This is a genomic window from Terrabacter sp. 05T424 (genome assembly GCF_056396225.1).
Genome location: NZ_JBFTLB010000015.1, coordinates 1 through 57,671, shown reverse-complemented (window position 1 = coordinate 57,671; position 57,671 = coordinate 1). Strand labels below are relative to the sequence as shown.

Here is a 57,671-nt window from a genome sequence, read left to right as displayed (position 1 = left end):
CACCATGGCAGCAGAGGCCACTGCCCGAGGCCACCGACGACCGGGAGGACGGGATCGAGAGCGTCGAGGGAAGTGCCGTGCCGACGCCGCGCACCACGCGGACCTCGGCACCCGAAGGGCCCGCCGACGAGGCCGCCGCCCTCGCTCGCGTACGCGCCGGCGACCCCACGGCGTACGCGATCCTCGTCACGCTCCACGCGCCGATGGCCAAGCGGCTGGCGGTGCTGTCGGGCGCCGGCAGCGAGGCGGACGACGTGGTCCAGGAGGCGTTCGTGAAGGCGTACCAGGCGCTGCCCCGCTACCGCGACGGGGCCGGGTTCCGGCCGTGGCTGCTGCGGATCGTCGTCAACGAGACGAGGAACTTGCACCGCGGCCGCTCGAGGCGTGCGTTGCGCGAGCTGCGGGCGGCGACCGAGGAGGTCGTGACCCGGGGCGTGCCTGACCCCGCCGAGGCCGCGGTCGGCTCTGACCGCCGCACGCGGCTCGCCGATGCCGTCGACGCGCTACCGGGCGACCTGCGCGACGTCGTCGTGTGCCGCTACCTGCTCGAGCTGTCGGAGGCCGAGACGGCCCACGCCCTCGGGATCCCGGCCGGCACCGCGAAGTCCCGGCTGCACCGAGCCCTCGCATCTCTTCGGGAGGTGGTCACCGATGCCTGAGCCGCTCTCGCTCGAGGACGAGCTCGTGGCCCTGGGCCGCGGTCTGCGCACCGACCCACCCCGCGACCACCTCGTCGAGGACGTGCTGGCCCGGCTCGCCGTCGGGCAGCAAGACGCCCTCAGCCACGACTCACAGGTCCCGCGGCCCCCGACCGACACGGCGGCTGGCGAGGCAGCTGCCGTCGGTTCGTCGGACCCCGCGCCTCGACACCACCGGATGCCCCGGCGCCTCGGGTGGGCGGTCGCTGCCGCCGTGGTCCTCGTCCTGGCGCTCATCCCGCCGGTCCGGGCCGCCGTCGTCGAGCTGCTGCGCATCGGAGGCGTGGTCGTGCGTGAGGAGCCTGCCCCCAGCGCACCGCCCGCCCCGTCGGGCAGCACGTCGACCACGAGCCGTCCGGTGACTCCGGGTGCCGGCGCGCCGGCCGACCGCGTCACGCCCGTCTCCCGGGCGAGGGCCGAGCAGCTCGTCGGGGGCGCCATCGAGCTGCCCGGGCTGCTCGGGCGCCCGACCACGTTGGGAGTCGGCCACGACGGCCGCGTCGTCGAAGTCACGTGGGAGGCGACGGCGACACGAGGTGCGGTCCGGCTCGACGTCTTCGTCGGGTCGCTGTCGTGGGGCTACCTCAAGACCGTCTGGCAGTCGGTCACCCCCGTCTCCGTGGGTGGGCGCGAGGGCGTCTGGCTCGGGTCGAACCACCTGGTGGAGTGGGTCGACCGGTCCGGTGGCACCCACTCCGAGGCGCCGCGCCTCGCGGGACCGACGCTGGTCTGGGTCGCGCCGGCCGCCGGCGGCGACCTCACCTACCGGCTCGAGGGGTTGTCGACCCTCGAGCTCGCCCTCGAGGCAGCACGCTCGGGGCGCTAGAGAACGCACCTTCCTGCGGCGGTGTTGACCGAGTGTCACCCGCACAGCCCTGGAGGACCCATGCGCAGAACCGTCGCCCTCGCCGCAGCCCTCGTCGCGGCCCTGCTCCTCGTCGTCGCACCACCGGCCGGCGCCGGGGGGCCGACCTCCGTCCTCGTCGTCAACTACTCGGGAAACCGTGCGGCCGGCGCCCTCACCGGCGGCGCCGCGTATGCCGCGCTGGCCGAAGCCCTCGACGTCTACAACCGGCCGACCGGAGCGTCCTCGCCGCCGGCGAGCTTCATGGAGGCCTCGGTGCGGCTCACCTGGATGATCCACGACGTCACCCCGTGGCGCATCGACGCGCTGGTCGTCGACGGCGACGACGTGTGGGTCGAGACGGTCATGGACACCGACACCGGCAAGAGCCTCTTCGAGACAGCAGCCATCCGTCACCGCGCCGCGGACGCCGCCCTGCTCCTGTCCACCCTGCGTGAGCTCGGCGTCTACGGAGCACCGGCGACCGCGGCCGATGGTGCGTCTCGGCGTGCCGCCGTCGACGCGGCCGCCGCGGCCGACGCCGCGACCCACGCAGGGCAGCCGGCGACGACGGCACAGGGCCCCACGTCGCCGTCGGCCCCGTCCTCGCCGGGCGCGGTCCCGTGGTGGGCATCGGCCGGGGCAGCCGCGCTGACCCTGGGGCTGGGGCTCGTGCTCGGCCGTCGTCACGCCTCACCTTCGCGCCAAGGCACCAACCCGGAGCCGCAGGACGCCGACCCGCCGTCCGGGCGGGAGGTTCCGGTCGACTTCACGCCCGACCCGAATGCGCGGCCCACGCACCCGGCTGGACGCTGAGGACGCACCCTGTGGGAGGGCGCCGGCATGCGGTGGAGTGCCCCTCGGAAGTTCACCCTCACGTTGAGGGTGAACCTCAGAGGGTGGCGACGACGTCGAGCGCCCGCTGCAGGTCCTCCGGGTAGGGGCTCTCGAAGTGGATGTACTGCCCCGTGCCCGGGTGCTCGAAGCCGAGGCCGGTGGCGTGCAGCCACTGGCGGTCGAGGCCCAGTCGCGCCGCGAGCTTGGGGTCGCCGCCGTAGAGCGGGTCTCCGCAGCACGGGTGCTTGAGCGCAGCCATGTGGACGCGGATCTGGTGGGTGCGTCCAGTCTCGAGGTGGATCTCGAGCAGGCTCGCGTGCCGGAACGCCTCGAGCACCTCGTAGTGGGTGACCGATGGCTTGCCGGTGCTCATGACCGCGAACTTGAACTCTGCACCGGGGCGTCGGCCGATCGGCGCGTCGACGGTGCCGACGAGCGGGTCGGGCAGCCCCTGCACGAGCGTGTTGTAGGTCTTGTCGACCTGGCGGCTGCGAAACATCTGCTTGAGTCGGGAGTAGGCGTACTCGCTCTTCGCGACGACCATGAGGCCCGACGTGCCCACGTCGAGGCGGCTCACGATGCCCTGCCGCTCGGGTGCCCCCGAGGTCGAGATGCGGTAGCCCGCAGCGGCGAGACCGCCGACCACGTCGGGGCCCGTCCAGTTGAGGCTCGGGTGGGCAGCGACCCCCACCGGCTTGTCGACCACGACGATGTCGTCGTCGTCGTGGACGATCGTCATGCCAGGCACCGGCTGTGCGATGACCGCGATGCTCGGGCTCTGCTCGGCTGCCGGCAGCGACACCTCGAGCATCGCGCCGGCCGAGAGCCGCTCGGACTTCATGACGGTCTTGCCGTCGACGACGACATGACCGTCGGCGGCGAGGTCGGCCGCCTTCGTGCGCGAGACGCCGAAGAGGCGGGCGACGCCGGCGTCGACGCGCTCGCCCTCGAGCCCGTCGGGGACCAGAACGGTGCGCACGTCAGGCATCGTCGCCCCCTTGGCTCGGCGTCTGCTCGTCGGTTCTCAACCTGCCGTGGTCGCGTCGGCCGTCGACCCCGATCCCGAACAGGGCGAGCAGCACGATGAGGCCGGCCGCCGAGACGATCCAGATGTCCGCCACGTTGCCGATGAACCAGCGGTTGTAGTCGATGAAGTCGACGACGTGGCCCTGACCGCCACCCGGCGGCCGCACGAAGCGGTCGGTGAGGTTGCCGATGGCCGCCCCGAGCAGCAGGCCGAGGGCGACGGCCCAGGCACGCGACCCGAGCTGTCGCGCGACCACCACGATGGCCACGAGCACCGCGAGCGCGATGCCTGTCATCACCCACGTGTTGGAGGCGCCCAACGAGAGCGCCGCTCCGGGGTTGCCGATGAGCTTGAAGCGGATGAGGTCGCCGATGAACGGCCGGGGCTCGCCGTCGGCGAGCACCTCGAGGGCAACCATCTTGGTCAGCTGGTCGCTGAGGTAGGCGAGCACCGCGACGACCCCGAGAACGACGAACAGCCGCTTGCGCCGCGCAGGCGTCGGGCGGCTCTCGTCGGCAGGGGTCGAGCTCACGGTCTCGTCGGTCGTAGTGGTGGACACGCCGTCGACGCCCACAGGGGGCGTCGTCGTGGCGTGGTCGGGCGTCAGTGGCGGTCCTGCTTCTGCTGGCATGTCATGCACAGGGTCGCACGAGGACGTGCCTGAAGTCGAAGCTTGCCGATCGGGTTGCCGCAGTTCTCGCAGATGCCGTAGGTCCCGGCCTCGAGCTGCTCGAGGGCGTGCTCCGCCTGACGCAGGCTCGCCCGCGCGTTCGCGGCGACGGAGATCTCGTGCTCGCGCTCGGCCGTCTTGGCTCCCGCGTCGGCCTGGTCGTCACCGGCGCCGTCTCCGGACGCCCGCAGCAGGTCGTCGAGCTCGTCCTCGGCGAGCTTGAGCTCGACCCGGTGCTGCTCGATCTCGTCGACCAGGACACCACGCACCTCACGGATCTCGTCCTCGTTCCAGGGGCTCTCGTCGTCCTTGACCCGTAGGCGCTCGGCGATGGAGCGGGCCGTCGGCTTGCTTGCCGTCTTCGATGCGGTCTTCGTCGCGCTGGCGCGGGGACCTGCGGTTGAGCTCGTCGTCACTGCTGCCTTCTTCGTACGCGTGGCGGGGGCCTTGGAGGCGGGCTTCGCGCTCGCCGCACCCGCTCGGGTGGATGTCGTGCGAGACGGCTTGGCGGCCGTTGCGGTTCGGGGAGACGTGCGCGGGGCCGACCCCGACGCACTCTTCGTGGCGGCCTTCTTGGCGGGCGTGGAGCTCTTCGCCGTCGCGACCTTCGTGGCAGGCGTCGCCTTCTTCGTCGCGGCGCCCTTGCCGGATGCGGCCGTTGACCTTGCGGCCGACGCCGCCTTCGTGGCGGCCTTCGTCGCAGCGACGCTCTGCTTCGAGGGGACCTTCTTCGCTGTCGCGCCGGACGCGGTCGCCTTCGTGGCGGCGACCTTCGTCGGACTCGCCTTCTTCACGGTGGCCTTCGCGGCCGGAGCCTTCTTCGCGGTCGCCTTCGCGGCGGCCGCGCTCTTCGTCGCGCTCTTCGTCGCGCTCTTCGTCGCGCTCTTCGTCGCTGCCTTCTTCGCGGGCGACGACTTCGTGCCGGCGGCCTTCGTCGGGACCGCCGGTGCCGCAACGGCGCTCGTCGCCTTGCGGCCTGAGGCACGTGCGACGGCACCCTTCACGGCGCCCGCGGCCTTGGCTGCCGTGCGAGCGACCGCCGTTCGGGCGGTCGCTCCCTTGGCGGACGAGGCCCCGCCCGTGTGGTTGCCGGCCGGGCCCTTCTTGGCGGCGCTCTTCTTGGTGGCGCTTGCGGCTGAGACCTTCTGGGCGCCAGCGGACTTCGTCGCCGGCGCGGCGCGTTTCGAGGCCGACGCCTTGGTGGTCGGCTTCGACGTTGCCTTCGTGGTCGCCTTCGTCGCGGCGCCCGTCCTGCTGGTCGCGGTGGAACGCGTGGCCGCGGTCGCCGCTGCCGTCGTCTTCTTCGCCGCCATCAGATCCTCCGTCGCTCGCGCCGTCGACGCTGACAAGTGGGGCTGACAATAAGCCCCTCGGGGTGCCCGCACAAACGCGAAACGCAGATGCGGCCCAAGAGTTCGCCCCTCGAATACAACGCAGGCCGCCCGGGAGGGTTCCCGGACGGCCTGCGTGCGTCTGATCGAGGTGCGGGCTCAGCCCTGGTTGCCGTCACCGGCGCCGGCGTGGGCCGGCTCCTGGACGCTCGAGTCGAGGTCGTGGAGCTGACCCTCGATGTAGGACTTGAGGTTGGTGCGGTAGTTCTTCTCGAACCCGCGCAGCTCGGAGATCTTGCGGTCCAGCAGCCCCTTCTGCTTGTCGAGCTCCTCGAGCAGGGCTGCCTTCTTCTGCTGGGCCTCGGCGACCATGCCGGTGGCCCGCTCGCGGGCCTCGGTGAGCATCTGGTCGCGCTGCGAGCCGGCCTCGGTGAGCATCTGGTCGCGCTGCGAGGTGGCCTCGGCGATCATCTGGTCGCGCTGCGAGGTGGCCTCGGCGATCATCTGGTCGCGCTGGGACGCCGCGGCGGCAGCGAGCTGCTCGGCCTGCTGCGTGGCCTCGTCGTGGCGGGTCTGCCCGGTGTTGATGAGCTCGTCGTGGCGGGTCTGCCCGGTGTTGATGAGCTCGTCGTGTCGGGCCTGCGCTGCAGCGAGCATGTCGCGGTGGCGGTTCTCCGCCTCGGAGATGAGCTCGTTGCGTCGCGTCTCGCCAGCGGCGACGTGCTCGTCGTGCAGGCGCTGGGCCAGGGCGATGACCCCGGCGGCGTCGAGGTTGCCGGACACGGACTGCGCGTCGGGAGCCGCGGCGGCGGCCGAGACGGCGGGCGCCTTGGCGGCCTCGTCACGCTGACGCTTGGCGTCGGCGGCGGCCTCCTCGCGCAGACGCTGCGCGTCGGCGGCAGCAGCCTCGGCGTCGGACTGGGCCCTGGCGGCGCGCTCTTCGGCCGAGCGGGCGTTCTCCTGCGCCTTGCTCAGCTTGGCCTCGGCCTCGGCGACCTGCGAGTTCAGGCCGTTGAGCTTGGCCTGCGCGTCGTTCAGAGCCTGCGAGTCGACCGCGGACTTGGCAGCGGCCTCGGCTCGCTCGGCCTCGGCCTTGGCACGCTCGACGCGCTCCTTTGCCGCGCGCTCGGCGTTCTCGGCCTCGGCCTTGGCCTTGGCCGCGCGGTCAGTGGCTGCCTTGAAGGCGCGCTCGGCGTCCTGGATCTTGGCGGTGAGGCCGCCGAGCTTGGCGTCGTCACCGGGACGCCCCACGGCCGGCATGGCCGCGGTCGCACCGTCGGCGCGGACCGCCGACTGGTTCTTGCTCGCGCGGCAGTCGTTGAGCTGCTTCAGGTAGTCGTCACGCTGCTCGATGAGCGAGCGCATCTCCGCCACGATCTCGTCCAGGAAGTCGTCAACGTCCCGCTCCTCGTAGCCACGGCGAAACTGCGTGGTCTGGAAGTGCTTGTTGAGCACCTGTTCCGGCGTAAGCGCCATGTGTCACCTCGATACAGACGGAATGGTTCGGGTCAACGGTATCTAACGTTCCGGTCACGAACCAAAGCCATCCTCACCGATCGGCGTGCGCGCCGCCTCCCGAGCTGCGGGATCCGACGTGCGCCGAGGGGTCAGAAGAAGCTCGGGACGTTGAGGGCGAGAGAGGTCAGCAGCATCAGGACGAGGAAGCTGAGGTCGAGCCGGACGCCACCGAGGCTCGGTGACGGGATCACTTTGCGCAGGGCACGCAGGGGTGGGTCGGTGACGGTGTAGACCGCCTCGGCCAGGACCAGGACCACCCCGGAGGGCCGCCACGACCGGGCGAGCACCTGCACCCAGTCGATCACGAAGCGACCGATGAGGGCGATGAAGAAGGTGAAGACCACCACCCCGTAGATGGTCCAGAACGCGTCCATGTCGGCCAGTGTCCCTGATGTCCGGGCGAGAGTGTGAACCGGGGTCAAGATCCATATGCGACCGTGACCCCCGATCGGGCTCGTGACGGACCAGCGGACTCAGCTCTGGTTGAAGAAGCCGCGGGTGGAGGTGGTGGGAGCCTCGGGCTCGTCGGCAGCGATCTCGACGTGGGCCGGGGACAGCAGGAACACCTTCGAGGTGACCCGCTCGATCGTGCCGTGCAGTCCGAAGACGAGGCCGGCCGCGAAGTCGACGAGACGCTTGGCGTCGGCGTCGTCCATGTCGCTGAGGTTCATGATGACCGGCACCTGGTCGCGGAACCACTCACCGATGTTCTTGGCCTCGTTGTAGGTGCGCGGGTGGATGGTCGTGATGCGGTTGAGCGAGCCGACCTCCACGTCGCGCACCACGGCGGCGACGGGGCGCTTGGTCGGCAGCTGCGTCACGGCAGCGGTGTGCTCGGGCTCGTCGTCGTAGCGGTCGGACTCGTCGTAGGCGTCGTAGTCGTCGTAACGGTCGTGGCGCTGGTCCTCCTCGCTGAGTCCGAGGTACACCATCGTCTTGCGCAGTGCCCCTGCCATGGCCAACTCCCAAACGCTCGATTGCGGTCGATGCCGACGTTACAGAAGTGACGGACGTGATCCGAGGATTGCCGTGCCGACACGCAGGTGTGTCGCCCCCTGCCGGAGGCCCGCCTCGAGGTCGGCGCTCATGCCCGCCGACAGCCAGTCGGCGTCCGGGTGCCGGGTGCGTATGCCGTCGGCCACCTCGCGCAGCCGGGTGAACGCCTCGTCGGGGTCGGCGTTCAGCGGAGCCACGGCCATCACGCCCTTGAGGGAGAGCAGGGAGTGGCCTGCGACGTCGTCGGCAAGGCCGGCAGCGTCCTCCGGAAGCACTCCGCCTCGGGTGGTGTCCCCGTCGAGGCTCACCTGGAGCAGTACGCGGAGCCGCCGGTCGGCGGCGTGCGCCCCACGGTCGAGGGCCGACACGAGCTTCGCCCGGTCGACGGACTGCACCACGTCGGCATAGCCGGCGACGTGGCCCGCCTTGTTGCTCTGGAGCTGGCCGATGAAGTGCAGCGTCAGGTCGCTCTCGCCCGCCTCGTCGAGGGCGTGGCGGGCGGCGCGGAACTTCTCGCCGGCCTCCTGGTCGCGGTTCTCGCCGAAGTGCCGCACGCCGAGCCGGTGGAGCAGCAGGACGTCGGAGACCGGGAAGTACTTGCTGACGACGACGAGCGTGACCTCGCTCGGGTCGCGCCCGGCGTCGGCGCACCCCCGCTCGATGCGCGACGTGACAGCGGCCAGGTTGTCGCGCAGCTGCTCGAGACGCGCCTCGTCGTGCGGCTCGCCCGGTGATCCGGGCACCGACCCGCCGTGCGTCGTCATGCCCGGACCGACCGGCGCAGTGCGACACCGGCGAAGCGGCCGGTGCGGCCGTCGCGGCGGTAGGAGTAGAGGTCGGCGCTCTCCCGGGTGCAGCCGGGGACCCAGCGGAGGGTGACCCCAGCCGTCGCGAGCTGTTCCACGACTCCGGCTCCGACGTCGATGGCCGGCGTGCCGGTCCACGACCGGGCAGCGGAGGCGGGCGCCACCGCTGCCGCTGCCCGCGCCATCTCGGGCGGCACCTCGTAGCAGCGGCCACAGACGGACGGTCCCACGGTCGCCGAGATCGACCGCGCGCCCAGGTCTCGCATCGCCCCGACGGCACGCCCGATGATGCCGGACAGCATTCCGGGCCGGCCCGAGTGCACCGCGCCGAGGACGCCCGCGGTGTCGTCGTGCAGCAGGACGGGCACGCAGTCGGCGACGAGCACCGCGACGGCGAGGTCGGTCGCTCGGGTGACGACGGCGTCGACCGGCGGGGCGTCGCCTGCCCACGGCCCGTCGACCTCGGCGACGTCGGTGCCGTGGACCTGGTTCATGAAGACGACCCGCTCGCGGGACAGGCCGAGCTCGGCAGCAAGGGCCAGGCGGTTGGCCTCCACGTCGTCGGCGTCGTCGCCGACGTGGCCGCCGAGGTTCAGACCGGCATACGGTCCGCTCCCCCGACCGGCCGACCGGCCCGTGAAGGCGAGCTCGACGGTGGCGCCGGCGGCCTGGGTGTCGTTCGAGGAGCGCCAGTAGAACACGAGGACAACCTACGTCGAGTGCTCAGTTCGCCACGCGGCGACCCCGACGGACGGACCGCGATGTGCGTGGGAACTGAGCACTCGATGCGACTACTTCAGGAAGTCGGGCACGTCGAGGTCGTCGCCCTCGTCGAACGTCACCTGGCGCGGGGGCTGCTGCGCCGGCGCGTGGTGTTGGGGCTGAGCCTGCTGGTGCTGGGCGGCCTGGTGCTGCTGCACCGGAGCCGCGACCGGCTGCTGGGTGGGCAGCTGCTGGGCCTGCGCCGGGGCGGGTGCGGCGTACTGGGGCGCCTGCTGCGGGGCTTGCTGCGGAACGCTCGACTGCTGCGGCACGCCGTTGGTGTGCTGGGGCGCGTGCTGCGACGCCTGCTGCGGGGCCGGCGCCGCGGGACGCTGCTGGGCCTGCTGGGATCGGCCCACGACCTGGCCGAGCGCGCGGTCGTCGTGCCGCTGGCTCGGGCCGCCGCCGTCGAAGCCGGCCGCGATGACCGTCACGCGGACCTCGTCGCCGAGCGCGTCGTCGATGACCGCACCGAAGATGATGTTGGCCTCGGGGTGCGCGGCCTCCTGGACGAGACGCGCGGCCTCGTTGATCTCGAAGAGCCCGAGATCGGAACCGCCCTGGACCGAGAGCAGCACGCCGTGGGCGCCGTCGATGGAGGCCTCGAGCAGCGGGCTGCTGATGGCGAGCTCGGCCGCCTGGACGGCGCGGTCCTCACCGCGCGCCGAGCCGATGCCCATCAGGGCTGACCCGGCGCCCTGCATGACCGACTTGACGTCGGCGAAGTCGAGGTTGATCAGACCCGGCGTCGTGATGAGGTCGGTGATGCCCTGGACACCCGAGAGCAGCACCTGGTCGGCCGAGCGGAAGGCGTCCATCATCGAGACGTTGCGGTCGCTGATCGACAGCAGGCGGTCGTTGGGGATGACGATCAGCGTGTCGACCTCCTCGCGGAGGCTGCCGATGCCCGACTCGGCCTGGTTGGCGCGGCGGCGGCCCTCGAAGGTGAACGGGCGGGTCACGACACCGATCGTCAGCGCACCGAGCTGGCGCGCGATGCGGGCCACGACAGGAGCGCCACCGGTGCCCGTGCCGCCGCCCTCACCAGCCGTCACGAAGACCATGTCGGCCCCCTTGAGGACCTCCTCGATCTCCTCGGCGTGGTCTTCAGCGGCCTTCTTGCCCACCTCGGGGTCGGCGCCGGCACCCAGGCCACGGGTCAGTTCGCGGCCCACGTCGAGCTTGACGTCGGCGTCACTCATCAGCAGGGCCTGTGCGTCGGTGTTGATGGCGATGAACTCGACGCCCTTGAGGCCGACCTCGATCATGCGATTGATGGCATTGACGCCGCCGCCGCCGATGCCGACGACCTTGATGACGGCCAAGTAGTTCTGCGGTGCTGCTGCCACGGGAGTGGGCCTTCCTGACTGGTGGTGCCGGTGCTGCGATGGGCTGGGGACGTGCGTGGAGCTGTCGGTGTCGCGGCTCGTTCCGAGCCTGTAAGCCCTCAAACCTTAAACGTGGAGATAAAGGTTACAGTTGGGTCACGAACCAGTGCCCCGACGGTATGACGACGCGCAAGGCCGATCAACCCACGTCGCGGCGTGTCGTGACGAGGATTGCCGCATTTACCGCTAGCGCGTCCCAGCGGTCACAACAGCCCCATGGAACACAGGGCCCACGGGCAACGCACGACGCCGCGGACCACTCTGTCACGGCCGTGCGGGCGCCGGCACGCGGCCGTCGGGCCGCCGACCGGACAGCGGGCCGGAGGCCGCTCAACGGGTCACGGGCGACGAAGGGACACTGACGTCGATGGTCGAACCAGGCTCTCCCAGAAGGATCTTCACGAGCTTGGCCTTGCGCTCCCCCTCGCCGGCACCGCCCCACACGACCGTCTTCCGCCGCTCCCCCGACTGGACGGTGAACGACACCTGGTCCGCCGACGAGACCGACACGCCGGAGACATCGGCTCGCAGCGCCGACTCCAGCGAGCCGATCGCCTGCAGGGCCGCTGTCACACCTGCCTTGGTCACCTGGGCAGATCCCGAGCTGACGAGCGGCACGCCGGCCGGAGCGGTGGCCACGGTGCGGAAGGCGAAGCCGTCGCGATCCACGACGTCCACCTGACCTCGAGGGTTGCGCACGGCCAGGACGGCTACTCTCGGCGTCACGTCGATGATGATGGTGTCGGGCAGGCTCCGGCTCACCGAGACCCCGCTCCAGGCCTTGCCGTCGACGAGGCGTCGCGCCACCTCGTCGGTGTCGACCCGCATGAGTGGGCCGCCGAGTGGGACGCCGGCCACCTTGCGCACCTGTGCTGCAGCGCCGGCACCCACGCCCGTCACCTCGACCTTCGAGGCTGTGAGCACGCCGCTGAACCAGCCGAGCCACGCGATGAACCCGACCACGAAGAGCGCCCCGACGAGGAGGCTCGCGACCAGCCTCGGCCGACGACGCGCGGCCGCGGCCCGCTTCTCGAAGCGGGTGCGCGACGACGCGAGGCCGGTGCCCGCGACGCGCCGGGCCGCCCCGCGCTCGAGCATCACGACGCCTCGCCCCCGAGGATGCGCAGCACCTCCGGGCCGACCATGGTCACGTCGCCGGCCCCCACGGTGAGGACGAGGTCGCCGGGTCGGGCGAGAGACACCGCGCGGCCTGCGACCTCTGACCACGAGGGCACGTAGTGGACCTCGACCTCGGGCCGCGCGGCGCTCACGGCGTCGGCGACGAGCTGCCCCGAGACTCCGGGCACGGGATCCTCGCGGGCCGCGTAGACATCCATCACGACGACGACGTCGGCCGGGGACAGACCGGCGCCGAGCTCGGTGGCGAAGTCGCGGGTGCGGCTGTAGAGGTGCGGCTGGAAGACGACGACGAGCCGGCCGGAGTCACCGACCAGCGCCTTCGCGGTCTCGACGACGGCCGCGACCTTGCCCGCGTTGTGGGCATAGTCGTCGACGACGACGACCCCGCCGGCCTCACCCTTCGGCTCGAACCGGCGCCGCGTGCCGGTGAAGGAGGCGAGCCCGGCGAGCACCCGGTCGGGCTGCTGGCCGAGTCCGTGGACCGCGGCCACGTAGGCGGCCGCCGCATTGAGTGCGTTGTGGCGCCCGGGGACCCCGAGCGTCATGCGTCGGCGGGCTGCGCCCCCGTCGGCACCGTGGGCAGGGTCCGAACCACCGTCCAGGACGCCGACCCGGTCGAGCAGCGTCACCGACGAGGTCACGCCGTCCTGCTGGTGGTCGCCGAGGACCACGTCGGCGCCGGCATCGAAGCCGTAGGTGAGCACGCGTGTCCCGGCCGTCCGGGCCCGCTCGGCCAGGGCGACCGCGCCTGCGTCGTCGGCGCAGGTGACCAGCAGCCCACCGGGTCGGATCGTGGCCACGAAGGCGTCGTAAGCCGCCTGCACAACCTTGAAGTTCGAGTAGAAGTCGAGGTGGTCGGGCTGCACGTTCGTGACGATCGCGACCTCGGGACGGTAGACGACGAACGAACCGTCGCTCTCGTCGGCCTCAACGACGAACACGTCGTCGGACCCGTCGTGGGCGTTCGTCCCGTGCTTGGCCAGCTCGCCGCCGACGGCGAACGACGGGTCGAGCCCACAACCCTGCAGGGCCACCGTCAGCATCGAGGTCGTCGTCGTCTTGCCGTTGGCGCCGGCCACCGCGACCGGCCGCCGGCCCTGCATCAGCGCCGCGAGGCCCTGGGCTCGGTGGAGCACCGTGGCGCCGCGCTCGCGTGCCGCGACGAGCTCCACGTTGTCGTCGCGGATCGAGCTGCTCATCACGATGGCGTCGGCGCGCTCCTGGTGGCCCTCGTGGAACCCGACCCACACGCCGGCGCCCTCGCTCTCGAGGGCCTTGAGCACCGGGACGTCCTTGGCGTCGCTGCCGGTGACCCGGATGCCGCGGGCGAGCATGATCCGCGCGACCCCTGACATGCCGGCGCCGCCGATCGCGAGGAAGTGCACGTGACCGAGGTCAGCAGCGTCGGGAACCGGCGCCCGGAAGTCGAAGCGCGCCGCCGCGAAGGGGTCGTCGACGGTGGGCGTGCGCGGGGTCTGGGTCACGAGCTCCTGCTCTCTGCTGCGCGGTCGACGAGGTCGGCGAGCTTCTCGTCGGCGGCCGGTTCACCGAGCGAACGAGCCGCAGCGGCCATCCGGGAGACCCGCTCGCTGTCGGCGGCCAGCGGGAGCAGCTCGGCGTCGACCCAGGCGGGCGTGAACGCGCCGTCGTCGACGAGGACTCCCCCGCCGGCGGCGACGACCTCGGCCGCGTTGGCCCGCTGCTCACCGTTGCCGACGGGCAGAGGCACGTACACGGCGGGGAGGCCGACCGCGGTCAGCTCACAGACCGTGTTGGCGCCCGAGCGGGCCACGACGAGGTCGGCGGCGGCATACGCGAGCTCCATGCGGTCGACGTACGGGACGACGACGTAGGGCGCCCCGCCGACCGGGGGCTCGGGGGCGAACTCCTTGCCGAGGCCGGTCACGTGGAGCACCTGGATGCCGGCGCGGCTCAGTGTCTCGACCCTGGCCCGGAAGGTGTCGTTGAGGCGCTGCGCGCCGAGCGATCCACCCGTGACGAGGACGGTCGGCCACTGCGGCTGGAGGCCGAAGTGGTCGAGCGCCTCGGCCCGCACCGCGGACCGGTCGAGGGTCGCGACCTCGTGCCGGAGCGGCATCCCGATGCGCTGGGCGCCGGGCAGGGACGTGGTGGCGAAGGTCGTCGCGACGGCGGCGGCCCACCGGGCGCCCAGGCGGTTGGCGAGCCCGGGTCGAGTGTTCTGCTCGTGGATGACGATGGGGACGCCGCGTCGACGGGCCGCGAGGTAGGCGGGCGTGCTGACGTAGCCGCCGAACCCCACGACGACCCCGGCCCCCGTCTCGTCGATGGCCCGGCCGGCGGCGTCGACGGCAGCCTTGAGCCGGGCGGGCAGGCGCAGCAGGTCGGCGCTCGGGCGTCGGGGCAGCGGCACCTTGGGCACGACCCGCAGGTCGTAGCCCCGGGCCGGCACGAGGCGCGCCTCGAGCCCCTCCTGCGTGCCGAGCGCTGTCACCCTGATCTCCGGGTGACGGCGACGCAGCGCATCGGCGAGGGCGAGCAGGGGCGACACGTGGCCGGCGCTGCCTCCCCCGGCGAGCAGGACGGAGGTGGGCGAGGACAGGGGGATCACCGACTTCTGCGACGTTGCGGAACAGGGCGGACGCGGGACGGGAGCACCGAGAGCGACCGACGGACGAGGCTGGGGCGGGCGTCGAGCAGGGCCTTGCAGCCGGGCTCGTTGCGGGCGAAGGACAGCAGGATGCCGAGCGCGAAGAGGGTCGTCACGAGGGACGAGCCACCCGCCGACACGAGCGGCAACGGCACACCGATCACCGGGAAGAGACCGATGACGGCGCCGATGTTGATGATCGCCTGCCCGAGCAGCCAGGCCATGATGCCGACCCCGGCGATGCGCACGAAGCGGTCCTGGGTGCGGCTGACGAGACGGAAGCAGGCCCACGCGAGGATGCCGAAGAGCAGCAGGATCATCAGGGTTCCGGGCAGCCCGAGCTCCTCGCCGACGATCGCGAAGATGAAGTCGTTGTGGGCCTCGGAGAGCCACGCCCACTTCTCCTTCGAGGCGCCCAGGCCGACGCCCCACCAGCCGCCGTCGGCCAGGGCGTAGGTGCCGTGCACCGCTTGACCGCACCAACCGTCGGGGTTGGTGTTGCAGGCGGGGTCGAGGAAGTCGGTGATGCGCTTGACCCGGTTGCCGCTGGTGGCGACCAGGGCCGCGACTCCCGCGGCTCCCAGCGCGCCGCCGACGAGGAACAGCCTGAGCGGGGCACCCGCGACCGCGAGGATCGCCGCGATGATGACGAGGAAGACCAGCGCCGTCCCGAGGTCGTGGCCGGCCAGGATCAGCGCGAGCACGACAGCGCTGATGGGCACGAGGAACGGCAGCAGGACGTGCAGCACGCTCGCCATCCGGGACGCCTTGTTGGCGTAGATCGCGGCCCCCGCCAGCACGATGCCGATCTTGGCCAGCTCGGAGGGCTGGAACTGGATGCCACCGATGGAGAGCCAGTTCTGGTTGCCGTTGACCGACACACCGAGCGGGATGACGGCCGCGAGCAGCAGCACCGAGACGACGAGTGACGGGATCGCGAGACGCTTCCACCGCCTGACCTCGAAGCGGCTGGCGACAGCAGCCACCACCCCGCCGAACACGGCGAACATCATCTGACGGACGAAGACCGTGTAGGACGCCTTGCTGGCGAGCATCTGCTCGACGCTCGACGCGGAGAACACCATGATCAGCCCGAAGACGACCAACGTGGAGGTGGCACCGAGGATCAGGTAGTACGTCGTCAGCGGCGACTCGAGCTTGCCGATGACCGGCAGCGGCCTCGGCCCCGATGAGGCGGTGGCAGCCTTGTCGTCAGCGGTCGTCGCGCTCACTCGTGACCCCCGTGTGCCTCCAGGTGCCGCCGGACCGCCTCCTCGAAGGCGTCTCCGCGGGCCCCGTAGTTGGTGAACATGTCCATCGACGCGGCGGCAGGAGCGAGCAGCACCACGTCGCCCGGCTGGGCGAGGCGGGCAGCCTCCCTGACGACACGGTCCATGACTCCAGTGTCGGTCTCGGACACGTCGACGACCGGCACATCGGGCGCGTGTCGGGAAAGGGCCAGGGCGATCTGGGCCCGGTCGGCGCCGATGAGCACGACACCGCGCAGCCGCGAGGCCATCTCCTCGACGAGGCTGTCGACGTCGGCCCCCTTGAGCAGGCCACCGGCCACCCAGACGACCGCGTCGAAGGACCGGATCGCCGCCGCGGCAGCATGCGGGTTGGTCGCCTTGGAGTCGTTGACGAAGCGCACACCCTTGACGGTGGCGATCTCGGCGATGCGGTGTCGGTCGGGGCGGAAGGCGCGCAGCCCGTCGCGCACCGCGATCGGTCCCACGCCGTACGCGCGAGCCAACGCGGCCGCAGCGAGAGCGTTGGCGACGTAGTGGGGGGCCACCGACGGCGCGTCGCCCTGCAGGTCGGCCAGCGTGCACAGCTCGGCAGCGGAGCGCTGGCGCTGCTCGACGAAGGCGCGGTCGGCGAGGACGTCCTCGACGATGCCGACCATCGAGGGCGCCGGGATGCCGGTGGTGAAGCCGACGGCGCGGCAGCCCTCGACGACGTTGGCCTCCATGACGAGCTGCTCGGTCTGGATGTCGGCCACGTTGTAGATGCAGGCGAGGTGGGTGTTCTCGTAGATCTTGCCCTTGGCCCGGAGGTACTCGGCGTAGCTGCCGTGCCAGTCGATGTGGTCGGGGGCGACGTTGAGCACGGCCGACGCGACCGCCGAGATCGACCGCTGCCAGTGCAGCTGGAAGCTCGACAGCTCGACGGCGAGCACGTCGTAGGGCTCGGGGTGGAGCACGGCCTCGAGCAGCGGTGTGCCCACGTTGCCCGCCGACGTCGCCCGCAGCCCGGCGTGGCGCAGGATCGAGGCGAGCATGTTGACCGTCGTCGTCTTGCCGTTCGTGCCAGTGACGGTGAGCCAGGGCGCGGCCCCCTCGCGCGCCCGCATCCGCCAGGCCAGCTCGACCTCGCCCCAGACCGGGATGCCGGCCGTGGCCGCTGCGAGCATGAGGGGGTCGTGCGGCGGGACGCCCGGGGAGGTGACGACGAGCTCGGTGCCGGCGGGGGGCTCGGCGACGTGCTCGGCGCCGAGGCGCACGTCGACGTCGAGGATCCCGAGGATCGTCGCACGCTCGGTGATGACGTCGGTGGTGTCTCGCGAGACGACCGTGACGCGCGCTCCCCGCTCGGCGAGAGCGTCGGCGGCGGCGAAGCCGGAGACTCCGAGGCCGACGACGAGGACGTTGATGCCGGACCAGTCGGCGTCGCGGTGGGTCAGGCCCTCGCGGGGCTMGTAGGTGGGGTCGAAGGTCACTGCGAGCCCACCACCCACTCGGCGTAGAAGACGCCGAGGCCGAAGGCGACGAAGAGCCCGGCGATGATCCAGAAGCGGACCACGACCGTCACCTCGTTCCACCCCACCATCTCGAAGTGGTGGTGCAGCGGTGCCATCCGCAGCACCCGTTTACCGGTGGTCTTGAACGAGGCGACCTGCGCCACGACCGAGAGCGTCTCGAGCACGAACATGCCGCCGAGGATCACGAGCAGCATCTCGGTGTGCGTCGCGATCGCCAGACCCGCGAGCGCACCACCGAGGGCGAGCGAACCGGTGTCGCCCATGAAGATCTTCGCGGGGGTGGCGTTCCACCAGAGGAACCCGAAGCACGCGCCCATGCCGGCCGCCGCGACGAGGGCGAGGTCGTGCGAGTCGCGCACCTCGTAGCACTTGATGCCCGGGTTGGTCTGGCAGTTCTGGTTGTAGGTCCAGATGCTGATGAGGACGTAGGCGCCGAAAACCATCGTCGAGACACCGGTCGCCAGGCCGTCCAGGCCGTCGGTGAGGTTCACCCCGTTGGAGGCGCCGGCGATCATGACGTTGGCGAAGATGACGAAGAGGATGACGCCGACGACGGTGCTGCCGCCGACCGCCAGGCTGATGTTCGTGTCGCGCACGAACGAGACGAGCAGCGACGCCGGCGTGCGGTACTGCTCGTTGGGGAACTGCAGGGCGAGCCCGGCGAAGGTGATGCCGACGAGGGCCTGGCCGAGCAGCTTCTGCTTGGAGCGCAGACCGAGGCTGCGCTGCTTGCGGATCTTGATGAAGTCGTCGAGGAACCCGACGAACCCGAGGCCGGCCATGAGAAACAGCACGAGCAGTCCGCTCGCCGTCGGCGGGTTGAGGGTGAGCAGGTGGGCGAGGAAGTACGCGCCGAGCGTCGCCGCGAGGATGACGGCGCCGCCCATCGTCGGGGTGCCTCGCTTGGTGTGGTGCGAGGTCGGGCCGTCGTCGCGGATGAACTGGCCGTAGCCGCGCTTGACGAGGAACTTGATGAACAGCGGTGTGCCGAACAGCGAGATCAGCAACGAGATGGACGCTGCGAGGAGGACGCCCTTCACCGCGTCACCGCCTCGTCGCCCGACGGGACCGCCTCGGTCTCGGCGGAGGCACCGCCCTCGGCAGCGAGCCGGTCGCCGAGCCAGCGCAGACCGCTGTCACGGCTCGACTTGAGCAGCACGATGTCGCCCGGGCGCACGCGTGCAGCCACGAGCTCGTGTGCCGCGTCGGTGTCGGCGACCCATTCGGCACCGGGGAAGGCGTCGGCGATCGGACGGGCCCCCTCGCCGACGGCGACGACGTGGTCGAGACCCAGCTTGGCGGCATACGCCCCCACGCCGGCGTGCTCTGCGTCGCTGTCGGCTCCGAGCTCGAGCATCCCGCCGAGCACGGCCCACCGCTCCCCCGGGGTCCGCATGGCGGCGACGGCGTCGAGTGCCGCGCGCATCGAGTCGGGGTTGGCGTTGTAGGCGTCGTTGACGACGACGACCCCGTCGGGCCGGTCGGTGATCTCCATGCGCCAACGGCTCACCGCCTCTGCGGCATCCAGCCCGGCGACGACCTGGTCGAGCGAGAGACCGAGCTCGAGGGCTGCCGCCGCGACGGCGAGCGAGTTGCCCACATGGTGGGAGCCGCTCTGCCGCAAGGAGACCGAGGCAGTGCCCTGCGGGCAGACGAGGGTGTATGCCGCCCTGCCGCGCTCGTCGAGCACGACGTCCTCGGCGCGCACCTCGGCCTCGAGCGCAAGGCCCACGAGCTGCACGCGTGAGCTGAGGCCGGCGGCCATGGCCGCGACGACGGGGTCGTCGGCGTTGAGGATCGACAGCCCTTCGGCGGGAACGGACCGGGGCAGCTCGGCCTTGGCCACGGCGATGTTCTCGCGGGAGCCGAACTCGCCGACGTGCGCGGTGCCGACGTTGAGCACGATCGCCACCTGCGGCGGCGCGATGCGGGTGAGGTAGTCGATGTGACCGATGCCGCGGGCGCCCATCTCGGCGACGAGGAAACGGGTGGTCGGCGTGACCCGGCAGACGGTCAGCGGCACACCGATCTCGCCGTTGAGCGAGTTGACCGGGGCGACGGTCTCGGCGACGGACGACAGGACCGAGGCGAGCAGGTCCTTGACGCTCGTCTTGCCGGACGAGCCGGTGATGCCCACGACACGCAGCTCGGGCGCGCGGTCGACGACACCGCGCGCGACGCGACCGAAGGCCGTCTGGACGTCGTCGACGACGACGCACGGGATTCCGTCGACGACGCGAGACGTCAGCGCGGCGACGGCACCCGCAGCGGCGGCCGCGGGCACGAAGTCGTGCCCGTCCGAGGTCTCGCCGAGGCGGGCGACGTAGAGGCTGCCGGGGCCGCACTCACGGGAGTCGGTCGTGACGGTGCCGCCGACCGAGATCGCCTCGGGGGTGCTGGTCCCGTGGACCTCGCCACCGGTGAGGTCGCGGATCTCACTCAGCAACAAGGGGATCAAGCCGTCACCCCCGATGAGTTGGCGGCAGCGAGGGCGGCGCGCACGGCGTCGCGGTCGTCGAACGGGTGCTTCACTCCGTGGATCTCCTGACCCTTCTCGTGTCCCTTGCCGAGCACCACGACGGTGTCGACAGGGCGGTCGTCCCCCGGGTCGACCACCGCGAGCGCGATGGCCTCGGCGATCGCGCTCGCGCGCGTGCCGCCGTCGATGATGTCAGTCGCCCGCGCGCCGCCGTCACGCACCACGGCGCGAGCACCGGCGACGACCGCGGCCCGGATCTGGGCCGGGTCCTCGGAGCGGGGGTTGTCGTCGGTGACGACCACGACGTCGGCCTGGCGCGCTGCGGCGGCCCCCATTGCCGGCCGCTTGCCGCGGTCGCGGTCGCCTCCCGCACCGAGCACGGCGATGAGCCGGCCCTCGGTCGAGGCGCGCAGGGCCGAGAGGGCCGCGTCGACGGCGTCGGGCGTGTGGGCGAAGTCGACGATGCAGCGGGGGCCACCACGTCCACCGGCGGCGACGACCTCCATGCGCCCGGGCACGTCGGGCGGCACGGCCATGGCGGCCTCGACCGCGGCGGGCTCGAGCCCGATGCGCAGCAGCGCGAGGGCGGCCAGCGCGGTGTTGGCGACGTTGAAGTGGCCGGGCAGGTGCGACACCAGCGACAGGGTCGAGCCGGTCGCTGGCTCCTCGAGGGTGAACGCCCCTTCGGTCGCCTCGTCGACGGACCAGTCGGCCTCCGCCGCCTGCGTGCCCGCGACGCCCGCGCTCGTCGAGAGCGTCGTCGTGGGCACGCTCGACTCTGCCGCGAGCCGGCGCCCCCACTCGTCGTCGACGCAGACGACGGCGGAGCGTGAACGCCGGGGTGTGAACAGTGAGGCCTTCGCCGCGAAGTAGTCGTCCATGGAGTCGTGGAAGTCGAGGTGGTCCTGCGAGAGGTTCGTGAACAGGGCGACGTCGTAGACGACCCCGTCGATGCGATGCAGCTCGAGCGCGTGGCTCGAGACCTCCATGACGCAGGCGTCGATGCCCCGTTCGCGCATGACGCCGAGCAGCGCGTGCAGGTCGGTGGCCTCGGGGGTGGTGCGCTCCGAGTCGATGCGCTCGTCGCCGATGCGTGTCTCGACGGTTCCGATGAGCCCGGTGCGCCGGCCGTGGGCCCGCAGCGCCGACTCGACCAGGTAGGCGGTCGTGGTCTTGCCGTTGGTGCCGGTGATGCCGAGCATGGTCAGTGCCGCGGAGGGGTGCCCGTAGACGAGGTCGGCGACGTCGCCGAGGACGCCACGCGGGTCGGCGCTCACGACGACCGGCACGCGGCAGTCGCTCAGCCGGTCTCGGCCCTCCGGGTCGGTCAGCACGGCCACCGCGCCGGCAGCCACGGCGTCCGCGGCGAACCGCGCGCCGTGCACGTTGAAGCCCGGGAGGGCGGCATACAGGTCGCCCTCGACGACGGCACGACTGTCGAGCGTGACACCGGTCACGAGGACGTCGTCGGCGGCCTCCGGGGCCCCGATCCGTGCGGTCAGGTCGCGAAGGTGCACGCCGGACGTGGCGGGTCTTGGGGGGGAAGGTGACACGTCATCCCAACTTACAGGCCATCCCGCTGGGCCCGCGCATTGCTGATCACCTGGGGGTCGTCGGACGACAGCGGCTTGTCGGCCCAGACGTGGTAGTCGAGGTTCGACTTGGGGCTCGGCGGGGCGCTGGTGCGCTCGAGCAGGTAGGTCATGATCTGGTTGAAGACGGGACCGGCCAGCATTCCGCCGAACATGCCGGCGGACGGCTTCTGGATGAAGACGGCGACGACGTACTTCGGCGCCTCGGCCGGTGCGAAGCCGATGAACGAGGCCGTGAAGCCGTTGTAGCGCTTCAGCTTGTCGTCGTAGCGGTCGGCCGTGCCCGTCTTGCCGGCGACGCGGTAGCCCTTGATGCGGGCGGCGCTCGCGGTGCCGTTCTGGCCCGTGACCTCCTCCATCATCCGGGACAGCTTGACGGCGGTGTCCTCGGTGACGACCCGCGACGGTGTCGTGGGCGCCGACGGGATGAAGGTCCCGCTGTCACTCACCGTGCCCTCGACGAGGGACGGCGGCACGCGTACGCCCTTGTTGGCGATGGTCTGGAACACGCCGGCCTGCTGGATCGCCGTGACGGCGTAGCCCTGGCCGAAGAGGATCGTGTAGCGGCGGGTCGAGACCCAGTCCTTCGCACCCGCCAGCAGGCCCGCCGACTCTCCGGGGAAGCCCACGGGGGTCTTCGCGCCGATGCCGAACTTGCGGTAGTACGCCTCCATGATCGCGGGCGGGACGCGCTCGCCGATGAGCATGGTGCCCATGTTGGACGACTTGGCGAGCACCCCGGTGGCCGTCATGTTCTCGACGCCGTGCGGCTCGTTGTCCTTGAACGACGTGCCCGCACGGGGCAGTCGCGGCGGCACGATGACGCCGGTGTCGGGCGTGATCACCTTCTGCTCGAGCGCGGCCGCCATCGTCATGAGCTTGCCGGTCGACCCGGGCTCGAACGCGTCGTTGAACGCGTAGTTGCCCAGCGCGGCCTTCTTGGCGTCGGCGAGGTCGTTGGGGTCGAAGGTCGGGTAGCTCGCCGCGGCCCGAACCTTGYCGGTGGCCACCTCGAGGACGACGGCCGTGCCCGACTCGGCCCCGACTCCGGTGACCTGCTTGGCCAGAGCGTTCTGGGCGTACCACTGGAGGTCGGCGTCGATGGTCAGCTTGACGTCGCGCCCGTTGACGACGGGGGTGTCGACCCGCTGAGACCCGGGGATGGTGTAGCCGTCGCGGGCCCGCTCGGCGACGCTGACGCCAGGCGTTCCCTTGAGGGCCGTGTCGAGCATCTGCTCGACGCCGCCCGCGCCGCTCTGGTCGTCGGGACGCACGAAGCCGACGAGCTGACCGAGAGCCATCGAGGTCGGGTAGATCCGCTGGGCCGTGCGCGTGCCCGTGATGCCGGGGATGCCCAGCGCGCGGATCTCGCGGTAGATGGCCGGGTTCACCTCCTTCTTCACCACCACGTAGCGCGTGTTCTTGCGGGTCAGCAGCGGTGTGAGGTCATCGGCGCTGCGCTGCAGGAGCGGCGCCAGCGCAGCGGCCGCCTTGGTGACGCCGTCGGCGGTGCACTCGCCCGCGACCTTGACGAAACAGCCGATGATCGTCGGGTCGGCGGCGATCGTGAAACGCTCCACGGAGTCGGCGAGCACCTGGCCGTTGGTGTCGAGGATCTGGCCGCGCATGGCCGGCGTGGTCGTCTTCGTCGTCCGCTTGGACTGCGCGGCCTCCTGCGTCGCGGACGCGTCGAACGCCTGGATGCGCAGCAGCTGCCCCGCGAAGATCGTGAACACGAAGAGGATCGCCACGAACATGACCCGCGCCCTGCGGCGCGGGTTGGCCTTCGAGATCCGCAGCGGGCGCCGGGGCCCGCGTGGCCCCCCTCCGAACGGCGCGAGGGCGGCACGTGCGGCGCTGCCCCGCTTCGGAGCCGGCCCCCGGCCGCKGGACGTGGGTGCCTGCCGCGCGGYGCTCCCCGCGAGCGCCGCGGGACGTGCTGCACGCGTACGCGTGGGAGCGGCACCCGACGAGCGCGCGGGCCGGCTGGCGTTGGCCTTGGATCCCGAGCCGGCCCGCCCGGTGGCCGCGGCGCGGGACGTCGAGTCGCGAGAGACCCCGGCGGACCTGGCGGACCTGGCGGGCTTCGAGGCCTGCCTGACGGACGGGCTCGTCGGGCGACCCGACGGAGAACTCGTCTGCCGCGCGCCGGAAGCCTTGCCGGCAACCCCGCCGTTCGGCTTCGTCGGCCGCGCAGCGCCCGACTGACCTCCCGTGCCGGCACGGGAAGAGCGGGGCTGGCCGGCGCGCGACGAGGAGCCCGAGGTGGCTGCGCGTGACTGGCCCGGTGCCGCCGAGCCTCGCGTGGACGCTCGGGCGCCCCCGCGGTCGCGGGGGGTCTCTCGAGCGGGCGTGGCGCCGCGGCCGGTCCGCCCGGTGGCGGCACCTCGGTCCTGCGTCACGGTCTCACCTCACCGTCGTCTCTTGGGTCTGCTATTCCGTCGTGCCCAGTGTGGGCGCCCCGGACGTCCCGTTCGTTGCACCGGGCACCGTCGGCGTGGCGTTCGTGGCACCGCCCGCCTGGCCGGACTTCGCCTTGCCGTTCTTGGCCGTGTCGTTCTTCGCCTGATCGGCGTTGGCCTTGTCGGCCTTCGCCTTGTCGGCCTTCGCCTTGTCCTTGGCCTTCCCCGCTGCGAGGGCGAGGTCTGCGGCGGACGCCGCTTTGGTGGCCGTCGTCGCCGACGACAGCAGGGTCTTGACCTTGGCCGCCACGGCCGGCGGCGTCGGGCTCGTCACGATCGGGAAGGCGTTGTTCGTCGTCGCGGCCTCGGCCTGCCCGGTCACCGTGCCCTTGGCGAGGTCGATGTAGCCGCGGGTGTTCATCCGCACCATGCCGATCTCGGCTGCGCTGCGGGCGAGCGCCCCCGTGGCGGAGGCTCGGTCGATCTCCTCCTGCAGATTGCCGGCAGTGTCGCCGAGGCGCGCGGACTCACGGTTCAGGTCACCGAGCGCCAGCGAGCCCTGGGCGAGGGCGGTGTTGAGCAGCAGCAGGGCGATGAGGCCGCCCGTCAGGAGCCCGATGCAGATCGCCACGAACGAGCCGTTGCCGGAGCGCGTGATGCGGGCCGGGATGACGCGGAGCGGCGCGGGAGCGGGGCCACGCCGCGGGATGCGGAGCGGCCGGGCCGTGGCGGTCATCTGGCTCATCGGGGGGTTCCCTTCCTGGTGGTGCTGGCTGAGGGGTGCGGGCCGGTGTCGCGCAGGCGCTCGGCGACGCGAAGACGGGCCGAGGCGGCCCTGGGGTTGGTGGTGACCTCGTCGTCCGGGGGCGCCTCGGCACCTCGGGTGACGAGGCGCAGGTATGCCGCGTGCTCAGGGAGCTCGACCGGCAGTCCGGGCGGGGTGCTCGAGGTCGCGCCCTCGGCGAAGGCACGCTTCGTCGCCCGGTCCTCGAGAGAGTGGTAGGACAGCACGGCGATCCGGCCGCCGACGGCGAGGACGTCGATCGCCTCGTCGATGGCGCGGCGCCAGACCTCGAGCTCGTCGTTGACCTCGATGCGCAGCGCCTGGAAGGTGCGCTTGGCCGGGTGACCGCTCTGTCGCTGCGACGCCGCGGGAATGACCCTGCGGAGCATCTCGACGAGGCGTCCCGAGGTCGTCCACGGCTCGACCGCGCGGTCGGTGACGACGATCTTGGCGATCTTGCGTGCGAACCGCTCCTCGCCGTAGTCGCGCAGGATCCGCGTGAGGTCCTCGACGGAGTAGGTGTTGAGCACGTCGGCCGCGGTCTTGCCCGTCGACTGGTCCATGCGCATGTCGAGCGGGGCGTCGACGCGGTAGGCGAAGCCCCGGTCGGCCTCGTCGAGCTGGAGGGAGCTGACGCCCAGGTCGAAGAGGATGCCGTCGACGGTCGGCACGTGCAGGTCCGCGACGACGTCCTTGATGTCGTCGTAGACGGCGTGCACGGGCCGGAACCGGTCGCCGAAGCGCGCCAGCCGCTCCCCCGCGAGCGCGAGTGCCTCGCGGTCGCGGTCGATGCCCACGACGACGCACTCGGGGAACCGTTCGAGGACTCCCTCGGCGTGACCACCCATGCCGAGCGTGCCGTCGACGTGCACGGCGCCGGGGCGCTCGAGGGCCGGCGCGAGCAGCTCGAGGATCCGGTCGCGCATGACGGGGACGTGGCGTCCCTGCGCCGGTCCTCGATCGCTCATGGTGCGTCCCTCTCACGCTGGTGCTGCTGATGGCCCTGCTCGCCCCGCTGGGGCGCCTGTTGATCGGTGTGCCTGATGTGGCTGGTGTGACTCGGCGAAGCCTGGAGGTCCGCCGTGTCGGGGTGTTGGGGGTGTGGTGCGCCTGCGGCCGGTGGGCGTTGACCAGGTGGAGGGTGCTGGTCGCGCCGCGTCGGGTGTCGGTGGTCGTCAGATGGTCGTCGGCTGGTCGGGAGGTCGGCTGGTCTGCGATGTCCTTGGGCTCCTGGCCTTTCGACCTGGGGGCTGGTCCCCATCCGCTGCCTCGCCCGGTACGGGGGAAGTCGTCCCGGGAGCGGAGCGGCTGGAGGCCGGCACTCAGGTGCGCTGTGCCTCGAGCTGTGGGTCAGAAGAGACCGGGGATGACCTCCTCGGTGGTGTCGGCGAAGCTCTGCTCGGTCTCCTCGAGGTAGGCGTTCCACACCGAGCTGTCCCAGACCTCGAGGCGGGAACCGGCACCGATGACGGTGACCTCCCGGTCGAGGCCTGCGTACTGGCGCAGGTTGGCGGGGATCGTGAAGCGGCCCTGCTTGTCGGGGATCTCGTCGGAGGCACCGGAGAGGAACACGCGCATGTAGTCGCGTGCCGCCTTGCTCGTCGTCGGCGCCTGCCGCATCTGCTCGGCGACCTTGACGAACTCGTCCATCGGGTAGATGAACAGGCTGCGCTCCTGGCCGCGGGTCACGACGAGACCGCCTGCCATGCGCTCCCGGTACTTCGCGGGCAGGAACAGCCGGCCCTTCTCGTCGAGCTTGGGTGTGTGCGTCCCGAGAAACATGGACAGCCACCTCCCCTTTGTCGACCCACGGGCGTCCCCATTCCCTACCTTGATGCCCCACGATACTCCACTTTGCTCCACCGTCAACGAACTTTGACCCAAAGTGGGTCGGCAAGTCGTGCATTTGTGCAGGTCAGCGGGGGTGGAGTGATGTGGAGGGCCTGGACGCCCGCGGGAGGGCGGCATACCTCCTCGGACGGCCCGCGCGTGCTCAACGGCTCCGTGCTACCCCGCGAAACGAACCGATCGAGTCCCACAGACGTTGCCTGTGGAGGAAAGTGGAAGGGTGCTCGGCAGCGCCCGGAACACCGTTGGAGGCGGGGTACCGCACGACACGAGTGCGGCATCCCTACCCGCGGCCGGGGTCCATGGGAGAAGATCTCCTGACGGGACGCGCACCCGCGACGGGCAGGGCTGCGCCGCATGAGGCGCAGGACATGGGGACGACAAGCGGAGGACAGTGTGACGACGACGGACACCGGGCTCGAGACCACGGCAGACCGTGGCACCACGACGGGCGCGGCCGACCTCGGCCTCATCCACGACGTGGCCGACCGGCTGATGGCGGCGATGACCAGCGTCATCGAAGGAAAGCCCGACGTGGTCCGCACGACGGTGACGGTGCTCTTCGCCGGCGGTCACCTGCTCATCGAGGACGTGCCCGGCGTCGGCAAGACGATGCTCGCCAAGACGCTCGCCAAGTCGATCGACGCGACGGTGCGTCGCATCCAGTTCACCCCTGACCTGCTGCCGAGCGACGTCACCGGCGTCAGCATCTTCAACCAGGACGCGCGTCGCTTCGAGTTCCGTCCGGGCGCGATCTTCGCGAACGTCGTCGTCGGCGACGAGATCAACCGCGCGTCGCCCAAGACGCAGTCCGCGATGCTCGAGTCGATGGAGGAGCGGCAGGTCACCGTCGACGGGACGACCTACACGTTGCAGGCGCCCTTCATCGTCATGGCGACGCAGAACCCCATCGAGATGGAGGGCACGTATCCCCTCCCCGAGGCCCAGCGCGACCGTTTCATGGCGCGCATCTCGATGGGCTACCCCTCGCCCAGCGCCGAGCTGGACCTGCTCGAGAGCCACGGTGCGTCCTCCCCCCTGGAGGGGCTGACGGCCGTCACCGACGCCGACACCATCAACCGCGTCGTGCAGGCCGTTGCGCACGTGCACGCCAGCCCGGCCGTGCGCCAGTACATCGTCGACCTCGTCACCCGTTCGCGCTCCACGTCGGCGCTGCGGCTCGGCGCGTCTCCACGCGCTGCACTGCACCTGCTCCGCGCGGCTCGCGCCTACGCCGCGCTCGAGGGCCGCGACCACGTCATCCCCGATGACGTCCAGGTGCTCGCCGGCCCCGTGCTGGCCCACCGCCTCATGCCCTCGAGCGAGACCCAGCTCGCCCGCCGCACGACCGCCGACGTGGTCACCGACCTGCTGCGCCAGGTGCCGGTGCCCCCGGCAGCACGTTGAGCGGGGCGAACCGCCGTGCGCGCCCTGCGCAGCGTCCTCACCACCCGGGGGATGGCCTTCTTCCTCTCCGGCATCCTGCTCTTCCTGGCCGGGGTCGTCCTCGGCTTCCGTGACATCACGCGCTTCGGCGTCCTGCTCATCGCGCTCCCGCTCATCTCCTCGGTGCTCGTGCGCACGCGCAAGACCCGCATGCGCATCGAGCGGCACACCCACCCCGAGCGCATCAGCGTCGGGCAGGACGCCCACGTCACACTCTCGTTCGAGAACGTCTCGACCACGACGACGCCGATCTTCCTGGCCGAGGAGCGCCTCGACTACGTGCTCGGAGACCGTCCGCGCTTCGTCGTGGGCCGCATCCCGCCCGGCCGGGTGCGCGCCATCGACTACGCCGTCCGCTCGCACCTGCGTGGCCGACACCACCTGGGGCCGCTCGGCGTGCAGGTGCAGGACCCCTTCGGCCTCGCCAACCGCCACGCGGTGCTCCAGGGCACGGCCGAGCTCGTCGTGCTGCCGGCTGTCCACTCCCTCTCCTCGAACCGGCAGCCGAGCGCGGGTGTGGGCTCCGAGGGCGAGCAGGCCCACCTCATCGCGCTGCACGGCGAGGACGACGTGACGATCCGCGAGTACCGCGACGGCGACGACCTGCGCCGCATCCACTGGCCAGCCACCGCCCGCACGGGCGATCTCATGGTGCGGCAGGAGGACCGGCCGGCCCAGCGTCGGGCTGTCGTGCTGCTCGACCCACGCCCCTCCGCGCACGGCGGGTCCGGGGCCAGCAGCTCCTTCGAGTGGGCTGTGACCGCCGCTGCGTCGGTGGCCGTCCACCTCTGCGAGTCCGGGTATGCCGTCCACCTCGTCTGCGCCGAGACCGTCGAGTCGAGCCGTGCCGCCGAGACGATGACGCCCGACGAGATCCTCGAGGTGCTCGCCGTGACGGCACCCCGCGACGACACCGGCGAGGACGAGATCCTCCGGGCGGCTCAGGCCCTCGCCGCCGCCGGCGGCTTCCTCGTCGCGATCGTCGGGGCCCACGGACGCGACGTCACCTCGCGCGTGGCGAGCCTGCGCCAGCCCGGCACCACCGGGCTGGCCCTCGTGCTCGATGCCCGCACGTTCGGTTCGACCGACGCAGACGAGGCCGAACCGCACGTCGACTCGCTGCGACTCGCCGGGTGGCGCGCCGTGGCCGTGCAGCGCGACGAGGACATCGCGCACGTCTGGGCCGTCCTGACGGCCGCAACCGTGGGAGGCAGCCGATGACCCGTCGACGGTGGAGGATCACGCTGCTCGCGGCGCTCGCGACACTAGCCGCGGTCTTCCCCATCACCAGCCTCTTCATCGAGACGAGCTGGCTGCCACAGGCCGTCTTCGTGGTCGCCCTCGTGGCCGGGCTCGGCCTCGTCGCCCGCGGCCTGACCCGCTCGCGCCTGCTCATCGTGGCCGTGCAGGTGCTCGTGACGACCTACGTCATCCTCGCCCGGTGGACCGGTGACAGCTTCTGGTTCGTGCTGCCGACCCCGACCACCCTCGAAGCCGCCAACTCCCTTGGCCTGCAAGCCCTCGAGACGGTCCAGCGATACTCGGCACCGGCCCCGCTCAACGACGGCGTCACCTTCTGCCTGATCGTCGCGATCGCCACGGTGGCCATCGCCGTGGACGCCATGGCCGCCACCTGGCGCAGTCCAGCCGCCGCGGGGCTGCCACTGCTGACGGCATACCTCATCACGGCAGCCAACGGGCAGACGGCGCTCGCGCTGCGCTTCTTCGTCGTGCCGGTGGCGCTCTGGCTCGTCATGCTGCACACCACGGCGCGTGCGCAGTTCGGCCGCTGGGGCACGGCCAGCGCCAACGAGCAGAGTGAGATCGACGAGGCGGCGCACGACCGCGACGCGCTGCGCTCGTTCACCGCCGGAGCCCTGAAGCTCGGCGCCATCGGCGTCGTCGTGGCCCTGCTCGTGCCGGCGGTCACGCCGCACTTCCCGCCGCGCTACCTCACCGAGGGTCTCGGTCGATCGGGTGACGGCGGCGGGGAGGGCTCGGTCGGCTTCAACGACACCCTGGACCTGGCGCGCAGCCTCAACAACCAGGACCAGTCCCCCGTCCTGACCTACACCACGACCGCGTTCACCCGCGCTCCCCTGCGCGTCCTCGCCACGTCCTACTACTCACGCGGCCAGTGGCTCGTCGTCGGGTCCGGAGGCAACCGTCCCGACAACCCGTCGCCCCTGCCGGCCGCGCAGCAGCGCTACGAGATGACCGTCAGCGACAACACGCTCGCCGCGCCGCGCATCGCCGCCCCGTATCCCGTCGTGGCGGTCGCCATGGAGGGCACGCCCTGGACCATCGACCCCGTCACGCGCGACGTCCGGGTCGGCCGGGCCGTCAGCAACTACAAGGTCACCTACGCCGACCTCGCCCCGACTCCTCCGCAGCTGCGCCAGTCCGGCACGCCGGACTCGCCCGACATCACCGAGGACGACCTCTCGATCCCCGACCGGTCGCGCGACCTCATCCAGAGCTGGTCCGACCAGGTGACGAAGGGTACGGACAACCCGCTCGACCGTGCCATCGCGATCCAGACCCACCTGCGCGACACCTCGCGCTACACCTACACGCTCGACCTCGGCGAGCAGCCGCGCGACGACCAGGGCCGGCTGCTCGAGCCGATCCAGGCGTTCTACCAGACGCGCCGCGGCTACTGCGTCCAGTTCGCGACGGCGATGATCATGATGGCTCGCGCTCAGGGCATCCCGGCCCGCATGGCCATCGGCTTCCTGCCGGGGCTCGCTTCCGGCGACAGCCACTACACCGTGCGCGCGAGCGACGCCCATGCCTGGCCCGAGCTGTACTTCCAGGGCTACGGCTGGCTCCGCTTCGAGCCCACGCCGGGCTCGCGCTCCGGCACGCCGCCGCCGTATGCCGTGCTGGGACCGGGCGGCGGGGCGACCGGCGCCGGTCGCAACGTCGACAGCGCGTCGCCGGGTGCCACCTCGACGGGCACTCCGACGGCCTCCGCCACGCCGACGACCGTCCCGGTGCCCCAGGACGTTTCGCTGCTCGACTCCATCGGGTCCGCGTTCACGCTGCGCAACGTCGTCACCGTCCTCGCCGTGCTGATCGGGCTCGTCGCGGCGTTCGTCATGCCGATCACCGCCTGGTGGCTGCGCCTGCGTCGACGGCGGGCCGCCGTGACGCAGCAGGACCTCATCGAGGCCGAGTGGCAGGACCTCACCTCGCACTTCGGTGACCTCGGGCTGACCGCACCCGACGGAGTCACCCTGCGACAGCTGCACCGCCGGTACGTCACGGACGGCCACCTCGACGAGGAGAACGCCACGGCGATGGGCCGGGTCACCGCCACCCTGGAGAAGTCCCGCTACGACCGACCAGAGCGCACCTCACCGCAGGAGGCCATCCGCCTGCACCACGACATCCAGTCGATCCGCAAGCAGGTCGGGCGCACCCGCGCCTGGCAGACCCGCGTCCGGGGCTTCCTCTGGCCGGAGGCGGCGGTCACGTTCTGGCGGTCACTGCCCGACCGGCTGCCCAGCCTCCGCCGGCGCTGACGGGTCTCGGCGAGCGGCTCATCCGCCATGCGAACGAGAGAGCGGCTCGTCCCCCAGGGACGAACCGCTCTCTCGTTGGCGACGCCGGTCAGTCCAGGTAGTCGCGCAGCACCTGACTGCGGCTCGGGTGGCGCAGCTTGCTCATCGTCTTCGACTCGATCTGGCGGATCCGCTCACGCGTGACGCCGTAGACCTTGCCGATCTCGTCGAGCGTCTTCGGCTGACCGTCGGTCAGGCCGAAGCGCATCGACACGACGCCGGCCTCGCGCTCGGAGAGCGTGTCGAGCACCGAGTGCAGCTGCTCCTGAAGGAGCGTGAAGCTCACGGCGTCGGCCGGGACGACGGCCTCGGAGTCCTCGATGAGGTCACCGAACTCGCTGTCGCCGTCCTCACCGAGGGGGGTGTGCAGCGAGATCGGCTCGCGGCCGTACTTCTGGACCTCGACGACCTTCTCAGGCGTCATGTCGAGCTCCTTCGCCAGCTCCTCCGGCGTGGGCTCACGGCCCAGGTCCTGGAGCATCTGGCGCTGCACGCGGGCCAGCTTGTTGATGACCTCGACCATGTGGACCGGGATGCGGATGGTGCGCGCCTGGTCGGCCATGGCGCGGGTGATGGCCTGGCGGATCCACCACGTCGCGTACGTCGAGAACTTGTAGCCCTTGGTGTAGTCGAACTTCTCGACCGCACGGATGAGACCGAGGTTGCCCTCCTGGATGAGGTCGAGGAAGAGCATTCCGCGGCCGGTGTATCGCTTGGCCAGCGAGACGACGAGTCGCAGGTTGGCCTCGAGCAGGTGGTTCTTGGCCTTCTTGCCGTCCTGGGCGATCCACCAGAGCTCGCGCTTCAGCTTCATCTCGATCTTGTCGCCCGAGTTGAGCTTCTCCTCGGCGAAGAGGCCGGCCTCGATGCGCTTGGCGAGCTCGACCTCCTGCTCGGCGTTGAGGAGGGCGACCTTGCCGATCTGCTTGAGGTAGTCCTTGACCGGGTCAGCCGTGGCACCAGCCGTGACGACCTGCTGCGCGGGGGCGTCGTCCTCGTCGTCGTCGCGGATGACGAAGCCGGACTCCTCCGGCTCCTCGGTCTTGGATCCCGCAGCAGCGCCGCCCTCGGCATCGTCGGAGTCCTCGACGGCCTCGTCGACGACCTCGACCTCTTCGAGCTCGCCCTCGGGGGCGTCCTCGGGATCGGTGCCCGCGTCGCCCTCGGCGCCGGCACCGTCGGCAGACGTGGAGGCGGACTTCGCGGCCGTCTTCTTGGCAGCGGTCTTCTTCGCCGCGGGCTTGGCGGCGGCCTTGGCCACACCGGCATTGGTCGCGGCCTTCTTCGCCGTCGTCCTGGCGGCGGTCGACCTCCTGGCAGCGGCGCCGGCCGTCTCGTCACCCTCGACGGCTGCAGCGCCGGGCGCCGACGTCGTCTTGGTGGCAGCCTTCTTGGCCGCGGTCTTGGTCGCAGCGGTCGTCGTCCGTGTGGCGGACTTCGTCGCGGCGGCAGTCGTGTTTCGTGCGGTGGCCACACTGCCTCCCTTGGTCCCTGAACGGGTCTTCTTCGTCGTGCTGGAGTGCGGCGCGTCGACGACGATCTCGATGTCGTGGGCCTCGAGGGTCGTGAGGACCGGCTTCATCTGCTTGAGGTCGAGACCTGCGTCGACCTGCGCTCGCGCGATCTCAGTGCCGGTGATGGTTCCGTTGGTGCTGCCCTTGACCAGGAGCTGCATGATCGCCTCGTGCTGGAACACCTTCGGCAGGGTTTTCGGAGCTCCAGCGGTTGTTGCCTTGGGCACGGATGCAGTCGCCTTTCGTCGCACGGTCTCGTCGGATGACGGCCCGAAAGCGGGCATGCATCATCACAACGAACGAGAATGGGGGTTGGTGCCGGAAGGGCTTGGCCTGTCGGAGTCGATCCCTGTGTCGATCTCTCGGTGCGCCTCGTGCGATCCGGTACTCAGACATTATAAAACGCCGCACGGCCTCCGAGCGAACGCACGGGTGTGCCGCGTGGCGCCGGACACGCCCCCGGACGTGATCCGAAGCCGTCGCGGCCGGGTGGAAGGGCGTCAGTCGCCCTTGACGGCGAGGACCGGGCAGCTCGCGTCGAGCAGGATCCGCTGGGCGTTCGAGCCGAGGATGAGCTTGCCCACCGGGCTGCGACGCCGAAGTCCGATGACGATGAAGTCGGCCTTCTCCTCCTCGGCGACGGAGATCAGGTCCTCGGCAGGGTCGTTGCCGCGGACGAGCTGGCGCACTTCGTGCTCCAGGCCCCTCTCCTCGAGGAGTGCCTGCACGCGGGCGAGCTCGGTCTCGAACTGGTGCGCCTCGTTGGCGTCGAAGTCCTTGCCTCCCCTGTGGGAGCTGATGACGACGAGCTTCGTGCCTCGCAGGACGCATTCCTCGGCGGCTCGCTTGAGCGCCGCGCGACCTTCTTTGGTGGCGACATAACCAACGACGATGGCCACTTTCCCGGACCTCCTTGGGACGGAAACAAGCAGTGCTCGCACCGTACCCGAAATCACGTCACACGGCGCGTGCCGCGCGGAGCCGACGGGGAGGCCGGCGACGAGTGCCGACGACCCGCAGCGAAACCCCCCGAGCCGCAGGACGGTTCAGGTGCGGTCGGCCCGCCCGCGGGCGAGCGCGGCACTGACGATGCGCCCCACCTGGTCCTCCTCGATGAGGAAGCCGTCGTGCCCGAACGCCGACGTGATGTGCTCGCGGCGCGAGCGCGGAAGCGCGGCGTGCAGGTCGTCCGACAGTCGCGGCGGGTAGAGCCGGTCGGTGTCGACGGACACGATGGTGCAGTCCGCCTCGACGCGAGCCAGGGCCGCCGTGACACCACCGCGGTCGCGGCCGACGTCGTGCGAGTTCATCGCCTCGGTGAGAACGACGTAGGAGTTGGCGTCGAAGCGACGCGCGAGCTTGCCGGCATGGTGGTCGAGGTAGGACTCGACGGCGAACCTGCCCCGGTCACCCGCTCGCAGCGGGTCCTCGCCCAGCTGCGCCTCGCGCCCGAAGCGCTCGTCCAGCTCGCTCTCGGTGCGATAGGTGATGTGGGCGATGCGGCGCGCGAGCCCGAGGCCCGCATCGGGCCGACGGTCGCCGGCGTAGTAGTCGCCACCGGCGAAGTCCGGGTCGTTGCGGATGGCGAGCAGCTGGGGCTGGCACCAGGCGATCTGGTCGGCGGTCGCGTAGGCAGTCGACGCGAGGACGATGCACCGGTCGACGTCGGCGGGATGGGTGACGGCCCACTCGATGGCGCGCATGCCCCCCATCGAGCCGCCGACGACAGCCGCGAGCCGGCGAATGCCCAGGTGGTCGAGCAGGGCCCGCTCGGCGGCCACCTGGTCTCGCACGGTGACGTACGGGAACCGGCTTCCCCAGGCCTGCCCGTCGGGGGCCGGGCTGGAGGGACCGGTGCTGCCCTGGCAGCCCCCGAGCACGTTGGCGGCGATGACGAACCACTCGTCGGGGTCGACCGTGCGGCCACCGCCGATGAGGGAGTTCCACCAGCCGGGCGAGGCATGACCTTCGCCGGCCTCACCGACGACGTGGCTGTCGCCGGTGAGGGCGTGCTCCACGAGGATGACGTTGTCTCCGGCCTCGTTGAGCCTGCCCCACGTCTCGTAGGCGATGCGGACGTCGGGCACCGCTCCCCCGCGCTCGAGCTCCACGTCGCCGATGTCCGCGAACTGGCGGTGGCCCACGGGGTCACCGTCGCGCCAGGCACCGTCCGGGACCGGTCGCCGGGACGGCTCGCCGCGGGCAGGTTCGTGCCCGACCGGGCGAGACGCGCCGGCCAGGTCGGAGCCCGGGACCGGGCGCGCGAGACGACGCGTGCTCTGCTTCCGGTGCGTAACGGTCATCGAAGGCACTCCTGGTGTTCGCGCTTGCGCACACCCGCGACGGGTGCGGCCAGGTCTTCACCCGGGGCACCCCACCGCGACGGAGGGTTGCCGACCAGCGAGCCGGGGCTTGTCGCTGGTACTCATGACCTTTGCCCACCATAACCGAGGCCCACGCCGCAACAGAGCCTCTGGTCCACGACCTGGGACGCCCCGTCGCGGCGGGCCGCGAGTGGGGGCTCGGGGTCGCGGAGCGACCTCCTAGGCGCACGCCGGGGGTCGGAGTCCGGCGTCGAGCGACTGCCGGACGAGCCGGCTCAGTCGGTGGCCGGGCTCGAGCTCGAGCGCTCGGTCGGCGGCGATGCCGGCGCGGGCACCGTCACCGCACCACCACGCGAGCGACGCGAGCACGGACAGCAACGGGGCGGCGTGGGCGGCCGGCGTGATGCGGCAGACCTCCTCGAGCCGCGAGAGCAGCAGGCGCGGGGCGGCCGCGTCGTCCCACTCGTCCCAGCCACCGTCGAGCTCGCTGGGCACCGCCGCGTCGTCCCAGATCTCCGAGTCACCGTCGAGGTCTGCCATCCACTCGGCCACGTCGCCGCGGACAGCAGCGGACGAGAGCGCAGAGGCAGGCGACGACGCCGAGGGTGCCGACGGCGCCGAGGAGAGGACGCGCAGGTCGGGGCCGAGGAAGACCTCCAGCATGGCGACCAGCTCGTCGGGGAACGACTCCAGTGACACCGAGCCCGGGCAGAGCCAGCCCACGACCGCATCTCGGAACTCCACGTCTCGGAGGGGGCCGACGACGGCTGGCAGCCAGTGTTCCAGCCCGAAGCCTTCGATCTCGCCGTGCAGCAGGCCGCTCCAGGCGACGAGCGCGTCGTTGACGAGGAACTGTCGCGCTGACAGATCACCGCCGTCGAGGACGCTCAGACCGGCGTCAGCTGGCCGGCGCCGCCGACCAGACCTGCGAGAACGGGCAGCCGCCGAGCCCGACACGGAACCCGAGATCGAACCGCCCGCCTCGGCGTAGCGCCGTTGCCAGTCGTCGATGGCGGCAACCGTCAGCGCATGGCGCGGGGCGGCCGGGTCGAGCGGCTCGACGAGTCGGGCCAAGCCGGCTCGGTCGGGAAGCACGGAGTGGCCCAGGGCGACGTAGCTCGCGACCGCCGGGACGTCTGCCTGCTCGGGCAGCAGCCAGCCCTCGTCGGGGCAGCAGTCGCAGCCGACGGAGCGCCACCTCCCGCCGCGGACGACCAGCCGCTCGCGCACGACGACACGTGCCCGCTCGAGACCCTGGACGAGCTCCTCGAGGAGGGGCAGCGACTGGTCGGGCTCGTCCTCGAAGCCGACGACCGCCACCGACGAGGGTGCCCCGTCGAGGACGGTCGGCAGCAGCTGGGCAGCGGACTCGACCGCGACCGGGCGGTCGACGGCATCCTGGCGGGCCACGAGTCCCAGCCGCTTGCCGTGGAAGCACACCACGACGACGCTGCGCTCGGGCTGGAACCCGAGGTGGAAGGGGATGATGGTCAGCAGCTCGGCTGGCCCTGACAATGAGATCTTCGGCATGGGTCGAGCGTGGCCGCGCCGGCCACACGCCGACAGGCCCCTGAGCAGGCCTGTGGACCAAGGGCGTTCGGTGCGAAGGGGTGTGGATCGCCCCCACCCGCACACGGGCTGGAAGAGCCGCAGGCTCGGAGGTCAGCGCTCCAGGCGCTTGCGCACCGACTCGAGGACGTAGTCGGTCGCAGCCTGGCGCACACCCTCGGGCAGGCCGGCACGGTCGGACCGGCCGGGCCCGGTGGGCGACGCGCCGAAGGCGCCCGCAGCAGACCCGTCGGAGCCCGAACCGCGGCGACTCCCCCCACGCAGTCGGCTGACGTGGCCGGCGATGCGTCCCGGCGCCGCAGCGCCCGTGGTGTCGCGGTCGCGGCGCATCCCGTCGCTGGCGCCGCCCGCCCAGACGCGCACGTCGGCTCCCTGCGGTGCGCGCGGCGGGTGGAGACCCTGCCCGACCTCCCACGCGATGAAACGGTCGGTCTCCTCGAGGAAGACCTTGATGGCCCACGTGATGACGACGGCGTCGTCGGCCGCGCCCAGCACGGGGAGCACCGCCTCGGGCAGCAGGTCGACGGGAGACACGACGTACGCGACCGCTGCGGCGACGAGGCCGAGGCGGCGCAGGGTGGTTCCGGCATACGTCCCGTCGAGGGTGAACCGGACGAGGCGCGGCACTGCCTGTGCCCGCTGCGCGATGCCAGGAGCACCGGGCCGTGTGGAAGCGCGCACGACCGACGCGACGGTCGCGGCCATCTTGATGCGGGACGCGGTCTTCATGCTCGGCCCAACGAGCGGGTCACCGAGGCGATTCCCCCGCACCGGCGGTGTTGCGAAACAGTGATGTGCGCTCTGCTCGCGCGGGTGCGGCCGCTCAACGGCCGAAGGTCTCGACGGGCGGGAACTCCTTGGCCGCCTGCTTGCCGATGCGCCCGAGCATGTAGACGTCGACCCCGGCGCCGATCAGGCCGCCGACGAGGGGCACCGCGCGCCCGAGCTTCGCGAATGTGCCCTGACCGATGCGGCCCAGCAGCCGGAAGCCGACGGCCTTGTTGAGGACCATCAGCGCGGGTGCGGGGAGACGTTCGAACGCGAGCGAGGACAGCTTGCCACCCGCGGCCTGCAGGCCTGCCTTCTTCAACAGGTCGTCGCTGTCGGCCCCCGCCAGGGTGAGCAGGACCGCCGAACGGATCTCCGGCTGGTCGATGTCATAGCCGCGCACCTTCGCGGTGGCTGCCGTCAGGCGCGTGCCCAGCAGGTAGAACTCGAGGATGTTGGCGGGCAACGAGATCGGCATGGTGAAGAACCCACCGAGTCCAGTCGTGAAACCGCCGACGGCTCCGAGCTGGCGGTGGTCGCGCATCAGCACGCGCAAGGCCTGGTCGCGGTCGCCGCGGGCCTGCTCGAGGGCCTTCGCGGCGACCTTGTGCGCCGAGTCGAACGGACCCCTCCCGTCGATGCCGACATCCAGCAGGCGCTCGACGAGCCGGGTGGCGGCGCCGGTGAGCCCGCCCACGGCCGGTTGGGCAGCGCGCTCGAGGGCCCCGGCGTTCTTGGCGTCGCGGACCCGCCTGGCGGTGGCGTCCGACGCCTCCACGGTCTCGCTCTTGCCCCAACCGAACATGCCCACGGGCTCCACTCCTTCACTCGAACGACTCTGTGTGCGGCCCGACGGACCCGCCCACGACACCGTATGCCGGACGGGTCGGCGATGACGTCGTCGGATGCCGTTGCCTGCCACTTCCCTACCCACGGTCGCCGCGTCACCACCAGAGAGGCGGCGGTCCGACCGTCGTCGGTCCCGTCTCGTAGGGTCAACCCATGGGTGAGACGTGCGACGAGCTCCAGCGGCCGGGCGCCGAGCCGCCGATCCTGTCGGTCCCGCTGGCGCAGCTGCGCCGCGAGCGCACCTCGGTCAAGTGGGGCCGATACCCCGACGACGTCATCCCGATGTGGATCGCGGAGATGGACGCCGCCCCGTGCACGCCCGTCGTCGAGGCCGTCACGGCAGCCGTCAGGCGTGGTGACACGGGCTATGCCATGACCGACTCCTACGTCGAGGCCTTCACGGAGTTCGCGGCCGCGGAGTGGGGCTGGCACCTCGACAGCGCCTCAGTGGTGGGCGTCGCCGACGTGCTCACGGGCGTCACGCACCTGCTGCGCCTCTTCACAGACCCGGGTGGGCCGGTGGTGACCAGCGTGCCGGCCTACAACGCCTTCTTCGAGGTGATCGAGGCGTCCGGTCGCCGTGTCGTCGAGGCTCCGCTCACCGCGGGGCACCGACTCGACCTCGACAGTCTCGCAACGGTTTTCGGTGAGCTGACAGGGGCTGGCGAGCGGGCGGCATACCTGCTCTCCAACCCGCACAACCCGACAGGCACGGTCCACACGGCTGACGAGCTGGCGGCCCTTGCCGAACTGGCCGACGCCCACGGCGTGCGCGTCGTCTCGGACGAGGTCCACGGGCCGCTCGTCATGCCCACCAGCACCTTCGTGCCTTACCTCACCGTCCCTGGCACCGAGCGCGGCTTCGCCGTGACGTCCGCTTCGAAGACCTGGAACCTGGCTGGGCTCAAGGCCGCCGTGATCGTGCCTGGCACCGACGCCGTCGACGGCCTCCGGCGCCTGCACCCCTTCCTGACCTACGGTGCGAGCCAGCTCGGCGTGATCGCCCAGACAGCCGCCTATGGCGACGGGCGCGACTGGCTGCACCGGCTCGTCGCCGAGCTGGACGCCAACCGGCGCCTGCTCGCTGCCCTCGTCGCCGAGCACCTCCCGGGCGTCCGCTTCGTCCTGCCGGAGGCGACGTTCCTCGCCTGGCTCGACCTCGAGGGGCTCGGCCTCGGCCCCGACCCGGCGCTCGAGCTGCTCCGGCGCTCTCGTGTCGCCCTCTCCCCCGGCCCGATCTTCGGCCCCGGCAGCAGCACCTGGGCGCGGCTCAACTACGGCACCTCACCCGAGATCCTCCGAGAGGCCGTCCAGCGCATCGCGAGCTCCGTTGGCTGACAAGGCTTCCGGCGCGCCCTTGGTCGCGCTCGTGCTGGGGCCGTCGGGTGCGTATGCCGTCGGGCCGGGTGTCGACGAGCCGTGGCCGCTCGCCGAGGCGACGCAGCGGTTCGTCGACACCAGCGCGCGGTTGGCGCCCCGCTGGGTCGTCTGGTCGGCGGCGGCTGCCCTGCGTGGCGTCCTCGCATCGGGCGTCGAGGTCAACCGCACGTGGGACCTCGCCGAGGCACACCGGATCATCCATGGGGGGTGGTGGGCCACCCCCGGCCACATCGTCGCCGGGTGCCGCGGACTCGACGAGTCGCAGGTGCCGGCCCCTCGGGCGCCCCGGCTCAGCGGCTTCGACGGCGACCTGTTCGACCTCGCGGCCGGCGACGACGTGTCTCTCTTCACAGCGGACGGCCACCTGCTTGCCGACGCGATCACCCGGGCCGGCGACGACGCCCGGCTGCGCGAGCTGGCGCAGCTCGCCCTCGAGTGCCAGCGCGGCCAGCGCGAGGCACTGGACCGTATCGGCGGCGAGCACGCCCCCAGGCTCGAACGCACCGTCTGGTCCGAGTCGGCGGCGGCCGTGCTCTGCCTCGAGCTCGAGCGCGACGGCCTGCCGGTCGACCGCCCTGCCGCCGAGGACCTCATCGCGGCCTCTGCAGGCCCGCGGGCCCACGACGACGCCCACGCGGCCGAGATCCGGGCCGGGCGCGACGCCGTGGTGCTGCACCACGCCCGCGGACGCGAGGGCACCGACCTGCGCAACCCCGGGCAGGTGCGAGAGCTGTTGCTGTCGGTGGGCGTCGACGTGCCCAACACGCGCGCGTGGGTGCTCGAGCCGTACCGCCACACGCACCCTCTCGTCGACGCGCTCCTGCGCTGGCGCAAGGACGAACGCATCGCGACCACCTACGGCTACCGGTGGCTCGACGAGCACGTCGGCCCCGACGACCGGCTGCGGGGCGGCTGGACGGCGTGCGACGGCGCCGCCGGCCGGATGACGGCCCAGAACGGTCTGCACAACCTGCCCGCCCCCCTGCGCCCGGCCATCTGCGCCGCGCCGGGGCACGTCTTCGTCCGGGCCGACCTCGGCCAGATCGAGCCGCGCGTGCTCGCGGTCGTCAGCGCCGACCGGGCCTTCGCCGAGGCGACCCGCGCCGACGACCTCTACGCGCCCGTCGCGGCGAAGCTCGGCGCCGACCGGCCCAAGGCCAAGATCGCGGTGCTCGCCGCGATGTACGGCCAGCGCTCCGGCGCGGCAGGCGAGGCTCTCAAGGACCTCGAGCGCGCCTACCCGGTGGCCATGGGCCTGCTGGACCAGGCGTACGCCGACGGTGTCGCCCGCCGACCGGTTCGCACGTGGGGCGGCCGACTGATCCGCTTCGGCAGCGCCCCTGTCGCGGGCGCCCAGGCAGAGGACGTCGCCGCCGGATCGCCGGGCGCCGGTGAGTTCTCAGCGACGGGCGCCGACGGGGCGCGGGGCCGCTATGCCCGCAACGCCGTCATCCAGGGATCCGCGGCAGAGCTCTTCAAGGCGTGGGCCGCGACCGTGCGTCACGCCGTACGCCCACTGGACGGTCAGATCGTCCTCTGCCTCCACGACGAGCTGCTCGTGCACGTGCCCGAGCGGCACGCCGACGCCGCCGCTCACGCGGTCCAGCAGACGCTGGTCAGCGCGGCCCGCACGTGGGCCGGCACCGACGAGGTCCGCTTCGTCGCCGACACCTCCGTCGTCCGTCGCTGGAGCGAAGCCAAGGCCTGACCTCGTGCGTCGGAAACTGAGCACTCGACCAAGGGGCGGAGCGTCGGGAACTGAGCACTCGACCCGAGGAAGCCCGTCGGAAACTGCGCACTCGACCGAGAGGGAGCGGGGCGCGGTGGTTTGAGCGGCATCGGCGGCGGCCAACGGCATACGCCATCGAAGGTTGCCCTGGTAGGGGCCGCCAACGCTCCACGCCGCGAGCGCCGCTGCGCTCCGCGACCGGCGAGAACCGACGCTGGGAGGCGGTCAGACGGGGGTGTCGCCCGGCTCGTCGGAGTCGTCGTCCGTGACGTCCTTGAGGAAGGCCTCGAACTCGGCGCCGATCTCGTCGGCCGTCGGGAGGTCGGAGAGGTCGGTGGCGAGCAGGCTGCGCTGCTGGCGGCCCTCGAGGAACGTGTCGTACTGCTGCTCGAGCGCCCGGACGACGGCCGTGATCTCGTCGCTCTCCTCCATCTGCCGCGTGATCTCGGCGCGGTTGAGTCCTGCCGTCGCGGCGAGCTCACGCAGGTCGAGGTCGAGACCGGTCGCGGCGCGCACGCGCTCGAGGCCGATCACGGCGGCGTCGGCGAACTCGCTCTGGCCGAGGTAGTGCGGCACGTGCACCGCGAAGCCGATGGCGTCGCGGCCGGACTCACCGAGACGGAACTCGAGCAGCGACGAGAAGCTCGCGGGCACCTGCACCTGACCGAACGCCGGGTCGTTGCCGACGATGAGCCGCGGGTTGGTGCCGTGGGCGGTCACGCCGAGCGGGCGGGTGTGCGGCACGGCCATGGGGATGCCGTGGACGCTGACGGTGAGGTCGACGCCGAAGGCCTTGATCAGGTGGGTGGTGGCCTCGACCATGCGGTTCCACTGGTAGTCGGGCTCGGGCCCGACGAGCAGCAGGAAGGGCACACCCTCCTTGTCGACGACGCGATGCAGCAGCAGGCTCGGGTCGTCGTAGCTCGTCCAGTGGTCACGGTCGAAGACCATGACGGGCCGGCGGCCGCGGTAGTCGAGCATCTGGTCGACGTCGAAGGAGGCGATGACGCGCGACTCGTGGGTCTCGAGGATGTGGTCGGCCATCAGACGCTGCGTGTGGCCGGCGTCGATGAATCCGCCGAGGGCGACGACGAGCACGGACGCCTGCAGCTCCTGGAGCATGCTCGGCGAGGTGTCGCTCTCGAACTGGAAGAGCTCGGTCGGGTCCTGCACGGTGTGGCCTTTCGTCGTACGCGGTCCTCACGTCCAACGTCCCGCTACCACCCATGATTCCCCATGATCACCGAGGACGTATGCCGTGTGGCCGGGTCTGCGAGGAATGCTCGGGCTCGCCTCACTCGCGGGCGGCGAGCGCCATCACCGGACTCATGACCTCCGGCACGAAGCCGGAGACGTGCCCACCGGGGAAGACGTGCACGTGCGCCCCGCCGCGGCCGAGGCCCTCGCCGAACGGCCGGAACGGGTCGTCGGCCCCGACATAGACGTGCAGCGGCACGGGAAACCGGTCGAGCGGCACCTCCCACGGCTGCTGCCACAGGATGAGCGCCTCGGTGCGCCACGCGTGGGGCTGCACGCCTCCCTCGAGGGCGGCCGCCTCCATGACCGGCCGGACGTCCGGGCGCTCGAGCACTGCGGCGTCGCTCGGGTCGAGCTGCCGGCGGCACAGGCCCGGACGGGTGCGCGCCAGCCCGATGAGCCTCGCGGCCTGGTCGGGCAGGACGGCGAGCACCTCGGGGTCGGACGGCGGCCCCGGGTTGATCGCGATGCCACGTCGCACGAGCCCGTCGCCCAGGGCGGTCAGGGCGAGCACGTGGCTGCCGCCGCCCGAGAGGCCGACCACGGCGGCCGACTCGACCCCGAGCGAGGCGGCGACGGCACGGGCGTCGTCGACGACGTCGCGGACGGTGCGGCCCGGTTGGGCGGGCGACTGCCCGCTGCCCGGGCGGTCCCAGCCGATGAGCCGGAGACCGTGCTCGGCGGCAGCGGCGGCATACAGGTGGGTCTCGAGACGGGAGGAGCCCGTGCCGTGGAGGTAGAAGGCGGGGCGCCCGGTGGGGTCGCCCACCTGGGTCACGGCGAGAGTCCGCCCGTCTGGCAGCTGCACGGGGTCGAGGTCGCGCACTCCGGGGATGGTCGTGTCAGAGCACCTTTCCGGGGTTGAAGATGCCGAGCGGGTCGAGGGCGGCCTTGACCGCCTCCTGCATGCGCAGCGAAAGCGGGTCGACCTCGCGGCGCATGCCGTCACGCTTGAGCAGACCGACTCCGTGCTCGCCGGTCACCGTGCCGCCGAGCCCGATGGCGGCGTCGAGCATCTCCTCGAACGCGGCCCGGGCTGCGTCGCGAGCGGCGTCGTCGCCGGCCGGGGTGAGCAGCAGCGGGTGGAGGTTGCCGTCGCCCGCGTGCGCGATCGTCGCCATCCGGACGCCGTGGCGACCGGAGATCTCCACGAGCCGGCCGAGCATCTCGGGCACGGTCGACCGCGGCACGCAGACGTCCTCGGTGAGCACCGGGCCGAGGCGCTCCAGGGCCGGGTAGGCGAGGCGTCGCGCGGCGAAGAGGGTCTCGGCCTCGGCGTCGTCGCCCGAGACGACGGCCCACAGCGGGTCGCCCTCCTCGAAGGCGTCGACGACGGCTTGGGCCTCCGTCGCGCCGCCGTCGCCCGGGCTGTCGACGCGGGCGAGGAGCAGGGCCTCGGCGTCGGCCTCGATGCCGAGGTGCTTCCAGTCCTCGACGGCACGGAGGCACTCGCGGTCGAGCAGCTCGAGCGCTGACGGCGTGAGCCCGCGCCGCGTCACCGAGGCCACGGCCCGGCCGGCGTCGACGAGGCTCGAGAAGGCACCGACGACGGTGCGTGGCGTGCCGCGCAGCGCGGGGCGCAGCCGGAGGGTCACCTCGGTGATGACACCCAGCGTGCCCTCGGAACCGACCATGAGGGCAGTCATGTCGTAGCCGGCAACGCCCTTGGCGGTGCGCCGCCCGTAGCGGACGACGCTGCCGTAGCCGGCCGGTCCCCCGACGACTGCCCGCATCCCGAGGACGTAGTCGCGCGTCACGCCGTACTTGACGCAGCAGAGACCGCCGGCGTTGGTCGCGACGTTGCCGCCGATGGTCGACCACGGCGCGCTGGCCGGGTCGGGCGGGTACCAGAGGCCGTGCTCGGCGACTGCCGCCTTGAGGTCGTCGTTGACGACGCCCGGCTGCACCCGGCAGACGAGGTTGTCGGCATCGATCTCGAGGATCTCGTTCATCCGGGAGAGGTCGAGCACGAGGCAGCCGTCGACGGCGTTGGCGCCGCCTGACAGGCCGGTGCCGGCACCACGCGGGACGACGGGGACCCCGAGCTCGGCGCAGACCGTGACGGCGTGGGAGACCTCGGCCTCGGTGCGCGGGCGCAGGGCGACGGCCGCCCGCCCGACCGGCGCCCACTCGGCGTCGTCGGCGGAGACGGCGGCGATGACGTCGGGGTCGACGACGATGCGGTCGCTCGCGATCTCGCGGGCCAGCGCCTCGGCGAGGACGGCGGACGGCACTGCAGTGGTGGTCATGCGAGGGCCTCCCGGACGAGGTCTGCAGTCGCGGCAGCCCCGCGTGGGCTCATGATCGCCGCCGCGTGGTCGACGCCGTCGAGCGCGACGGTGCGCTCGGTGACCGCGGCGTAGCGCTCGAGGTCGGCGGCGGCATACGCGGGCGGTGTGTCGCGGCCCACGCTCCACTCGGCGCGCAGGAAGCGGATCGGCTGGGGCACCCGCTGCCATACGCCCTCGCCGAAGAAGATGTCGGTCGCGTCCCCGACGAGCGCGTCTCCGGAGAGGCGCACCCGGCCGTCGCGGAGGTCGTGCTCGAGGTAGTGGCGCAGCAGCGGGTCGTCGCGGTCGAGCAGGGGTGCGGTCGTCGCGGTGAAGTAGTCGAGGAGGTCGTCGACCGAGTCCCAGCGCCGCTCGAGCCGACCGACCCTGTCGGCGAAGGCGACGGCGACGTTCTCGCGCGTGAGCCCCGGGGGCGGCGTCATCGGGAAGCCGCCGTCGACGAGGACGAGGCTCTCGACGCGGTCAGGGTGCCGATCGGCGAGGGCCACGGCCACGAAGCCACCCATCGACATGCCGAGCACCGGCACGCTGTCGAGGCCTTCGGCGTCGAGCAGGAGCGCGAGGTCGTCGGCGTGCCGGGCGACGCCCCACGGCCCGGGCACGTCGACGCTGTCGGCGCGACCGCGGAGGTCCGGGGCCACGAGGGAGAGGTCCGGCGCTGCGGCGTGCAGCCATGACCACAGACGCCGGTGGCTGCTGATGCCGTGGACGGCGAGGACCGGTCGGGTGTCGCCGTCGAGCACCTCGTAGGCGAGGTCACCACCCGGGACCGCCACCGTCCGGACCGCGGTGGGGCGTGGATCAGACTGCGTCCTCATGGAACCCACCGTAACCATGGGCGCGGCGGCAGGCGTGGACGACGGTCAGGCGCCGACCTTCGCGATGGCCTTGAGGATCCGCTGCGGCGACACGCTGTATGCCGTGCCGACCGTCTGCGCGAAGAGCGAGACCCGCAGCTCCTCGATCATCCAGCCGATGTCGACGACGTCGGCCGCGCCGCGCTGCGTCGGACGCAGCGAGTCGAGCAGGTCGGCGTAGCGGCCCTCCACGAGGTCGACCTGCTCGAGGGACTGGGCGTCGCGGGCGAGGTTGGCCGGCGCCTTGTCGAGACGGTGCGAGATCGCCCTCAGGTAGCGGTCGAGGTCCGGCAGCCGGCGCAGGCCGGTGTCGGCGACGAAGCCGGGGCGCACGAGCTCACGCAGCTGGGCGCGCACGTCGGCGAGCATCGGACGGATGGCCGGGCTGCTCGAGCGGTCGAGCTCGGCGAGGCGGTTCGTCAGGGCGAGGTGCTTGGCGAGGATCGGCTCGACGAGGCCGACGACCTGCACGACCTTTGCACTCGTGTGCGTGCGGACCGCTGAGAGGGCCCACTCGAAGTCCTCGCGCGAACGCACCGTGTGGTCGTCGCGGTCGGTCACCGCGTCGTCGCGGATTGCGTCGATCGCCGCGGCCAGGCAGTCGTCGAGCAGTGCGGGCACGCTGCCGTGCGGGTTGTGGCCGAGCGCGAGCTTCTGGGTGTTGGTCAGCCGCGCGAGGATCTGCTTCCACGGCGGGGTGATGCCGAGGAGCAGCAGGCGCCGCACCCCGAGGCGGTGCTCGGCGTCGGCCTCGGCGCGGCTGGGCAGCACTCGCAGGTCGACGGCCGTGCCGGTGTCGACGAGCGCGGGGAAGCCCTGGATGCCGCTCGAGCTCTCGAACGAGGGAGCGACCCCGTCGTCGGGGAACTGGGTCAGTCCGGCGCGTTCGATGCCGGAGCCAGCACGGCTCACCTGCCTCCGCAGCTGTGGGGTCGCGACCTCGCGCACGGCCTCGAGGTCCTTTCCGGTGGCCACGGCTCGTCCGTCGGGACCGTCGACCTGGAAGGTCACCTGGAGGTGGGCGGGGACCCTCTCGACCTCGAAGTCGTGGGGCCCCACCGCGACGCCGGCACGTCGGCGCAGCACCGTCGCGAGGGCGGGGAGCAACGGGCCGCTCGACGGGTCGAGCTCGGGCAGGACGGCACGGGCGTGGTCGGGCGCAGGCACGAGGTTTCGGCGGATCCCCTTGGGGAGACTGCGGATCAGGGCCGTGACGAGCTCTTCGCGGAAGCCGGGGACCTGCCAGTCGAAGCCCTCGACCGTGACCTGGTTCAGCCGGTCGACGGGGATGTGGACCGTCACGCCGTCCTGGGCGGAGCCGGGCTCGAACTGGTACGTGACCGGCAGGACGTTCTCCCCTTGGGTCCAGGTGGTCGGGTGGTCGTCGTCGGCGAGGCTTCCGGCCGTCTCGCGGAGCAGCAGCTCCTCGGTGAACGTGAGCAGGTCGGGCGTCTCGCGCCGGGCCTTCTTCCACCACGTGTCGAAATGGCGTCCTGACACCACTTCGGCGGGGATCCGCTTGTCGTAGAAGGCGACCAGGGTGCTGTCGTCGACGACGATGTCACGGCGTCGGGTGCGCGCCTCGAGCTCGGCCAGACGCTCGACGAGGGCGGCGTTGGCGCGCAGGAAGGCGTGCTCGGTGTGCCAGTCCCCCTCGACGAGGGCGTGCCGGATGAACAGGTCGCGCGCCAGCTCGGGGTCGATGCGACCGAGCCCGACGAGGCGGCCGACGACGAGCGGCACGCCGTAGAGGGTGACCCGCTCGGTCGCCACCGCCGAGCCGCGGCGCCCCGACCAGCGGGGCTCGGAGTACTGCCGCTTCACGAGGTGGTCGCCGAGCTGCTCGGCCCACACCGGGTCGATGCGCGCGTTCATCCGGGCCCACAGGCGCGTCGTCTCGACGAGCTCCTCGGCCATCACGAACTGCGGCTGCTTGCGGAACAGGGCCGACCCGGGACTGATGCCGAAGCGCGCACCCCGCGCGCCGGCATACTCGCGCTTCTGCTCGTCACGGACGCCCACGTGCGAGAGGAGCCCGGCGAGGAGCGACTGGTGCACGGCGTCGGCGTCGACCTCGCCGTGGACGCTGCCGCGGCTGACGTCGAGGCCGGCCTGCTTGGCCGCCTGCTTGACCTGGGTGTGGAGGTCCTGCCACTCGCGCACGCGGAGGTAGTGGAGGAACTCGGCCTTGCACATGCGGCGGAATGCGCTGGAGCTCAAGGCTTTCTGCTGTTCCTTGACGTACGCCCAGAGGTTGAGCCAGCTGATGAAGTCGCTCGTCTCGTCGGCGAACCGCTTGTGCGAGGCGTTGGCGAGCTCCTGCTTCTCCTGCGGCCGCTCGCGCGGGTCCTGGATCGACAGGGCGGCGACGATGACGAGCACCTCACGGAGCACCCCACGTTTGTCGGCCTCGACCACCATGCGCGCGTGGCGCGGGTCGATGGGCAGCGTCGCGATGGTGCGGCCGTATGCCGTGAGGCGGCGTCCCGGACGCCTACGGCCCCGACCGGTCGGCTGGGTGTCGTCCTCCGGCGCGAAGGCCTGCAGCTCCTCGAGCAGCCTGACGCCGTCAGCGATCTGGCGCGAGTCGGGCGGGTCGACGAACGGGAACCGCGCGATGTCGCCGAGCCCGAGGCTCGTCATCTGGAGGATGACCGAGGCGAGGTTGGTGCGCAGGATCTCGGGGTCGGTGAACTCGGGGCGGCTGTCGAAGTCGTCCTCGGAGTAGAGCCGGATCGCGATGCCGTCGGAGACGCGCCCACACCGACCGCTGCGCTGGTTCGCGGAGGCCTGGCTGATCGGCTCGATCGGCAGCCGCTGGACCTTGGTGCGCTGGCTGTAGCGGCTGATCCGCGCCGTGCCGGTGTCGATGACGTAGCGGATGCCCGGGACGGTCAGCGACGTCTCGGCGACGTTGGTGGCCAAGACGATCCGGCGCCCCGTGTGCGAGGCGAAGACCCGGTGCTGCTCGGCCGCGGAGAGTCGTCCGTAGAGGGGCACCACCTCCGTGACGGGCAGCTTCATGCCGTTGAGGGCGTCGGCCGCGTCGCGGATCTCACGCTCGCCCGAGAAGAAGACGAGGATGTCGCTGCTCGTGCCGCCGTGCCGCTCGGTCCACAGCTCCTCGACGGCCTCGCAGACGCCGGTGACCATGTCTCGCTCGTCGTCGCCGGGACGGTCGGGGTCGACGAGCGGGCGGTAGCGCAGCTCCACAGGGAAGGTGCGGCCCGACACCTCGATGATCGGGGCCGGCTCCCCCGTGGTCGGGTCGGCGAAGTGCTCGGCGAACTTCTCGGGGTCGATCGTCGCCGACGTGATGACGACCTTGAGGTCGGGACGGCGCGGCAGCAGCTGCTTGAGGTAGCCGAGGATGAAGTCGATGTTGAGGCTGCGCTCGTGCGCCTCGTCGATGATGATCGTGTCGTAGCGGCGCAGCTCGCGGTCACGCTGCATCTCGGCGAGCAGGATGCCGTCGGTCATGACCTTGACGAGCGTGTCGCGGCTGCTCTGGTCGGTGAACCGCACCTGGTAGCCGACGGCGGTGCCGAGCTCGACGCCGAGCTCGTCCGACAGGCGCTCGGCGACGGCGCGGGCGGCGATGCGCCGCGGTTGCGTGTGGCCGATGACCCCCTCGAGCCCGCGCCCCAGCTCGAGGCAGATCTTCGGGATCTGGGTCGTCTTGCCCGAGCCGGTCTCGCCCGCGATGACGACGACCTGGTGGTCGCGGATCGCTGCGGCGATGTCGTCGCGCCGGTCGACGACGGGCAGGTGCTCGGGATAGGTGATCGGCGGCACCGTCGCCGCCCGAGCGGCCCGCCGTGCTTCCCGCTGCTCGGGCGTCAGGTCCCGCTGGGCAGGTCTGCGACGACCGGTGTGAGCCGGCCGTTCACGCTCCGGCGGCTGCTCGGAGGTCTGGCCATGCGGCTGCGCGGGCGCGGCGTCGGACCCGGCAGGCCGGCGTCGGCCGCGGCGCCGAGGTGTCCGCGAACGCGCGGTCGCGTTCGCAGGCTCCTGGGACATGACCGACAGGATAGGCGTGCCGGGTCCGTGCCTCCGAACGGATATCGGTGCTCCGGCCCGGGTGCCGTCGTGGTCAGCGTGTGACGGAGCGGTGAAGGTCTGCTGGTGAGGCCCGCTCGGGCGGCAGGAACGGCCCTCTCTCGCCTAGCGTGGCGGTCGTGCCCTCCAGCATGACCCAGTCCCTCGTCGGTGCCGCCGTGACCGTGGCTGCCGGCCTGCTCCTCGGCTGCGCGGCGCCGCCGGCTCCTCCGCCGACACCGACCTCGGACGCCCCGACGTCGACGCCGACCAGCCAGGCGGTGCCCACCGAACCACCCCTCTCCGTGCCGGGCACCGGTTCGTCGACGCCCGTCGACCCCGCCGAGCCGGTCTTCCCCGACGGACCCTGCTCGCCCGGTCAGCTCGATGTCGTCGCGAGTCCGGTGGAGCCCGCGCTCGGCTACCGGCAGATGCGCGTACGGGTCACGAACCACAGCCGGGTGCCGTGCGTGCTCGCCGGCTATGCGACCGTCGTGGCGCGCGGAACTGCCGGCACCGCGTTCACCAACCCGCCTCGTCGGCTCACCGGCGAGGGCTCCGAGGCGCAGACCGTGCCGCTCGGTCCGGGAGGCACCGCCCACGCGGACCTGGGGTGGCGAGGCGACCTCGCCGCGGCCGGGGTCGAACGCGTGGCCATCCTCTGGCTCGTGGTCACGGCCGGATCGACGCCGGCCGTGGTGCAGCTCGACCCGACGTCGCCCGTCGACATCGTGGACGGCACCGAGGTGCGGGTCGGCGGCTGGCGGCCGGGAGCCGACTGACTCCGGCAAGGGAGGCACCGGGGCACGGGAACGCCGGGACCACGCGCGCGGTCTGATGTGCGGCAAACCGTGGGCCGCAGGACCTACCGTGGTCCCATCCCGAAACGAGGCAGCGTTGTCCGACCCCGACACCCATCGTCCGGAGCTCCCGGACCCCCAGCACGACCACCACGTCGCCTTCCCCGACGAGCGCGCCGGCGACCGTCGTGCTGCTACGACTGGTGCCTTCGCTGCGAGCCTCCCACCGGAGGCCTGGGCCCCGCTTCCGGTCGAGAGCACCTCGCCGGCCTCCTCCGCCTCGTCGACGGGCACCTGGCAGCGGGACGTGGGACCCGGCTCGATCCTGACCACGCCGCCGAACCGCCCGTACCAGCCTGCCCGCAGGACCAGCGGGTCCACCGGGGCGAAGGTGCTCGCGGCACTCGTCCTGGTGCCGATGGCGCTCGCCTTCTTCTCCAGCGGCTCGCACGACCAGTACGACTACACGGGCGACAACGGCACCAGCATCGAGTCGCCCATGGGAGGTGAGATCCCGATGGGGGCCGACCCGATGTCGGTCGACCCTGTGGCGGTCGAGCTGTCGCTCGACACGTCAGGGGTTCTCCCGGCTTATCCGAGCAAGTCCAAGACCGTGGCCGTGCCCGTCGGCGCCACCGCGCTGCGCGTCGAGGTGGTGAGCCTCCCCGCTGCCGATGCCGGCCCTCTGGCCGAGGTCCTGGTCCAGACCTTTGCCGACGACTTCGCCATCGACACGTCGTCCATGACCCTCCCCTTTGCCGCAACCGTGCACCTGAACGAGCGGCCGTCGCGCCTTCACGTGACCGCCGACGTCGTGTCCGGAGCGGGCCTGCTGCAGTGCCGCGTGTTCGCCGGCGACCGGCTGGTGGCCATCAGCACCGGGGGCGCCACGGTCACCTGCTCGCCCGAGATGTGACACGGCGTCGGCCACGAGACCGGCGCGCATGCCGTAGTACAGCCTTGCGACCCATCACCAGACCTGAACGCCAGACAGGGGAATCCGATGTCAGACCAGCCACCGGGACCAGACGACCATCCCGACCCGACACGCGACACCACCGGTGAGGCCGCCGCGGATGCGCCGGGCACGGTGCCGGCTGTGCACTCCGCGACCCCCGACGACCTGCCTGACGGACCCGACGACTCCCCCCGGCAAGGCGCACCTGCGGGGGCGCCGGCATACGACACGGTCTTCGGGCGGGAGACGCCGACCGAGCCCAGCTGGGTGCCCCAGCGCGCCGGGGCACAACCCCCCGGCCAGGTGCCGCCACAGCCCGGCTCGCCGACGACGCCGAACGCCCGGACGCTGGACCTGACCCGGCTCGGCGGCGGTCGCGCGACTCGCCTGCTCGGCGGCCGTCTGCAGGTCTGGCATGTCGTCGCCATCGCCGCCGGGCTGCTCGTCCCGGCCGGCGTCTGGGCGGTGTCGAGCCTCGGCGACGGGCTCGACCCCGTGGCCCGCGCGACCGCGGGTGCGACCCGCGTCCGCCCCACCGTCACACGACCGGTGACCGTCCCCCCGCGTTCCGTGTCCCTGCCAGCTGGCCCGGGTGCGACGTCACCGCCCGCGCCGCGGCCGCCGTCGCCCACGTCGACGCGTTCGGCCCAGACGGCCCCGCCGCCGGTCGTCCAGGTGCCCGACATCCCCGTGACCCCGATTCCCACCGACGCTAAGACGATCCGCTTCGAGTCGTATGCCGCAGGTGGCGCGCGCGTCGAGGTGTCCCTCTCCGACGCCCGGCACACCCGCTACGACTACCCCGTCCACAGCGCGCCGCTCGCCTTCGAGACGCCGATCGCCAAGAACGTGTCGAGCAACGACTACTACAGCCTCCGGGTGCGCCTCTACGACCCGACGGGGTCGGGTGACCGTGGCGCGGTGTCGTGCCGCATCCTCGTCGACGGCATCGTCGTCACCTCGCAGCAGGGTCGCGGCTACGCAAACTGCTACATCAGCCCGTACTACGACATTCAGCGTCGCTGAGTCACTCCGCCGGCGTCGCGTCTCGTCAGACGTCTGCGGCGTCGGCGCTGGCCCGGGCGGCCTTGCGGCGCTTGTTGATCGCGATCCGGGCGGCCATGGCCTGCGCGAAGGCGAAGTGCCAGAAGCGGCTGATGACGAGCTCGCGCTCCCCCACCATCTCGACCACGTCGGCGCCCGCACCGAGCTTGAAGAGCAACAGCCCGGTGAGCGGGCTCGTGGCACCGAGAGAGGTGTTGAAGCCACGGAAGTCGTAGGCGTCGCAGCCCGCCGAGGCCGCATCGCGCATCGCCTGCCACTGCAGGGCATTCGAGGCGCGGGCGTCGCGGTTGCGCTCGGTCGACCCGCCGTAGAGGTAGGAGAACGTGCGCCCGAAGCGGATCATCAGAGCCGAGGCGAGCACGTCGCCGTCGATGTGCGCCTCGTAGAAGCGGGCTGAGACACGTGGCTCGTCGCCGGTGGTGCCGGCACCCTCGGAGTCGAAGGCGCGGGCCATCGCGTCGAAGTACGCCTTGGGGCGCGGCAGGAAGTTGTCGCGCTGCGCCGACTCGACGTAGAGGTCGTGGAAGGTGTCGAGACCCTCCGGGCCGACAGCGCGCACCTGCACGCCTGCCTTCTCGGCCTTCTTGACGTTGCGGCGCCACTGCTGGTTCATGCCCTTGAGCAGCTCGGCCTCGGTGCGTCCGCGAAGGTCGACGACGCAGAGCAGCCGGGGCTGGCCGACGGCCACGCCGTCGGCGCCGAGGGGCAGCCAGCCGTTGCGGTCGAGCCACGCCTCGAGCGTGCGCGCCGTCGGGTTGTCGACGGCCGCGGGAAGGTCCTTGAAGCTGAGCAGGCCGTTGTCCACGACCTGCTTCTTCACGGGCTCGCGGTCCCAGATGCGCGAGACGACGGGGTAGCCGAGGCGAAGCGCGAAGGCCTTGCGGCCCTTGGCCCACGCGACGAGCGGGTCGAGCCACCGGGCGGGGTCGCCGGCGACGACGTCCCACGGCAGGCCGGGGCCCTCGGGCAGGTACGCGTACGAGCGCGACAGCCGCGGGATGGTGCGGGAGAGCACCAGGCCGGCCCCGACCCGGGCTCCGTTGGCGTCGAACCAGCCGAGGTGGGTCCGACGCCAGCCCTGCTTGGCGCGACCCCACGCCGGGGTCTGCAGGAAGCTGCCGCCGAGCTCGAGGAGCGTGTCGACAGCCTCGTCGGCGCTGATCTCGCGGACCGTCAGCGGGCCGGTGACGGACGCCGTCACGGACGGGGCGTCCGCGGTCGGCGCGGAGGTCGGCGCGGGGGCAGGGGTCTGCTCAGTCATGGCCGCAACCCTATCGGCGCGGCGTCAGTCCGCAGACCGCGCGGGGTCGGTGCCGGTCGGGTCGCCGTGCTCGTGCGCGGTGGGGTCGACGGGCTCAGCGGCCTCGGCCGCCGTGGTGGCCACGGCGTCAGAGGCAACGGTCGCGCGGGCCGTGCGACGGATCCACCAGAGGCCAATGATCGGCAGCAGCAGGGGGACGTAGCCGTAGCCCTCGCCGAAGTGCGACCAAACCGTCTTCTCGGGGAAGGCCTCGGGCCTGAACTGGGACCACGTGCCCACGACGAGCACGCCGAGCAGCTCGACGGTGAGGGCGATGGTTGCCACTCGCACGGAGGCCCGGTTGCCGCGAGCGAGGCCGATGGTGGCGACGAGGTAGATCAGGGCGGCGAGCGCCGAGAGCAGGAACGGCACAGGTGCCCGGTCGAAGTACTCGGTGATCTGCAGGATCGAGCGCCCGGTCGCCGCGAGGGCGAGCAGCCCGTAGACGGCCACCAGCAGGCGCCCGAACCCGTGGCCGGTGTGCGGCCGGTCGGGGTCGGCCGGGTGGTGCTCGGGGTTCTGGGCAGGGGTCGCGTGCGGCTCAGACATTGAGGGTCCAGACCTGCTGCAGTCGAGCCACGAGGATCGCGACGACGAGGGCGCCGCCGAGGACGACGCCCATCGCCCACTGGGTCTTCTCCTTGATGGCGATGACCACCACGGCCGGCACGACGAGCAGCACGGTGAAGAGGTAGGCAATGAACGTGGCGCGCTCGGCCCCGTCGCCGATGGCCGAGGCCTTGCTCAGGCCGACGACGAGCTGGACGAGCAGGGCCAGCTCGAGGGCGGCGCCGACGAGGACGAGCGGGTCGTCGACGAGGCGGCCGCGGATGAGGTGGTGGGCGGCCAGCAGGCCGAGCACCCCGCATGCGACGAGCAGCACGACGGTCAGGGGTTGGAGCACGCGAGAAGCCTACGGCGTACGCGGCTGCGGCCCGGCAGCCGGTCGGGCGAGGGGCGCCGGGTAGTTTTCTCTCGACGAGCCACCCACCGCCGCGACCGACATGCGGCCAAACCCTCGAGGAGAGACCGTGTCGATCCGGCCCCTCGCCATGGACCGTGCCGCCGGCGTGCTGCTCGGAGAGGCCTGCGGCGACGCGCTCGGCGTGCCCTACGAGATGGCAGCCCCTCCGGTCGGCGAGGCGGTCATGAAGGGTGGCGGCCTCGGGCCCTACGACCCGGGTGAGTGGAGCGACGACACCCAGATGACGCTCTGCGTCGCCCGCGTCGCTGCAGCGGGACTCGACCTCACGTCCGCCCAGGCACTGGATGCGGTGGCGGACGCGTTCACCGCGTGGCTCGACGGCGGCGCTACCGACGTCGGCGTGCAGACGCACGCAGTGCTGACAGAGGCGAAGTCGCTGCAGGGCTCACCGCACGAGCGCCTCACCGCGGCCAGCGAAGCGCTCCACGCCCGCACGGGTCTCACCGCGGGCAACGGCGCCCTCATGCGCACCCCGATCGTCGGGCTGTCGGCGCTGGACGACCGACAGGCCACGGCCCGGGCGGCTCGTGCCATCGCCCTGCTCACCCACACCGACCCGCTCGCCGGAGACTCAGCCGTGCTGTGGTCGGAGGCCATCAGGGTCGCCGTCACCGAAGGTCGCCTCGATCTCACGGCGGGCCTCGACCTCGTCTGCGCTGCCAACGTCGGCAAGTGGGGAGACTGGATCGAGGCTGCCACCGGGGCCGAGCCCGGCCAGTTCGGCAACAACGGCTTCACGGTGACGGCGCTGCAGGACGCCTGGGCCGCCATCACCACGACAGACCGCGGCGACGGTTCGGCGATGCACCTGCAGCGCGGGCTGCAGGCCGCCGTGCGGGCCGGCCACGACACCGACACGGTGGCCGCGATCGCGGGCTCGCTCCTCGGTGCTCGCTACGGCGCGTCGGCGGTGCCCACCCAGTGGCGTCGCATGGTGCACGGCTGGCCGGGGCTGCGCGCCCACGACCTCGTCGAGCTCGCCGTGTCCGTGTCGCTGGGTGGCCGACGACCCGGTGTCTGGCCATCCGTCGAGTCCATGGCCGACCCTGACATCCCCGCCCTCGGCATCCCGCACCCCATCGACCCCGACATCGTGCTGGGCACGATCAGCGATCTCGACCGGGTGCGCGACCTCGGGGTGCAGGCCATCGTGTCGCTGTGTCCGCTCGGGCTGGACGACATCCCGGCCGAGGGCATGACCGCACGCGACCACATCGAGTTCTGGATCAACGACGGCGAGCACGAGGACTCCAACCCGCACCTCGACTTCGTCCTCGACGATGCCTCGTCCGCCCTGCGGCAGTTCCGGGCCGAGGGCAAGCGCGTGCTCGTGCACTGCCGCCTCGGCAGCCAGCGCACGCCTGCCGTCGCCCTGCGGTATGCCGTCGACCTCGGGGTCGCCCCCGAGCTCGCCGAGCGCTCGATCCGCGACGCCCTTCCGGGCATCCGCGGCGAGGGTCGCCTCTGGCACGTGGCCGCCCACGGCGCCTAGGTTGCCTCCATGAGCGACCTCGACCACCGCCAACTGGGTGCGGACCTCTTCAACGCGACCTGGGAGCTGCTCGACCGCGACGACCGGTCTCCTGAGGACGACGACGCGATGCTGGCTCGCGCCTACGCGTCGCTGTACCACTGGAGCCAGGTGCCGCAGGTTCGGGCGGCCAACCTCGGGCGGGGCCACTGGCTCGTCTCACGGGTCCACGCGGTGCTCGGCCTGCCGGACGCCTCGGCCCGCCACGCGGCGCGCTACGTCTCGATCGCGCGTGGCGGCGACGTGGACGACTGGGACCTCGCCGCAGCGTTCGAGGCGTCGGCGCGGGCCGCGGCCGTCGCCGGTGACCACGAGGCAGCCGATCGATTCGAGGCGCTCGCGCGTGAGGCGCTGGCCTCGGTCACCGATGCCGACGACCGTGCCGTGGTCGAGGCCGATCTCGCGACGCTCCCTCATCGTTAGTCGGGCCCTTCCGGCACGCGAACCTCGCCTTGCGGTGCAAAGCAGGGCCGGTCAGGCGGTAGATGGCCGAGACAAGCCACTCCACCAGTGCGGCCGCACGTTCTCGGTCGAAGGCTGTCGGGCACGCGGCCTGGCATGTGCTCCGCTGCGAAGTCGGAGCGGGAACGGTCGGCCTCGGCACGGCTCAGAACGGCGGCAGGCGGTCGTCGCGTGCGGCCGGTGGTGGTGGTGGATCCTCTGACGGATCGTGTTCAGCCATAAGAGGGTCGGGCGGCCCCCGAACCCGGTGGGTCGACGCCTTCGCGCCAGTTCGTGGGGTAGGTGGTGTAGCTGCGGCCGGTGAGGGTGGTCCACTCGAGGCCGTCGTCGGCGACGGGGGTGCTGGTCCAGATGCCGTGGGTCTTGACGTTGTGGTGGCGGCGTTCCTTGGCGTAACAGTTCGTCACCGTGGTCTCGCCGGCCGGCCACGGGATCTCGTGGTCGAGGTCGCACCGGGTCGCGGGGACGTG

Annotated in this window: 50 protein-coding genes, 1 pseudogene and 1 riboswitch (1 of these 52 running past the window's edge); of the genes and pseudogenes, 15 read left to right on the top strand and 36 right to left on the bottom strand. The window is 71.9% G+C overall.

Going from position 1 to position 57,671, the window contains the following annotated elements:
- The 3 genes in view from AC1DE0_RS21250 to AC1DE0_RS21240 are tightly spaced (at most 60 nt apart) and all read left to right on the top strand, a layout consistent with a single transcriptional unit that may run on beyond the window.
- Positions 1-659, top strand: the 3' portion of a protein-coding gene (locus AC1DE0_RS21250; RefSeq protein WP_478105407.1) for an RNA polymerase sigma factor. It extends 13 nt beyond the left edge of the window; the window shows 659 of its 672 coding nt (coding positions 14-672); its start codon lies beyond the left edge, outside the window; the stop codon is at positions 657-659.
- Entirely contained in the window at positions 652-1,524 is an 873-nt protein-coding gene (locus AC1DE0_RS21245) for a hypothetical protein (RefSeq protein WP_478105405.1), read from the top strand. The genes AC1DE0_RS21250 and AC1DE0_RS21245 overlap by 8 nt, the downstream gene beginning before the upstream one ends.
- A gap of 60 nt (positions 1,525-1,584) precedes the next feature.
- Positions 1,585-2,358, top strand: coding sequence for a hypothetical protein (locus tag AC1DE0_RS21240; RefSeq protein ID WP_478105403.1), 774 nt, complete (start codon positions 1,585-1,587; stop codon positions 2,356-2,358).
- 76 nt (positions 2,359-2,434) lie between these two features.
- Here AC1DE0_RS21240 and AC1DE0_RS21235 read toward each other — a convergent pair whose 3' ends face one another.
- From AC1DE0_RS21235 to AC1DE0_RS21225, 3 genes are read right to left on the bottom strand one after another with little or no spacing between them, the layout of a single operon-like run.
- Entirely contained in the window at positions 2,435-3,367 is a 933-nt protein-coding gene (locus AC1DE0_RS21235; protein WP_478105401.1) for an RluA family pseudouridine synthase, read from the bottom strand.
- On the bottom strand, positions 3,360-4,037 hold the full coding sequence (lspA, locus tag AC1DE0_RS21230) for a signal peptidase II (protein ID WP_478105399.1): 678 nt from the start codon (positions 4,035-4,037) through the stop codon (positions 3,360-3,362). The genes AC1DE0_RS21235 and lspA overlap by 8 nt, the downstream gene beginning before the upstream one ends.
- Positions 4,010-4,492: a TraR/DksA family transcriptional regulator gene (locus tag AC1DE0_RS21225; RefSeq protein ID WP_478105397.1), complete on the bottom strand. Its 483-nt coding sequence runs from the start codon at positions 4,490-4,492 to the stop codon at positions 4,010-4,012. The genes lspA and AC1DE0_RS21225 overlap by 28 nt, the downstream gene beginning before the upstream one ends.
- A 19-nt stretch (positions 4,493-4,511) precedes the next feature.
- Between AC1DE0_RS21225 and AC1DE0_RS21220 the strand changes: the two genes are divergently transcribed.
- Positions 4,512-5,435 carry a hypothetical protein gene (locus tag AC1DE0_RS21220; protein WP_478105395.1) on the top strand — a complete coding sequence of 308 codons (924 nt, stop codon included), beginning with the start codon at positions 4,512-4,514 and terminating at the stop codon, positions 5,433-5,435.
- Positions 5,436-5,566: 131 nt separating this feature from the next.
- Here the strand turns inward: AC1DE0_RS21220 and AC1DE0_RS21215 are convergent, their stop codons facing one another.
- The 15 genes from AC1DE0_RS21215 to AC1DE0_RS21145 all read right to left on the bottom strand — a co-directional run bounded on the left by AC1DE0_RS21215 (position 5,567) and on the right by AC1DE0_RS21145 (position 23,235).
- Positions 5,567-6,883, bottom strand: a complete 1,317-nt coding sequence (locus AC1DE0_RS21215) for a DivIVA domain-containing protein (RefSeq protein ID WP_478105393.1) — start codon at positions 6,881-6,883, stop codon at positions 5,567-5,569.
- 131 nt (positions 6,884-7,014) lie between these two features.
- Positions 7,015-7,299, bottom strand: coding sequence for a YggT family protein (locus tag AC1DE0_RS21210; protein ID WP_150988137.1), 285 nt, complete (start codon positions 7,297-7,299; stop codon positions 7,015-7,017).
- 99 nt (positions 7,300-7,398) lie between these two features.
- Positions 7,399-7,881, bottom strand: coding sequence for a cell division protein SepF (locus AC1DE0_RS21205; RefSeq protein WP_478105391.1), 483 nt, complete (start codon positions 7,879-7,881; stop codon positions 7,399-7,401).
- A 39-nt stretch (positions 7,882-7,920) separates the two neighbouring features.
- Positions 7,921-8,685 carry a YggS family pyridoxal phosphate-dependent enzyme gene (locus AC1DE0_RS21200; RefSeq protein ID WP_478105389.1) on the bottom strand — a complete coding sequence of 255 codons (765 nt, stop codon included), beginning with the start codon at positions 8,683-8,685 and terminating at the stop codon, positions 7,921-7,923.
- On the bottom strand, positions 8,682-9,428 hold the full coding sequence (locus AC1DE0_RS21195; protein WP_478105387.1) for a purine nucleoside phosphorylase YfiH/LACC1 family protein: 747 nt from the start codon (positions 9,426-9,428) through the stop codon (positions 8,682-8,684). The genes AC1DE0_RS21200 and AC1DE0_RS21195 overlap by 4 nt, the downstream gene beginning before the upstream one ends.
- A 90-nt stretch (positions 9,429-9,518) precedes the next feature.
- Positions 9,519-10,838, bottom strand: a complete 1,320-nt coding sequence (ftsZ, locus tag AC1DE0_RS21190; RefSeq protein ID WP_478105385.1) for a cell division protein FtsZ — start codon at positions 10,836-10,838, stop codon at positions 9,519-9,521.
- A gap of 369 nt (positions 10,839-11,207) precedes the next feature.
- Entirely contained in the window at positions 11,208-11,975 is a 768-nt protein-coding gene (locus AC1DE0_RS21185; protein WP_478105383.1) for a cell division protein FtsQ/DivIB, read from the bottom strand.
- Entirely contained in the window at positions 11,975-13,501 is a 1,527-nt protein-coding gene (gene murC / locus AC1DE0_RS21180) for a UDP-N-acetylmuramate--L-alanine ligase (RefSeq protein ID WP_478105381.1), read from the bottom strand. Before murC ends, AC1DE0_RS21185 begins: the two co-directional genes overlap by 1 nt.
- A complete protein-coding gene (gene murG, locus AC1DE0_RS21175; protein ID WP_478105380.1) occupies positions 13,498-14,607 on the bottom strand; it encodes an undecaprenyldiphospho-muramoylpentapeptide beta-N-acetylglucosaminyltransferase in 1,110 nt (369 codons plus the stop codon). The genes murC and murG overlap by 4 nt, the downstream gene beginning before the upstream one ends.
- Positions 14,604-15,878, bottom strand: a complete 1,275-nt coding sequence (gene ftsW / locus AC1DE0_RS21170; protein WP_478105378.1) for a putative lipid II flippase FtsW — start codon at positions 15,876-15,878, stop codon at positions 14,604-14,606. Before ftsW ends, murG begins: the two co-directional genes overlap by 4 nt.
- Complete coding sequence (gene murD, locus AC1DE0_RS21165; RefSeq protein ID WP_478105376.1) at positions 15,875-17,365, bottom strand: UDP-N-acetylmuramoyl-L-alanine--D-glutamate ligase; 1,491 nt, start codon at positions 17,363-17,365, stop codon at positions 15,875-15,877. The genes ftsW and murD overlap by 4 nt, the downstream gene beginning before the upstream one ends.
- Positions 17,362-18,447 (bottom strand): phospho-N-acetylmuramoyl-pentapeptide-transferase, encoded by a 1,086-nt coding sequence (gene mraY / locus AC1DE0_RS21160; protein WP_478105374.1) that lies wholly within the window; start codon positions 18,445-18,447, stop codon positions 17,362-17,364. Before mraY ends, murD begins: the two co-directional genes overlap by 4 nt.
- The gene (locus AC1DE0_RS21155; protein WP_478105372.1) at positions 18,444-19,865 is read right to left on the bottom strand and encodes a UDP-N-acetylmuramoyl-tripeptide--D-alanyl-D-alanine ligase; all 1,422 of its coding nucleotides are present in this window, start codon (positions 19,863-19,865) and stop codon (positions 18,444-18,446) included. The genes mraY and AC1DE0_RS21155 overlap by 4 nt, the downstream gene beginning before the upstream one ends.
- Positions 19,862-21,403 (bottom strand): UDP-N-acetylmuramoyl-L-alanyl-D-glutamate--2,6-diaminopimelate ligase, encoded by a 1,542-nt coding sequence (locus AC1DE0_RS21150; protein ID WP_478105370.1) that lies wholly within the window; start codon positions 21,401-21,403, stop codon positions 19,862-19,864. The genes AC1DE0_RS21155 and AC1DE0_RS21150 overlap by 4 nt, the downstream gene beginning before the upstream one ends.
- A gap of 47 nt (positions 21,404-21,450) precedes the next feature.
- The gene (locus AC1DE0_RS21145) at positions 21,451-23,235 is read right to left on the bottom strand and encodes a peptidoglycan D,D-transpeptidase FtsI family protein (RefSeq protein WP_478105368.1); all 1,785 of its coding nucleotides are present in this window, start codon (positions 23,233-23,235) and stop codon (positions 21,451-21,453) included.
- Between the two features lie 196 nt (positions 23,236-23,431).
- Here AC1DE0_RS21145 and AC1DE0_RS21140 point away from each other — a divergent pair, with 196 nt between their 5' ends.
- Positions 23,432-23,686, top strand: coding sequence for a hypothetical protein (locus AC1DE0_RS21140; RefSeq protein ID WP_478105366.1), 255 nt, complete (start codon positions 23,432-23,434; stop codon positions 23,684-23,686).
- Between the two features lie 225 nt (positions 23,687-23,911).
- On the opposite strand, the gene ftsL is transcribed toward AC1DE0_RS21140, so the two are convergent.
- From ftsL to mraZ, 3 genes are all read right to left on the bottom strand, one after another.
- Entirely contained in the window at positions 23,912-24,625 is a 714-nt protein-coding gene (gene ftsL / locus AC1DE0_RS21135; protein ID WP_478105364.1) for a cell division protein FtsL, read from the bottom strand.
- Entirely contained in the window at positions 24,622-25,632 is a 1,011-nt protein-coding gene (gene rsmH, locus AC1DE0_RS21130) for a 16S rRNA (cytosine(1402)-N(4))-methyltransferase RsmH (RefSeq protein WP_478105362.1), read from the bottom strand. The genes ftsL and rsmH overlap by 4 nt, the downstream gene beginning before the upstream one ends.
- Positions 25,633-26,014: 382 nt before the next feature.
- Complete coding sequence (gene mraZ, locus AC1DE0_RS21125) at positions 26,015-26,446, bottom strand: division/cell wall cluster transcriptional repressor MraZ (protein ID WP_478105360.1); 432 nt, start codon at positions 26,444-26,446, stop codon at positions 26,015-26,017.
- 462 nt (positions 26,447-26,908) lie between these two features.
- Here mraZ and AC1DE0_RS21120 point away from each other — a divergent pair, with 462 nt between their 5' ends.
- Genes AC1DE0_RS21120 through AC1DE0_RS21110 form a run of 3 tightly spaced genes read left to right on the top strand, consistent with a single transcriptional unit; the run spans position 26,909 to position 31,485 of the window.
- Entirely contained in the window at positions 26,909-27,919 is a 1,011-nt protein-coding gene (locus AC1DE0_RS21120) for an AAA family ATPase (RefSeq protein ID WP_478105358.1), read from the top strand.
- Between the two features lie 15 nt (positions 27,920-27,934).
- On the top strand, positions 27,935-29,179 hold the full coding sequence (locus AC1DE0_RS21115) for a DUF58 domain-containing protein (protein WP_478105356.1): 1,245 nt from the start codon (positions 27,935-27,937) through the stop codon (positions 29,177-29,179).
- Entirely contained in the window at positions 29,176-31,485 is a 2,310-nt protein-coding gene (locus AC1DE0_RS21110) for a transglutaminase TgpA family protein (protein WP_478105354.1), read from the top strand. Before AC1DE0_RS21115 ends, AC1DE0_RS21110 begins: the two co-directional genes overlap by 4 nt.
- 88 nt (positions 31,486-31,573) lie before the next feature.
- Here AC1DE0_RS21110 and AC1DE0_RS21105 read toward each other — a convergent pair whose 3' ends face one another.
- The 6 genes from AC1DE0_RS21105 to AC1DE0_RS21080 form a co-directional block, all read right to left on the bottom strand.
- A complete protein-coding gene (locus tag AC1DE0_RS21105) occupies positions 31,574-33,220 on the bottom strand; it encodes an RNA polymerase sigma factor (protein WP_478105352.1) in 1,647 nt (548 codons plus the stop codon).
- 318 nt (positions 33,221-33,538) lie between these two features.
- A complete protein-coding gene (locus AC1DE0_RS21100) occupies positions 33,539-33,937 on the bottom strand; it encodes a universal stress protein (protein WP_478105350.1) in 399 nt (132 codons plus the stop codon).
- A gap of 147 nt (positions 33,938-34,084) precedes the next feature.
- A complete protein-coding gene (metX, locus tag AC1DE0_RS21095) occupies positions 34,085-35,341 on the bottom strand; it encodes a homoserine O-acetyltransferase MetX (protein ID WP_478105348.1) in 1,257 nt (418 codons plus the stop codon).
- A 15-nt stretch (positions 35,342-35,356) separates the two neighbouring features.
- Positions 35,357-35,471: riboswitch (SAM riboswitch) on the bottom strand.
- 110 nt (positions 35,472-35,581) lie between these two features.
- The gene (locus tag AC1DE0_RS21090) at positions 35,582-36,892 is read right to left on the bottom strand and encodes a DUF4192 domain-containing protein (protein ID WP_478105346.1); all 1,311 of its coding nucleotides are present in this window, start codon (positions 36,890-36,892) and stop codon (positions 35,582-35,584) included.
- A 132-nt stretch (positions 36,893-37,024) separates the two neighbouring features.
- A complete protein-coding gene (locus AC1DE0_RS21085) occupies positions 37,025-37,660 on the bottom strand; it encodes a YkvA family protein (RefSeq protein ID WP_478105344.1) in 636 nt (211 codons plus the stop codon).
- Positions 37,661-37,754: 94 nt separating this feature from the next.
- Positions 37,755-38,504 carry an EcsC family protein gene (locus tag AC1DE0_RS21080; protein ID WP_478105434.1) on the bottom strand — a complete coding sequence of 250 codons (750 nt, stop codon included), beginning with the start codon at positions 38,502-38,504 and terminating at the stop codon, positions 37,755-37,757.
- Positions 38,505-38,701: 197 nt separating this feature from the next.
- Here AC1DE0_RS21080 and AC1DE0_RS21075 point away from each other — a divergent pair, with 197 nt between their 5' ends.
- Together AC1DE0_RS21075 and AC1DE0_RS21070 are read left to right on the top strand one after the other, a co-directional pair.
- Entirely contained in the window at positions 38,702-39,886 is a 1,185-nt protein-coding gene (locus tag AC1DE0_RS21075; RefSeq protein WP_478105342.1) for a MalY/PatB family protein, read from the top strand.
- Entirely contained in the window at positions 39,879-41,636 is a 1,758-nt protein-coding gene (locus AC1DE0_RS21070) for a DNA polymerase (RefSeq protein ID WP_478105340.1), read from the top strand. Before AC1DE0_RS21075 ends, AC1DE0_RS21070 begins: the two co-directional genes overlap by 8 nt.
- A 246-nt stretch (positions 41,637-41,882) precedes the next feature.
- Here AC1DE0_RS21070 and AC1DE0_RS21065 read toward each other — a convergent pair whose 3' ends face one another.
- The 5 genes from AC1DE0_RS21065 to hrpA form a co-directional block, all read right to left on the bottom strand.
- A complete protein-coding gene (locus tag AC1DE0_RS21065) occupies positions 41,883-42,830 on the bottom strand; it encodes a proteasome assembly chaperone family protein (RefSeq protein WP_478105338.1) in 948 nt (315 codons plus the stop codon).
- 121 nt (positions 42,831-42,951) lie between these two features.
- Positions 42,952-43,740: an alpha/beta fold hydrolase gene (locus AC1DE0_RS21060; protein ID WP_478105336.1), complete on the bottom strand. Its 789-nt coding sequence runs from the start codon at positions 43,738-43,740 to the stop codon at positions 42,952-42,954.
- A 16-nt stretch (positions 43,741-43,756) separates the two neighbouring features.
- On the bottom strand, positions 43,757-45,163 hold the full coding sequence (locus tag AC1DE0_RS21055; RefSeq protein ID WP_478105334.1) for an FAD-binding oxidoreductase: 1,407 nt from the start codon (positions 45,161-45,163) through the stop codon (positions 43,757-43,759).
- Complete coding sequence (locus AC1DE0_RS21050; protein WP_478105332.1) at positions 45,160-46,023, bottom strand: alpha/beta fold hydrolase; 864 nt, start codon at positions 46,021-46,023, stop codon at positions 45,160-45,162. Before AC1DE0_RS21050 ends, AC1DE0_RS21055 begins: the two co-directional genes overlap by 4 nt.
- Positions 46,024-46,068: 45 nt before the next feature.
- Complete coding sequence (gene hrpA / locus AC1DE0_RS21045) at positions 46,069-50,082, bottom strand: ATP-dependent RNA helicase HrpA (RefSeq protein ID WP_478105330.1); 4,014 nt, start codon at positions 50,080-50,082, stop codon at positions 46,069-46,071.
- A gap of 158 nt (positions 50,083-50,240) precedes the next feature.
- On the opposite strand from hrpA, the gene AC1DE0_RS21040 reads away from it, so the two are divergent.
- The 3 genes from AC1DE0_RS21040 to AC1DE0_RS21030 all read left to right on the top strand — a co-directional run bounded on the left by AC1DE0_RS21040 (position 50,241) and on the right by AC1DE0_RS21030 (position 52,884).
- Complete coding sequence (locus AC1DE0_RS21040) at positions 50,241-50,882, top strand: DUF4232 domain-containing protein (protein ID WP_478105328.1); 642 nt, start codon at positions 50,241-50,243, stop codon at positions 50,880-50,882.
- A 115-nt stretch (positions 50,883-50,997) separates the two neighbouring features.
- Positions 50,998-51,816, top strand: coding sequence for a hypothetical protein (locus AC1DE0_RS21035; RefSeq protein WP_478105327.1), 819 nt, complete (start codon positions 50,998-51,000; stop codon positions 51,814-51,816).
- Positions 51,817-51,903: 87 nt separating this feature from the next.
- Positions 51,904-52,884: a hypothetical protein gene (locus AC1DE0_RS21030; protein WP_478105325.1), complete on the top strand. Its 981-nt coding sequence runs from the start codon at positions 51,904-51,906 to the stop codon at positions 52,882-52,884.
- A gap of 25 nt (positions 52,885-52,909) precedes the next feature.
- On the opposite strand, the gene AC1DE0_RS21025 is transcribed toward AC1DE0_RS21030, so the two are convergent.
- From AC1DE0_RS21025 to AC1DE0_RS21015, 3 genes are read right to left on the bottom strand one after another with little or no spacing between them, the layout of a single operon-like run.
- Positions 52,910-54,184, bottom strand: a complete 1,275-nt coding sequence (locus tag AC1DE0_RS21025; RefSeq protein WP_478105323.1) for a lipid II:glycine glycyltransferase FemX — start codon at positions 54,182-54,184, stop codon at positions 52,910-52,912.
- 24 nt (positions 54,185-54,208) lie between these two features.
- Positions 54,209-54,772, bottom strand: a complete 564-nt coding sequence (locus AC1DE0_RS21020) for a hypothetical protein (protein ID WP_478105321.1) — start codon at positions 54,770-54,772, stop codon at positions 54,209-54,211.
- Positions 54,765-55,127, bottom strand: coding sequence for a hypothetical protein (locus tag AC1DE0_RS21015; RefSeq protein WP_478105319.1), 363 nt, complete (start codon positions 55,125-55,127; stop codon positions 54,765-54,767). The genes AC1DE0_RS21020 and AC1DE0_RS21015 overlap by 8 nt, the downstream gene beginning before the upstream one ends.
- A 127-nt stretch (positions 55,128-55,254) precedes the next feature.
- On the opposite strand from AC1DE0_RS21015, the gene AC1DE0_RS21010 reads away from it, so the two are divergent.
- A complete protein-coding gene (locus AC1DE0_RS21010) occupies positions 55,255-56,700 on the top strand; it encodes an ADP-ribosylglycohydrolase family protein (protein ID WP_478105317.1) in 1,446 nt (481 codons plus the stop codon).
- A gap of 9 nt (positions 56,701-56,709) precedes the next feature.
- Positions 56,710-57,162: a hypothetical protein gene (locus tag AC1DE0_RS21005; RefSeq protein ID WP_478105315.1), complete on the top strand. Its 453-nt coding sequence runs from the start codon at positions 56,710-56,712 to the stop codon at positions 57,160-57,162.
- A gap of 251 nt (positions 57,163-57,413) precedes the next feature.
- Here the strand turns inward: AC1DE0_RS21005 and AC1DE0_RS21000 are convergent.
- A pseudogene (locus tag AC1DE0_RS21000) lies at positions 57,414-57,671 on the bottom strand (HNH endonuclease signature motif containing protein); the annotation flags it as partial.

Coding starts and splice junctions, on each gene's coding strand:
- AC1DE0_RS21205 (WP_478105391.1), bottom strand. CDS start 7,881: ATGGCAGGGGCACTGCGCAAGACGATGGTGTACCTCGGACTCAGCGAG.
- AC1DE0_RS21185 (WP_478105383.1), bottom strand. CDS start 11,975: ATGCTCGAGCGCGGGGCGGCCCGGCGCGTCGCGGGCACCGGCCTCGCG.
- AC1DE0_RS21020 (WP_478105321.1), bottom strand. CDS start 54,772: ATGTCTGAGCCGCACGCGACCCCTGCCCAGAACCCCGAGCACCACCCG.
- AC1DE0_RS21075 (WP_478105342.1), top strand. CDS start 38,702: ATGGGTGAGACGTGCGACGAGCTCCAGCGGCCGGGCGCCGAGCCGCCG.
- AC1DE0_RS21080 (WP_478105434.1), bottom strand. CDS start 38,504: ATGTTCGGTTGGGGCAAGAGCGAGACCGTGGAGGCGTCGGACGCCACC.
- AC1DE0_RS21110 (WP_478105354.1), top strand. CDS start 29,176: ATGACCCGTCGACGGTGGAGGATCACGCTGCTCGCGGCGCTCGCGACA.
- AC1DE0_RS21245 (WP_478105405.1), top strand. CDS start 652: ATGCCTGAGCCGCTCTCGCTCGAGGACGAGCTCGTGGCCCTGGGCCGC.
- AC1DE0_RS21055 (WP_478105334.1), bottom strand. CDS start 45,163: ATGACCACCACTGCAGTGCCGTCCGCCGTCCTCGCCGAGGCGCTGGCC.
- AC1DE0_RS21215 (WP_478105393.1), bottom strand. CDS start 6,883: ATGGCGCTTACGCCGGAACAGGTGCTCAACAAGCACTTCCAGACCACG.
- AC1DE0_RS21235 (WP_478105401.1), bottom strand. CDS start 3,367: ATGCCTGACGTGCGCACCGTTCTGGTCCCCGACGGGCTCGAGGGCGAG.
- AC1DE0_RS21210 (WP_150988137.1), bottom strand. CDS start 7,299: ATGGACGCGTTCTGGACCATCTACGGGGTGGTGGTCTTCACCTTCTTC.
- AC1DE0_RS21030 (WP_478105325.1), top strand. CDS start 51,904: ATGTCAGACCAGCCACCGGGACCAGACGACCATCCCGACCCGACACGC.
- AC1DE0_RS21240 (WP_478105403.1), top strand. CDS start 1,585: ATGCGCAGAACCGTCGCCCTCGCCGCAGCCCTCGTCGCGGCCCTGCTC.
- AC1DE0_RS21200 (WP_478105389.1), bottom strand. CDS start 8,685: ATGACGACGCACGGCGGGTCGGTGCCCGGATCACCGGGCGAGCCGCAC.
- ftsL (WP_478105364.1), bottom strand. CDS start 24,625: ATGAGCCAGATGACCGCCACGGCCCGGCCGCTCCGCATCCCGCGGCGT.
- mraZ (WP_478105360.1), bottom strand. CDS start 26,446: ATGTTTCTCGGGACGCACACACCCAAGCTCGACGAGAAGGGCCGGCTG.
- rsmH (WP_478105362.1), bottom strand. CDS start 25,632: ATGAGCGATCGAGGACCGGCGCAGGGACGCCACGTCCCCGTCATGCGC.
- metX (WP_478105348.1), bottom strand. CDS start 35,341: ATGACCGTTACGCACCGGAAGCAGAGCACGCGTCGTCTCGCGCGCCCG.
- AC1DE0_RS21005 (WP_478105315.1), top strand. CDS start 56,710: ATGAGCGACCTCGACCACCGCCAACTGGGTGCGGACCTCTTCAACGCG.
- hrpA (WP_478105330.1), bottom strand. CDS start 50,082: ATGTCCCAGGAGCCTGCGAACGCGACCGCGCGTTCGCGGACACCTCGG.
- AC1DE0_RS21025 (WP_478105323.1), bottom strand. CDS start 54,184: ATGACTGAGCAGACCCCTGCCCCCGCGCCGACCTCCGCGCCGACCGCG.
- AC1DE0_RS21085 (WP_478105344.1), bottom strand. CDS start 37,660: ATGAAGACCGCGTCCCGCATCAAGATGGCCGCGACCGTCGCGTCGGTC.
- lspA (WP_478105399.1), bottom strand. CDS start 4,037: ATGCCAGCAGAAGCAGGACCGCCACTGACGCCCGACCACGCCACGACG.
- AC1DE0_RS21050 (WP_478105332.1), bottom strand. CDS start 46,023: ATGAGGACGCAGTCTGATCCACGCCCCACCGCGGTCCGGACGGTGGCG.
- AC1DE0_RS21090 (WP_478105346.1), bottom strand. CDS start 36,892: ATGCCGAAGATCTCATTGTCAGGGCCAGCCGAGCTGCTGACCATCATC.